Annotated in this window: 53 protein-coding genes and 1 pseudogene (1 of these 54 only partly in view); 20 read left to right on the forward strand and 34 right to left on the reverse strand. The window is 65.6% G+C overall.

The features are described 5' to 3' along the window. Positions 1–3 precede the first annotated feature (3 nt). Positions 4–684 (reverse strand): hypothetical protein, encoded by a 681-nt coding sequence (locus tag NA3_RS36640; RefSeq protein WP_157126525.1) that lies wholly within the window; start codon positions 682–684, stop codon positions 4–6. Here NA3_RS36640 and NA3_RS39195 point away from each other — a divergent pair. Continuing rightward, entirely contained in the window at positions 614–925 is a 312-nt protein-coding gene (locus NA3_RS39195) for a LysR substrate-binding domain-containing protein (protein WP_062962213.1), read from the forward strand. The genes NA3_RS36640 and NA3_RS39195 overlap by 71 nt on opposite strands. A gap of 116 nt (positions 926–1,041) precedes the next feature. Here the strand turns inward: NA3_RS39195 and NA3_RS03950 are convergent, their stop codons facing one another. The 3 genes from NA3_RS03950 to NA3_RS03960 all read right to left on the reverse strand — a co-directional run bounded on the left by NA3_RS03950 (position 1,042) and on the right by NA3_RS03960 (position 3,568). Continuing rightward, entirely contained in the window at positions 1,042–1,413 is a 372-nt protein-coding gene (locus NA3_RS03950) for a low affinity iron permease family protein (protein ID WP_062962383.1), read from the reverse strand. Positions 1,414–1,769: 356 nt separating this feature from the next. Continuing rightward, positions 1,770–2,723, reverse strand: a complete 954-nt coding sequence (locus NA3_RS03955; protein ID WP_062962214.1) for a sensor histidine kinase — start codon at positions 2,721–2,723, stop codon at positions 1,770–1,772. Then, a complete protein-coding gene (locus NA3_RS03960) occupies positions 2,720–3,568 on the reverse strand; it encodes an MEDS domain-containing protein (protein ID WP_062962384.1) in 849 nt (282 codons plus the stop codon). The genes NA3_RS03955 and NA3_RS03960 overlap by 4 nt, the downstream gene beginning before the upstream one ends. A 317-nt stretch (positions 3,569–3,885) precedes the next feature. Between NA3_RS03960 and NA3_RS39200 the strand changes: the two are divergent. The 3 genes and pseudogenes from NA3_RS39200 to NA3_RS03970 form a co-directional block, all read left to right on the forward strand. Next, positions 3,886–4,134: pseudogene (locus NA3_RS39200) on the forward strand (ATP-binding protein); the annotation flags it as partial. Between the two features lie 188 nt (positions 4,135–4,322). Continuing rightward, a complete protein-coding gene (locus tag NA3_RS03965) occupies positions 4,323–8,576 on the forward strand; it encodes a HAMP domain-containing protein (RefSeq protein ID WP_062962215.1) in 4,254 nt (1,417 codons plus the stop codon). Further along, positions 8,576–10,969, forward strand: coding sequence for a SpoIIE family protein phosphatase (locus NA3_RS03970; RefSeq protein WP_062962216.1), 2,394 nt, complete (start codon positions 8,576–8,578; stop codon positions 10,967–10,969). The genes NA3_RS03965 and NA3_RS03970 overlap by 1 nt, the downstream gene beginning before the upstream one ends. Before the next feature lie 202 nt (positions 10,970–11,171). Here NA3_RS03970 and NA3_RS03975 read toward each other — a convergent pair whose 3' ends face one another. The 10 genes from NA3_RS03975 to NA3_RS04020 form a co-directional block, all read right to left on the reverse strand. Then, a complete protein-coding gene (locus tag NA3_RS03975) occupies positions 11,172–11,537 on the reverse strand; it encodes a hypothetical protein (RefSeq protein ID WP_227995054.1) in 366 nt (121 codons plus the stop codon). 186 nt (positions 11,538–11,723) lie between these two features. Continuing rightward, positions 11,724–13,604, reverse strand: coding sequence for an FAD-dependent monooxygenase (locus NA3_RS03980; RefSeq protein WP_062962217.1), 1,881 nt, complete (start codon positions 13,602–13,604; stop codon positions 11,724–11,726). A gap of 7 nt (positions 13,605–13,611) precedes the next feature. Beyond that, positions 13,612–14,334: a class II aldolase/adducin family protein gene (locus NA3_RS03985; protein WP_062962218.1), complete on the reverse strand. Its 723-nt coding sequence runs from the start codon at positions 14,332–14,334 to the stop codon at positions 13,612–13,614. A gap of 40 nt (positions 14,335–14,374) precedes the next feature. Beyond that, positions 14,375–14,671 (reverse strand): Dabb family protein, encoded by a 297-nt coding sequence (locus tag NA3_RS03990; protein ID WP_062962219.1) that lies wholly within the window; start codon positions 14,669–14,671, stop codon positions 14,375–14,377. A gap of 2 nt (positions 14,672–14,673) precedes the next feature. Further along, positions 14,674–16,197: an aldehyde dehydrogenase family protein gene (locus NA3_RS03995; RefSeq protein WP_084491096.1), complete on the reverse strand. Its 1,524-nt coding sequence runs from the start codon at positions 16,195–16,197 to the stop codon at positions 14,674–14,676. 42 nt (positions 16,198–16,239) lie between these two features. Then, complete coding sequence (locus tag NA3_RS04000; protein ID WP_062962220.1) at positions 16,240–17,265, reverse strand: dihydrodipicolinate synthase family protein; 1,026 nt, start codon at positions 17,263–17,265, stop codon at positions 16,240–16,242. A 14-nt stretch (positions 17,266–17,279) separates the two neighbouring features. Next, the gene (locus NA3_RS04005) at positions 17,280–18,161 is read right to left on the reverse strand and encodes a VOC family protein (protein WP_062962221.1); all 882 of its coding nucleotides are present in this window, start codon (positions 18,159–18,161) and stop codon (positions 17,280–17,282) included. A 59-nt stretch (positions 18,162–18,220) separates the two neighbouring features. Beyond that, the gene (locus NA3_RS04010) at positions 18,221–19,072 is read right to left on the reverse strand and encodes an alpha/beta fold hydrolase (RefSeq protein WP_062962222.1); all 852 of its coding nucleotides are present in this window, start codon (positions 19,070–19,072) and stop codon (positions 18,221–18,223) included. Next, entirely contained in the window at positions 19,072–20,013 is a 942-nt protein-coding gene (locus NA3_RS04015) for a VOC family protein (protein ID WP_062962223.1), read from the reverse strand. The genes NA3_RS04010 and NA3_RS04015 overlap by 1 nt, the downstream gene beginning before the upstream one ends. A gap of 12 nt (positions 20,014–20,025) precedes the next feature. Beyond that, complete coding sequence (locus tag NA3_RS04020; RefSeq protein ID WP_062962224.1) at positions 20,026–21,579, reverse strand: bifunctional 3-(3-hydroxy-phenyl)propionate/3-hydroxycinnamic acid hydroxylase; 1,554 nt, start codon at positions 21,577–21,579, stop codon at positions 20,026–20,028. A gap of 79 nt (positions 21,580–21,658) precedes the next feature. Between NA3_RS04020 and NA3_RS04025 the strand changes: the two genes are divergently transcribed. Continuing rightward, entirely contained in the window at positions 21,659–22,453 is a 795-nt protein-coding gene (locus tag NA3_RS04025) for a TetR/AcrR family transcriptional regulator (RefSeq protein WP_218021765.1), read from the forward strand. A gap of 76 nt (positions 22,454–22,529) precedes the next feature. Here NA3_RS04025 and NA3_RS04030 read toward each other — a convergent pair whose 3' ends face one another. Then, positions 22,530–22,910, reverse strand: a complete 381-nt coding sequence (locus NA3_RS04030; RefSeq protein WP_062962225.1) for an amidohydrolase family protein — start codon at positions 22,908–22,910, stop codon at positions 22,530–22,532. Between NA3_RS04030 and NA3_RS35695 the strand changes: the two genes are divergently transcribed. Then, positions 22,891–23,088: a hypothetical protein gene (locus NA3_RS35695; protein ID WP_308189496.1), complete on the forward strand. Its 198-nt coding sequence runs from the start codon at positions 22,891–22,893 to the stop codon at positions 23,086–23,088. The genes NA3_RS04030 and NA3_RS35695 overlap by 20 nt on opposite strands. Here NA3_RS35695 and NA3_RS35700 read toward each other — a convergent pair. From NA3_RS35700 to NA3_RS39205, 14 genes are all read right to left on the reverse strand, one after another. Beyond that, positions 23,042–24,367, reverse strand: coding sequence for an AMP-binding protein (locus tag NA3_RS35700; protein ID WP_167354953.1), 1,326 nt, complete (start codon positions 24,365–24,367; stop codon positions 23,042–23,044). The two genes, NA3_RS35695 and NA3_RS35700, sit on opposite strands and share 47 nt — an antisense overlap. Before the next feature lie 111 nt (positions 24,368–24,478). Further along, positions 24,479–24,958: a hypothetical protein gene (locus NA3_RS04040; protein WP_227995052.1), complete on the reverse strand. Its 480-nt coding sequence runs from the start codon at positions 24,956–24,958 to the stop codon at positions 24,479–24,481. Positions 24,959–25,164: 206 nt separating this feature from the next. Beyond that, on the reverse strand, positions 25,165–26,121 hold the full coding sequence (locus NA3_RS04045) for an MlaD family protein (RefSeq protein WP_062962227.1): 957 nt from the start codon (positions 26,119–26,121) through the stop codon (positions 25,165–25,167). Beyond that, complete coding sequence (locus NA3_RS04050; protein WP_084491109.1) at positions 26,118–27,128, reverse strand: MlaD family protein; 1,011 nt, start codon at positions 27,126–27,128, stop codon at positions 26,118–26,120. Before NA3_RS04050 ends, NA3_RS04045 begins: the two co-directional genes overlap by 4 nt. Next, positions 27,125–28,216: an MlaD family protein gene (locus NA3_RS04055; RefSeq protein WP_062962228.1), complete on the reverse strand. Its 1,092-nt coding sequence runs from the start codon at positions 28,214–28,216 to the stop codon at positions 27,125–27,127. Before NA3_RS04055 ends, NA3_RS04050 begins: the two co-directional genes overlap by 4 nt. 31 nt (positions 28,217–28,247) lie before the next feature. Continuing rightward, positions 28,248–29,171: an MlaD family protein gene (locus NA3_RS04060; RefSeq protein ID WP_174561049.1), complete on the reverse strand. Its 924-nt coding sequence runs from the start codon at positions 29,169–29,171 to the stop codon at positions 28,248–28,250. Positions 29,172–29,212: 41 nt separating this feature from the next. Further along, positions 29,213–30,226 carry an MlaD family protein gene (locus NA3_RS04065; RefSeq protein WP_062962229.1) on the reverse strand — a complete coding sequence of 338 codons (1,014 nt, stop codon included), beginning with the start codon at positions 30,224–30,226 and terminating at the stop codon, positions 29,213–29,215. Next, the gene (locus NA3_RS04070) at positions 30,223–31,248 is read right to left on the reverse strand and encodes an MlaD family protein (RefSeq protein WP_062962230.1); all 1,026 of its coding nucleotides are present in this window, start codon (positions 31,246–31,248) and stop codon (positions 30,223–30,225) included. Before NA3_RS04070 ends, NA3_RS04065 begins: the two co-directional genes overlap by 4 nt. A 7-nt stretch (positions 31,249–31,255) precedes the next feature. After that, on the reverse strand, positions 31,256–32,104 hold the full coding sequence (locus NA3_RS04075; protein WP_265337560.1) for an MlaE family ABC transporter permease: 849 nt from the start codon (positions 32,102–32,104) through the stop codon (positions 31,256–31,258). A gap of 23 nt (positions 32,105–32,127) precedes the next feature. After that, positions 32,128–32,991 carry an MlaE family ABC transporter permease gene (locus tag NA3_RS04080; RefSeq protein WP_084491112.1) on the reverse strand — a complete coding sequence of 288 codons (864 nt, stop codon included), beginning with the start codon at positions 32,989–32,991 and terminating at the stop codon, positions 32,128–32,130. A 66-nt stretch (positions 32,992–33,057) separates the two neighbouring features. Beyond that, a complete protein-coding gene (locus tag NA3_RS04085; RefSeq protein WP_062962231.1) occupies positions 33,058–33,894 on the reverse strand; it encodes a hypothetical protein in 837 nt (278 codons plus the stop codon). A 5-nt stretch (positions 33,895–33,899) separates the two neighbouring features. Then, positions 33,900–35,285 carry a cytochrome P450 gene (locus NA3_RS04090; RefSeq protein ID WP_084491115.1) on the reverse strand — a complete coding sequence of 462 codons (1,386 nt, stop codon included), beginning with the start codon at positions 35,283–35,285 and terminating at the stop codon, positions 33,900–33,902. Positions 35,286–35,391: 106 nt separating this feature from the next. Continuing rightward, positions 35,392–36,726, reverse strand: a complete 1,335-nt coding sequence (locus tag NA3_RS04095) for an FAD-dependent oxidoreductase (RefSeq protein ID WP_062962233.1) — start codon at positions 36,724–36,726, stop codon at positions 35,392–35,394. Continuing rightward, complete coding sequence (locus NA3_RS39205; RefSeq protein ID WP_062962234.1) at positions 36,723–36,980, reverse strand: 4Fe-4S dicluster domain-containing protein; 258 nt, start codon at positions 36,978–36,980, stop codon at positions 36,723–36,725. The genes NA3_RS04095 and NA3_RS39205 overlap by 4 nt, the downstream gene beginning before the upstream one ends. An 89-nt stretch (positions 36,981–37,069) precedes the next feature. Here NA3_RS39205 and NA3_RS04105 point away from each other — a divergent pair, with 89 nt between their 5' ends. Then, positions 37,070–37,693, forward strand: coding sequence for a TetR/AcrR family transcriptional regulator (locus NA3_RS04105; RefSeq protein ID WP_167354954.1), 624 nt, complete (start codon positions 37,070–37,072; stop codon positions 37,691–37,693). Positions 37,694–37,703: 10 nt separating this feature from the next. Here NA3_RS04105 and NA3_RS04110 read toward each other — a convergent pair whose 3' ends face one another. After that, positions 37,704–38,726, reverse strand: a complete 1,023-nt coding sequence (locus NA3_RS04110; RefSeq protein ID WP_062962236.1) for an AraC family transcriptional regulator — start codon at positions 38,724–38,726, stop codon at positions 37,704–37,706. A 170-nt stretch (positions 38,727–38,896) separates the two neighbouring features. Here NA3_RS04110 and NA3_RS38390 point away from each other — a divergent pair, with 170 nt between their 5' ends. From NA3_RS38390 to NA3_RS04135, 5 genes are all read left to right on the forward strand, one after another. Then, positions 38,897–40,363 (forward strand): aldehyde dehydrogenase family protein, encoded by a 1,467-nt coding sequence (locus NA3_RS38390; protein WP_062962237.1) that lies wholly within the window; start codon positions 38,897–38,899, stop codon positions 40,361–40,363. Further along, entirely contained in the window at positions 40,357–42,009 is a 1,653-nt protein-coding gene (locus NA3_RS04120; protein ID WP_372464218.1) for an acyl-CoA synthetase, read from the forward strand. Before NA3_RS38390 ends, NA3_RS04120 begins: the two co-directional genes overlap by 7 nt. Further along, entirely contained in the window at positions 42,006–43,499 is a 1,494-nt protein-coding gene (locus NA3_RS04125; RefSeq protein ID WP_062962238.1) for a flavin-containing monooxygenase, read from the forward strand. Before NA3_RS04120 ends, NA3_RS04125 begins: the two co-directional genes overlap by 4 nt. 89 nt (positions 43,500–43,588) lie before the next feature. Further along, on the forward strand, positions 43,589–45,016 hold the full coding sequence (locus NA3_RS04130) for a wax ester/triacylglycerol synthase family O-acyltransferase (protein ID WP_062962239.1): 1,428 nt from the start codon (positions 43,589–43,591) through the stop codon (positions 45,014–45,016). A gap of 30 nt (positions 45,017–45,046) precedes the next feature. Continuing rightward, positions 45,047–45,922, forward strand: a complete 876-nt coding sequence (locus NA3_RS04135) for an SDR family oxidoreductase (protein ID WP_062962240.1) — start codon at positions 45,047–45,049, stop codon at positions 45,920–45,922. A 201-nt stretch (positions 45,923–46,123) separates the two neighbouring features. Here the strand turns inward: NA3_RS04135 and NA3_RS04140 are convergent, their stop codons facing one another. The 4 genes from NA3_RS04140 to NA3_RS04155 all read right to left on the reverse strand — a co-directional run bounded on the left by NA3_RS04140 (position 46,124) and on the right by NA3_RS04155 (position 50,619). Continuing rightward, complete coding sequence (locus NA3_RS04140) at positions 46,124–47,503, reverse strand: cytochrome P450 (RefSeq protein ID WP_062962241.1); 1,380 nt, start codon at positions 47,501–47,503, stop codon at positions 46,124–46,126. A gap of 27 nt (positions 47,504–47,530) precedes the next feature. After that, on the reverse strand, positions 47,531–48,412 hold the full coding sequence (locus tag NA3_RS04145; protein WP_062962242.1) for a hypothetical protein: 882 nt from the start codon (positions 48,410–48,412) through the stop codon (positions 47,531–47,533). A 156-nt stretch (positions 48,413–48,568) separates the two neighbouring features. After that, positions 48,569–49,210, reverse strand: a complete 642-nt coding sequence (locus tag NA3_RS04150) for a TetR/AcrR family transcriptional regulator (protein WP_062962243.1) — start codon at positions 49,208–49,210, stop codon at positions 48,569–48,571. Next, positions 49,207–50,619, reverse strand: a complete 1,413-nt coding sequence (locus NA3_RS04155; protein ID WP_062962244.1) for an FAD-dependent oxidoreductase — start codon at positions 50,617–50,619, stop codon at positions 49,207–49,209. The genes NA3_RS04150 and NA3_RS04155 overlap by 4 nt, the downstream gene beginning before the upstream one ends. A gap of 106 nt (positions 50,620–50,725) precedes the next feature. On the opposite strand from NA3_RS04155, the gene NA3_RS04160 reads away from it, so the two are divergent. The 8 genes in view from NA3_RS04160 to NA3_RS04195 are tightly spaced (at most 38 nt apart) and all read left to right on the forward strand, a layout consistent with a single transcriptional unit that may run on beyond the window. Continuing rightward, positions 50,726–50,917, forward strand: coding sequence for a ferredoxin (locus NA3_RS04160; protein WP_062962245.1), 192 nt, complete (start codon positions 50,726–50,728; stop codon positions 50,915–50,917). Then, positions 50,910–51,731: an MlaE family ABC transporter permease gene (locus NA3_RS04165; protein ID WP_062962246.1), complete on the forward strand. Its 822-nt coding sequence runs from the start codon at positions 50,910–50,912 to the stop codon at positions 51,729–51,731. Before NA3_RS04160 ends, NA3_RS04165 begins: the two co-directional genes overlap by 8 nt. Positions 51,732–51,733: 2 nt before the next feature. Next, positions 51,734–52,597 (forward strand): MlaE family ABC transporter permease, encoded by an 864-nt coding sequence (locus NA3_RS04170; protein WP_062962247.1) that lies wholly within the window; start codon positions 51,734–51,736, stop codon positions 52,595–52,597. A gap of 3 nt (positions 52,598–52,600) precedes the next feature. Further along, positions 52,601–53,662: a hypothetical protein gene (locus NA3_RS04175; protein ID WP_062962248.1), complete on the forward strand. Its 1,062-nt coding sequence runs from the start codon at positions 52,601–52,603 to the stop codon at positions 53,660–53,662. After that, positions 53,659–54,675, forward strand: coding sequence for an MlaD family protein (locus tag NA3_RS04180; RefSeq protein ID WP_062962249.1), 1,017 nt, complete (start codon positions 53,659–53,661; stop codon positions 54,673–54,675). Before NA3_RS04175 ends, NA3_RS04180 begins: the two co-directional genes overlap by 4 nt. Next, a complete protein-coding gene (locus NA3_RS04185; protein WP_084491122.1) occupies positions 54,660–55,688 on the forward strand; it encodes an MlaD family protein in 1,029 nt (342 codons plus the stop codon). The genes NA3_RS04180 and NA3_RS04185 overlap by 16 nt, the downstream gene beginning before the upstream one ends. A gap of 1 nt (position 55,689) precedes the next feature. Continuing rightward, complete coding sequence (locus NA3_RS04190) at positions 55,690–56,682, forward strand: MlaD family protein (protein WP_062962251.1); 993 nt, start codon at positions 55,690–55,692, stop codon at positions 56,680–56,682. A 38-nt stretch (positions 56,683–56,720) separates the two neighbouring features. After that, positions 56,721–57,429 carry the 5' portion of an MlaD family protein gene (locus tag NA3_RS04195; RefSeq protein ID WP_227995047.1) on the forward strand. It continues 254 nt past the right edge of the window, so 709 of the gene's 963 nt are visible here — the first part of the coding sequence; its start codon is at positions 56,721–56,723; its stop codon lies off the right edge, out of view.

Genomic DNA, 57,429 nt, shown 5'->3' on the forward strand with positions numbered 1-57,429 from the left:
CCCTCAGAAGGTGGCCATGCCCACAAAGTGCTCCTCGGGAGTGGCGGTTCGCGTGGAGCAATCCGGTCGGGTCGGCTCGACCCGCAATAGTGCGAAGCCGCGTGAAATCCGCTGGTGTGTAACACGAGGCGAGACGGTCACGGTTCTCGGTGTCGGCGAACATGAAATTGGCCATGCGGCCGAGGGGTTCGACCGCGAGCGCGTCGAGCCACGATCGTGCTCGGCCGCAAGGGTATTGGGGTCGAAGCCCGGTGCCGGGGTACTGATGGCGCGAATCAGATAGTCGGCGTCTCGATGACCGACCGCGTTGACCGGAGCGGCAGGCGAACGTAAGGCGCCCGCCAGATGATGGACGAAGACGAAGGCCGGAGTTCGGCGCTGTGGGGACGCCAGATGCGCGAGCTCGGTCTCGAGCGCATCCGGATTCGCCCCGCGTGCGGCCACCGAATCCCCTTGGTAGGGATGCGGGTGTGTCGGCTCGGCAAAAACCCCGGTCAATCGCACGCCGGGGACGGTCGACACCGCTGCCGACACCAATGGCTGTGCCCGCAGCGGCCGCAGCAGCGCCTCACAGTCATCCGGATCACCCAGAAAGCTGAGGTAAATCGTTGCTGTGCGCCATATCGAACTCGCCTGCACCGCAGCACATCTCGCACGCAAGATTTCCTGCGAAACGCAGAGCATCCAATACCTCCTCGAAGGCATCCAGCACGGGCTGGGCGTGGGAGTCCTTCCCCGCGCGGCCATTACCGCCACCGGCTACGGCTTGGTCGCCGTTCCTCTGACCCCCGCTCTCACCCGCGCGATCAGCGCCGCGACCGCCCGGCACCACCCTCCGACACCGGTCACATCGGCATTCCTGCACCAACTGCGGGAACGACGGACTCTCCCCGAGGGCACCAACGGCCGGCATCCGTGCGGATAGCCGAGCAACCGCATTCGGCAGGCTGTAACGGGTCCGCAGCGCGATCGACGCTGTCGAGCAAGCTGTTGTGGCCTCAGTGCCGGTTACGCGAAGTGCCGTCGCGGCGGTATCGGCGGTCAGTCGGAGACCGAGACGTGGTGTTCGAGGCCGACGGCGGCGGTGAGTTCGTCACGGTGGCGGCACAGGCGTGGATGCTCGTCGCCGAGCTCACCCATCAGATCGGCCAGTGCGCCGGCGACGGCGTTGAGTTTGTGCTGCACCGCGGCGTTGGCGCGGGATTGCGTGTTCTGCAGCAGCGCCACCAAAAGGAACGTGATGATGGTGGTCACGGTGTTGATCACCAGCTGCCAGGAGTCCAGACTGGGCAACACCACGAAACTGGGCACCCACACCAGCACCAGCAGCACACAGAACGCGAAAAACGTTGCCCTCGAAGCGACCCCGCACGCCGCGGTGGCGAAACGGTCGAACGCCGACAACCCACCCATCACCTGCGAAGGTCGTTTCGCTGCCGGCGCCTGCACCCGGGGTCCGCACCCGTTGTCGATTGTCACGATGGATCCTTCCGCTCGGGCGCGCACCCTCGATATGAAAGAAGCGGCACCCGCCGAGGATCGCCTCGGAGGCTGCCGGAGATCGGGTCGGCGCAAACATCTCACCGGCGTTGTACCCGCTGACATCTCGCCGACACGAAAACCAAAGCCGAACCGACACACCGCCGGCTGCTGACGTCCAGCACGATGCCGACTCACGACGAACTTCCGACGGCTCTCGCCGCTCCGTCCTCCTGATCGACGGCAATCCCGACGACGCGCGGCAAAGCCGCCGACCGGGTATCGGCGATTCAGTGCGAATGGACGTGGAGCAGAACCCGCCAGGTGGTGCCGTCGGGTGTGGCGTGGATGCGGACCAAGTCGGCGAGCTCGTTGACGAGGAACAGACCCCGGCCTCCGAAGCGGTCCCGGTCCGGCGGATGACGCCCGATCAATGGATCGGTCACATGCCCGAAATCACGCACGTCGAAGGTGATGTCGTCGCCCTCGCGCCACAGCCGCCACCGGCACGGCCCCGCGGTATGGACGAGGCTGTTGGTGACCAGCTCCGTGACGATCAATTCGAAGTCGGCGATTCGTTCTTCGGCCAGGCCGAGCCGGCGGGCTTCGGCTGTGGCGGATCGCCGGGCGTCCGTCACCTCTGCGGATCTGTCGACGGGGTGTTCGGTCGCGTCGAGCGGCGCGACCAACTCCTGGTTGTATCGGCTGACTACGCTGTCCGGGTCGTATCGATCGCTGCGGTACCGCCGGTGGGTTTCCCAGACCAGTGGGTGGGTCAGATACGCGTCGGCGAGTGCGTCGGGAGCGAGTCGCGTCGCGTCGTAGGGGCAGACGATCGTCACGTCGCGACGGGCGAAGGCCGCGTTGATCAATGCCTCGTGCTGCGCGCAGGCGGGGTATTCGGTGGCGGTGCGCCCTTGCCATATCGGCTCGCCGATGATGCGCACATGCCGGTCGGGGTGGGCATCGGCGAATCGCCGCAACACTCCCGGGATGATCCGGCCCGGATTCCGGCCGGCCTGCGCCATATCGATCCACGTCACGTGTTCGCCGGCAGATCCGACGGCATCACGCAGCATGTGAAGCCGTGGACCGGGAACAGCGACCGCTATCGGATGCTGCTGTTCCAGGCCCTCGGTGATGAACGGCGTGAGCGTAGCCAGGTAATCCTCGTCGGATCGATAGAAAACGGCGGGGTGGACGAACTCGCCTGCGCGCGGGCCCGTGCGGGTTGTCGACGTCATAGGAGCTGCTCCGCTCGCACGTTGGAAATATCGAGTAGCCGAATCACGCGATCGATACCGGGCCACTGGGTGCGGATGACAAGATCCGCATCGCGCACCGCCGCCCAATCCGCCAGCCGAGTCAGCCCGACATGGTCGATGAACTCCACGCCGGTGGCGTCGAGGATCAGCTCGCCGTCCTCGGGCTTCACCTCGAATCGCTCCAATGTCGGCGCGAGGACCTCACGGGTGGCCAGGTCGAGGTCACCGGCAAGAGCGACGGTGTGACTGTCCGAGAGCGGAGCGTACAGCCGGAACCCCGCCGCGCGAGCATCGGTACACGGGTGCAGGCAGGCCAGCTGGGCCAGCGCCCCGGCCTCGACCGCCGACCGATCGTAACCACACAGCGCCGAGAACGGGTGGCCGGCCATATAGCGGTCGATCAGATGTTCGTAGCGTGCGAAGGCCGCCAGCCGCGTCGCATCGCTCACCAGCGACGTGCAATCGACCGCCACTCGCAGTCCTCGAAACCCGTCCGCCACGGCTCGCGCGGTCGCCTCGGCATAGGCCTGGACCTGGCCGGACGGGTCCAGGACCGCGTCGGGGCCGTAAAGGTCGGTAAGCGACACAACCTCGGCACGTCCGTCCCGCAACGCCTCGCTCCAGCCCGCAAGCTCACGCAAGTCCTCGGCGATGTCCCCGACCGTGCCCGGCCTGATATAGCGGACGCGACAACCCGCGTCCAACCCATCGGCGAGGAACTCGGCGGCACGAGTCTTGAACTCCGCCATGCCCGTATAAGCCCAGCACACATGGTCGTGGGTTCCCAGGCCGCGCGCATGCTGCAACCGAGCAGACCGTCTCATCACGCCCAGCATACTGTGTGCGGCACTCAGCCCCTCACATCGGGAACCGGCGCCGGCCCACGCCGGGGCGCCGCTCCTCCTCGGTCGAGGACCGCCACACCGACTTTCCCGTTTGGCGACCCGAATCACGGCAATTCGGTGCACTACCGAGTAACGGCGGCCGTGACGAATGGAGTGATGCATCCGATGACGCATCGAGGCCGCATCGAGGAACTCGATTGTCCGTGTGACGCGTTCGTTTCGCGTTCGCGCTCTGCCGATTTCGAGATCGGCTTCCCGGCCCGCGCCGACCGACTGCATGCGATGCGTGCGCGAACTCTATCGAACACGGACACCGAGGAGACGGTGGACTCGTTCGGGTCCTGGGTGAGCGGTGGCAGGGGTGCCTGCACATCGTCGTGGCCGACACGGGAAGTTGGAAGTTCGATCCGGATTCCGAGACGTCCAGTCGAGGCCGCGGCATGCAGATCATTCGTCGGGTCGCTACCCAGCTGACGATAGAGGTGCACCGGGACGGGACGATCCTGCACCTCGCCGTCCCCATTGCGACGAGCGAGCCATCATGACCGCCGGCAGCGAAGGCGTCGCTGTGGCCGGGTCTTCTCGTCGGGCGCGGTACTACCGCGCCAGGTGATAGGTTGATCGTCCGAGGATTCACTGGTGCGTTCGTGTTCAGAAGCCAGCACAGCCACCGCCGGTCAGCGGCCGACGTTCGGATTGATGTCCGAGTCGGGTTGACACAGCGAGGATTGGCATGACCGACACGGCGGAGTCCGCCCGGCCCGCACCTGCCCCCAGTGTTCCCGTTCCCGATCAGGTCGAGCTACGACAGCTGCTGGCCGGGTTGACGGCGGTACGCGACGGCGACTTCGGCACGCGGTTGCCGACCGACGCCGACGGGTTGCTCGGCGAAATCGCGACGGTGTTCAACGGCATGGTGGATCAGTTGTCGCTGTTCACTTCCGAGGTCACGCGGGTGGCGCGCGAAGTGGGCACCGACGGCCGCCTGGGCGGTCAAGCCGAGGTGCCCGAGGTCTCCGGCACCTGGAAGGACCTCACCGACTCGGTCAACGCGATGGCGGGCAACCTGACCAGCCAGGTGCGCGATATCGCGCAGGTCGCCACGGCCGTGGCGCGTGGTGACCTGGGCCAGAAGATCACCGTGAGTGCGCGCGGTGAGATCCTGGAGTTGAAGAACACCATCAACACCATGGTCGACCAGCTGTCGTCCTTCGCCGACGAAGTCACCCGCGTCTCCCGCGAAGTCGGCACCGAAGGCCGGCTCGGCGGCCAAGCCGACGTCAAAGGCGTCTCCGGCACATGGCGCGATCTGACCGACTCGGTGAACTTCATGGCCGGCAATCTGACCGCGCAGGTGCGTTCGATCGCCCATGTCGCCACAGCCGTCGCGCAGGGCGATCTGTCCCAGAAGATCCGTGTCGACGCGCGCGGTGAAATTCTGGAGTTGAAGAACACCATCAACACCATGGTCGACCAGCTGTCGTCCTTCGCCGACGAAGTCACCCGCGTCTCCCGCGAAGTGGGCACCGAAGGCCGGCTCGGCGGCCAAGCCGACGTCAAAGGCGTCTCCGGCACGTGGAAGGACCTCACCGAATCGGTCAACGTGATGGCCGACAACCTGACCGCACAGGTCCGCTCCATCGCCCAGGTCACCACCTCTGTCGCTCGCGGTGATCTCACCCAGAAGATCCGGGTGGACGCGCGCGGTGAGATCCTCGAGCTGAAGGAGACCATCAATACGATGGTCGACCAACTCTCGGCGTTCGCCGACGAGGTCACCCGCGTGTCCCGCGAGGTCGGCACGGAGGGAAACCTGGGCGGACAGGCGACCGTGCGGGGCGTGTCGGGCACATGGAAAGACCTGACCGACAACGTCAACGTCATGGCTTCCAACTTGACCGGGCAGGTCCGATCGATCGCCCAGGTCGCCACCGCCGTCGCCCGCGGAGACCTGAGCCAGAAGATCACCGTGGAAGCCAAGGGTGAGGTCGCCGCGCTCGCCGGGGTGATCAACACGATGGTCGACACGCTGTCCGCGTTCGCCGACGAGGTGACTCGCGTCGCTCGCGAGGTGGGCACCGAGGGCATGCTCGGCGGCCAGGCCCACGTGCCCAACGTCGCCGGTACCTGGAAAGACCTCACCGACAACGTCAACTCGATGGCGAACAACCTCACCAATCAGGTTCGCAATATCGCCCAGGTCACGACCGCGGTCGCCCAAGGCGATCTGACCCGCAAAATCGATGTCGACGCCCGCGGCGAGATCCTCGAACTCAAGACCACGATCAACACCATGGTCGACCAACTTTCCGCCTTCGCCGCCGAGGTCACCCGAGTGGCGCGGGAAGTGGGATCGGAGGGCCGCCTGGGCGGGCAAGCCGAGGTGGAAGGAGTCTCCGGCACCTGGAAACGTCTCACCGAGAACGTCAACGAGCTGGCCGGCAACCTGACCCGGCAGGTCCGAGCCATCGCAGCCGTCACCAGCGCCGTCGCCGAAGGCGATTTGACCCGTTCGATCTCCGTCGAGGCATCCGGGGAAGTTGCGGAGCTCAAGGACAACATCAACTCGATGGTGGAATCGCTGCGCGAGACCACGAAGGCCAACCGAGAACAGGATTGGCTGAAAACGAATCTGGCGCGCATCTCGAGCCTCATGCAGGGCCAGCGCGACCTGCACGTCGTGGCCGAGCTGATCATGAACGAACTGGCGCCGCTGGTCTCCGCCCAGTTCGGCGCCTTCTACCTCGCCGACGACACGAACGAACAACCCGAATTGCGGCAGATCAGCTCCTACGGAAACCCCGGTGTGCCAGGGGAACCCGCGCGGTTCGCCTTCGGACAGTCGCTGGTGGGACAAGCCGCGCGCAGCCGCCGCACGATCGCCGTCAACGACGTGCCCGGCGACTACCTCACCATTTCGTCCGGTCTGGGGCAGACCGCACCGGTCGATCTGCTGGTGTTGCCGATCGTTGTCGAAGACCAGGTCCTCGGCGTGATCGAGCTGGCCTCGCTGCACCCGTTCACCCCGATTCACCGGGACTTCCTCGACCAGCTGATGGAGACTGTCGGCGTCAATGTCAATTCCATCATCGCCAACGCCCGCACCAATGAGCTCTTGGTGGAGTCGCAGCGGCTGACCACCGAGCTGCAGACCCGGTCGGCAGAATTGCAGGTCCAGCAGGACGAGTTGCAGCGGTCCAACGCCGAACTCGAAGACAAGGCCGCGTTGCTGGCCGCACAGAACCGCGATATCGAGGCGAAGAACCTCGAGATCGAGCAAGCGCGCCAGGAGCTGGAAACCCGCGCCCAACAGCTCACGATCGCCTCGAAGTACAAATCGGAGTTCCTGGCCAATATGAGCCACGAACTGCGAACCCCACTGAACAGTTTGCTGATCCTCGCGCAGCTGCTGGCCCAGAACCCGAGTCGAAACCTCACGCCCAAGCAGGTCGAGTACGCGGGAATCATCCACTCCGCGGGCTCGGATCTGCTCCAGCTGATCAACGACATCCTGGACCTGTCCAAGGTGGAAGCGGGCAAGATGGACCTTGCGCCCGAGCGGGTGCCGGTGCGCAAATTGCTGGAATACGTCGAGGCGACCTTCCGGCCGATGACCACTCAGAAAAGTCTCGCCTTCCGCGTGACCACCGCCCCGGGCCTGCCCGTCGAACTGTTCACCGACGACTCGCGTCTTCGGCAGGTGTTGCGCAATCTGCTGTCCAATGCGGTCAAGTTCACCGAGGCGGGATCCGTGCAACTGCGGATAGAGCCGGCCGAGACGAGCGAGCTACCCGGCGCCGTGCGCCGCCACGGCGAGGCCATCGCATTCCGTGTGATCGACACCGGAATCGGGATCGCCGACCATCAACTCGAGTCGATCTTCGGCGCATTCCACCAAGCCGACGGCACCACCAGCCGCAAGTACGGCGGCACCGGCCTGGGCCTGTCGATCAGCCGCGAGATCGCCTACCTGCTCGGCGGCGCGATCACCGCCGACAGCACGCTCGGCCACGGCAGTACGTTCACCCTGTACCTGCCGGTCGCCCGCCCGGACTTCCTGGAGGCTCCGGACCAGGGCGGCGAAGACACTCAGCAGACCGAGAACCGGCCGGAATCGACATCCGCACCCGCCACACCGCAGCAACAGCGACGCCTGCTCGTGGTGGAAGAACGGCCCCAGGGCCTGCTGGCGCTGGTCGCGCAGAACGCGGTCGCCGATCTCGCGGACAGCAACGACCCGCGCGGCCCCGTCCAGATCGTCACCGCGGCGGGGGTCGAAGAGGCAGCAGCGGCGATGGCCGCCGAGGTCTTCCACTGCGTGGTACTCGAACTGGATATGCCGGACAACGCCGCCCTGCGGTTACTGGAAACGATGAACGAGGACTCCGGATCGAGCAGTGTCCCCGTACTCGCCCACCTGCGCCGGATCGACGCTCGCACCGAACAGCTGCTGCACAGCAGTGCCACGCGGCCGTCGCTCGAGCTGCTGTCCAGCCTCGACGAACTGCGCGAACGAATCGCCCTGCACGTCGCCGCCGAGGCGCCAGGCGACGTGCTCCCGCTGGTCCGACGCGACGAAACAGCCAGCGCTCCACAGCAATTCGACGGCAAGTTGGCCGGGCGGACCGTGCTGATCGTCGACGACGATGCCCGCAATCTGTTCGCCCTCAGCAGCATCCTCGAATTGCACGGCATCCACGTCCTGCACGCCGAGGACGGACGCGAAGGGATCGATACGCTCATCGCCCACTCCGAGACCGATCTGATCCTGATGGATGTGATGATGCCCGGAATGGACGGCTATACGGCCATGACGAAAATCCGTGAGATGCCGCAGTACCAACACCTGCCGATCATCGCCGTCACCGCCAAGGCCATGCTCGGTGACCGGGAGAAAAGCCTCGCGTCCGGAGCCAACGACTACGTCACCAAACCCGTGGACTCGGAGCTGTTGCTCACCTGCATCCAGCGCCTCCTGGATGCCTGATGACCGACATCGACAACCCGGGCGTCCCCGCCGGGAGAGCACCGGATCGCCCGGCACCGGAACCCGCAGTCCATCGTCTCGCCGCCACCGTGGAGCGGCTGCGAAAACAGATCCAGCAGGCCCAGGCCGCCGCCGACGGACGCGCATTGATCGAGATGGCCAAGGGCATCCTGATCGAGCGACTGAGCTGCGGACCCGCGCACGCAGCACACCAACTCGACGCACTCGCCGAGCAAGCAGGCATCACGCCCGTCGAGCTGGCCGCCGACCTCGTCGACCAGGCGGCTCACGACCGGGTCAGCGCGACCGTGGCGCAGTTCTTACTGCGCACGTCCACCCTCGGTGAGCCTTCGCCGGCAGTGCGGCTGCGTACCGCCGAGAGCGCGGTCCTCGCGGCCGGCGACACCCAGCGCGTCGCGGAGTCCGTCTTGGAGCACGCCCTGACGCCCCTGGGTGCCACAGCCGTGGCGATCTGGTCCGCCGACACCGATGGCTCACTGTCACTCGTCGGGTTCGCGGGAGTCGACCCCCAGGAGGCAGAGCGGTGGCGCTACGTTCCGCCCGGCGTGGCGACCCCGGCCCGGCAAGCACTGCTCGAACGCCGCACGGTGTGGGTGGAAGATCTTCAGCGGTCCGGACTTCCGTCGATCGGCGATCGCAACGGTGGCCGGGCAGCGATCCCGGCCGGGGCGGGAGGAAAACTACTCGGCGTCCTGGAAGTGTCCTGGCCACAACCGCTCGAGCCGCAACCACCCCAGGTGCAGCGACAGCTGGAGGCCTTGGCAGAACTGTGCGCTCATCCTCTGGAATCGGACCTGGCCGACCTGGTACGACGGCCGGACCAGCCGGAGACCACCGACCTGATCCGGTTGGCGGACGGCTTGTTCGACCCCGCCCTGGTGCTGTTACCCCACCTCGATGACAACGGCTCACTGGCCGACTTTCGGATCACCAACGTCAACAGCCGCTTCATCGACCCCGCCGGCCGCCCCCGTGGCCTCGTCATCGGCGCCCTGTTGCACGAGGCGTACCCGATGTCGTCGGTAGAGGGCCGGTTGTTCGAGCGCACGGAACACGTCTTCGCCACCGGCGAGACCTACCGTGCCGATCATGTCACGCTCACCGAAATGGTGGACCAGATCCCGCTGACCGTATCCGCCGCGCTCAGTATCAGCCGCCACGGCGACGCCCTCCTCATGATCTGGCGGGTAGAGGACGAAACAGCGCGACTGGCCGCCCTACTCCAGCACGCCCAGCGGTTGGGCCGCGTCGGCGGGTTCGAAGAAAACCAAACATCCGGCGAAATCACCTGGAGCAGCCAGCTTTTCGCACTCTACGGACTGGGATCCACCGCCGCACCCATCCCGCTCGCACGGCTTCCACACCACACGCACCACGACGACACCGACGCTGTCGAAACCTTCCTTCGCACCCTTCTGCACTACCACCGCCCCGGCTCCACCACGTTTCGCCTGGTCCGCCCCGACGGCGGAGTCCGCCACGTTCGAATCGTCGCCGAACCGGTACTCGACGCGGCGGGACAGCTCCTCGCGATTCGCGGTGCCTACCAAGACATCTCGCCACAGCACTGGACCGAGGTCGCGCTCGCGGCCACGCACGACCGCCTCGCCGACACCGAACAGCACGCCGCCGAGCAGAGCCAGCTCGCGCGGCAACTCCAGCAAGCGATCATGCCCGCCGAACAGCCCGCGATCGAAGCCTTCGGACTCAGCGTCGCCGTGCGATACCAACCCGCCGAGCAAGACCATATCGTCGGCGGCGACTGGTACGACGCACTCGTTCTGCCCACCAAGGAAATCCTGGTATCCGTCGGCGACATCGCCGGCCACGGCATCAAAGCCGCGACCGGCATGGTCGTGCTCCGCAACGCGCTACGCGGGCTCGCCGCCACCGGCGCGGGCCCGGGCCAAATGCTCACCTGGCTCAACGTCGTCGCCCACCACCTGACCGAGAACATCCTCGCCACCGCGGTCTGCGGCCTCTACGATCCCCACACCCGCGTCCTGCGCTGGGCCCGAGCCGGCCACCCTCCCCCGATTCTCATCCGCGCGTCCCGCGCCACGAGCCTGCCCGAAATCAAAGGCATGATCCTCGGCGCCGTCGCGGAAACGACCTACGACGAAGCCGAACTCCAACTCCAACCCGACGACACCCTCCTGCTCTACACCGACGGACTCATCGAACGCCGCGACCGACTCCTCGACGACTGCGTGCAGCACCTACTCACCACATCGGCGGCATTCGCCGGCAGCTTGGCGGATCGCCTCGACGACCTCCTCGACAACAGCGACGCCGACACCGACGACGACACCTGCGTGGTGGGCATCCAGGTAGGACCGGGCCAAGCCGCGCCCGGAACATCAACGGCCTGAAGCCCGTCGGACTCCTCGCACCTCCAGACAGCGTGCCGAACTACACGCGGTCGACGGATAAAGCTGGCGCGTCAGAGCCCGCGCCTGCCCGGACGATGCCGAATGGGTTCGCTCACATCGACGCCCGACGACCCGCCCACAGCGGCACGGCGACGGTAAGTCCGTGGTTCACCCCAACATTCGCGCAGCCGGCGAGATGCAGTCACTCCCGATAGATCTTCACGTAAGCGTTCGTCGCCGTCCCCACGCTCATCGGGCCCAGGCACGAGGCCGTGCCCTGACCGGACGGGCCGAACGAACCATTCCACGACCCCTCGTAGGGGCCCACGGCCATGAGCGGAAACGCGCCCGGGATACCGTGCAGACCGAAACACTCGACGATCAGCGCGTACTCCCGGCCAACGGGTCCGTCGTCGTGGCACGTCGCCGTAGCACCGAACAGATCCCGCGATACCGCACAGTCCTGCGGCGCAGCGCCGGCCACACCGGAGCCGAGCACTGTCGCGAAACCCGACACCACGGCCGCGGCAACAACGGCCCGTGCCCCGACAACTGTCGTCCTGTTCATTCGCTTCCCGTCTCCCGATGGCCTCACTGTCGCTAGATAATCGATCGCCTCCACCGCGGCGTTAACGGCGACAACGCGATACGCCACAATCTGGGGCCGGGTACACACTCGACCGAGCCGGGCGCGACATGCAGATCTGATTGCCAGAACTCGCTCGCGAAAATCACGTTCCGACTTCGTCGGGTCTCAAAGGCGCAGCCCCGCAAAGAAGGCGGCCAGTTCATCGGTCGCGGCTAGAGGTAGCACATGCGCAACGTATTGGTCGGGTCGCACGACGACGACGACACCACCGCGGTCGACCGCGCGGGCCTCGAAGATGTCGTCGCCAGGGATCGCGGCGTAGACATGCTCGTAGTCGACCAGGCCGAACGGCCCGACTCTCGGCTTGAAAATGTCCGGCACGCGACCGAGTTCGATGGCATGGTGGTCCTGCTGATAGACGACCTTCAGGTCGAACCAGTCGTTCGGTCGGACGTCATCGGGAAGCTCCGCGAACGGCGAGTGCTCGGACGTGGTAAGCCACCGTGCGGCGTTCTCGAGAGCGGAATCATGGCCGGAGGCAGCCTCATCCGCGAAAAGGTAGATCCTCCAGCGCCCGTCGGCTCTGGCGTGGTGACCGAGGTGGACCGGGTTGGTGTCGGCCACGCGTGAGACCTTGGCCGACGCGAAGCGCTGTCCGATCGGGAACCCCTTCGCGAGATCCTGGTACGTCTTCTGGCCGACGATCATCGATGGTGGGTACTCGGTCCGGAATCCGGTGCGGAACTCCTCCGTGCTCCGGAAGAACGCCGGCACCTCCGCGACGTCGGCGAGCTCGTCGGTGCGTGTGGCGATCATTGCCGCCCACACCTTGTCGAAGTCGATCAGGTTCTTCGCGATGGTCTTGCGCTCGGCGTCGTAGGTGGAGAGCAGCGACTCGGGGGCACGCCCGTCCAGGACGTGGCCGAGCTTCCAACCCAGGTTGAAGCCGTCCTGGAGCGAGACGTTCATGCCTTGGCCGCCCTTGGCGCTGTGCGTATGGCAGGCGTCGCCGAGGATGAACACCCGTGGCGGGCGCCGGTCGCCGTTGTGGTCGCGCGGTGTGTCGTCGAACTGCTCGGCGAGCCGGTGGCCGACTTCGTAGACGCTGAACCAGACGACTTGCTTCACGTCGATCGAGTACGGATGCAGGATCTTGTCGGCCTTCGCGATGACGGTCTCGACGGGCGTGGCCCGGACACCGCTCGCGTCGTCGGGAACTTCGCCCAGGTCGACGTACAGGCGAAACAGGTATCCCCCCTCTCGGGGGATCACCATCATGTTGCCGTCGGTGCTCGACTGGATGGTCGACAGTAGTCGGATGTCGGGGAAGTCGGTCTCGGCCAGGACATCGAGCACCCCCCAGGCATGGTTGGCGCTGTGGCCCTCGAATCGGCAACCGATCGACCGGCGTACGCGGCTGTGGGCGCCATCGGCCCCGACGAGGTACTTCGTACCGACCTCGAACGTCTCTCCTGCACGCTCTCCGGCGGAATGGGCAAGGGTGACAAGCACCGGATGCTTTGAGCCCGAAACGATTTCGTGGCTCATGTACTCCAGCCCGAAATCTGGCTTCATGCGACTGGGCGAGTTGGCCATGAACTCGGCGAAATAGTCCAGCACGCGTGCCTGGTTGACGAGGATGTGCGGAAATTCGCTGAGCCCCTTCGGGTCATCGAGTGACCGGCCGGCTCGGGCGATCTTCGTGGGATCGGCGGGGTTCGGCTGCCAGAAGGCGAATTCCGTCACATGGTGCGCCTCGGCCGCCAGGCGTTCGGCGAATCCGAACGCCTGAAAGGTCTCCACACTCCGGGCTTGGAGGCCGTCCGCGTGGCCGACTTCGAGACGGCCGGCGCGGCGCTCGATGACCCGCGTCGTGATGTCGGGGAATTGGGAGAGTTGAGCCGCGGTGATCATGCCGGCGGGTCCGGTGCCGACGATGAGCACGTCGACGGTGTCGGGTAGGCCGCTCGGCCGGGTCAGCCCGACGCCAGCGGCAGGCTGTACCCGGGGGTCGCCGGAGATGTATCCGTGGTGATGGAACTGCATGGCGAGGTCACACCTGCCCGGTAGACGGCGTGATGGATTGCGCGCGCCAGACGTTCCACGCTCGGGTTGCCTGACCGCCGACGGTCTCGTTCGAGGCCGCTGCCTCACCGGCGGTCAAGTAGCGCGGTTCTCCCAGCGTGAGGGCCGAAGCCTGAGCGTGTGCGTTGACCTCGGTGTATACCGCCCGGTAGACCGCCTCGGGCACCGAAGCGCCGACCGTGACGGAGCCGTGGCCGCGCATCAGTGCCACCGAGGAGTCGCCGAGGGTCTCGGCGAGCGCGGCACCCAGCTCCGAGGAGGTGATGAGGAGGTCGGTGGCGTCACCGGCGACATCGGCGATCTCGAAGACGGGTGTCTGCTGCGGGTCCAGGAAGCCGGCCATGTGGATGACCGGCCGCAATGGCACCGCGACGGTGCTGAATGGAACGACGGCGGGCGAGTGGCTGTGTACCACCGCCATCACATCAGGTCGACGGCGATAGATCTCGGCGTGGATGAACCGCTCCAGATAGGGGCTCCGAGGGTCGTCTGTGTCACCGTTCAGATCGTGCTCGAGCAGGTCGGACTCCGTCACCGATCCGGGCGCGAGGTTGCGCGAGAGCCAGAACGTGTCGGCGCCCGGTGTGGTCCTCATGCTGACGTGGCCGAACGAGTCGAGCACGCCCTGACGGACGAGGATGTGGTTGGCGGCGACCAGATCGCCCACCGGCGTGCCTTCGAGGGTGGTCATGCTGTCAATTCCTTCGCGTGAGTCTGGCTGAGCGCGGCGGTCACGAGCTGAGGAAGACGACGCCGGCACGCTGAGCCATGATCGGCTGGACCTGATCGCGCACCCACTGCTGGTGGGCCGGGTGGTCCCGGAACTCCAGGTAGCCGGCCTCGTCGTCGAACTCGATGAGTGAGGCGAACTCGAAGTTGTCGGGCCGGATTCGCAGATCTGTGCCCATCTTCATCGACCGGATGGTGGCGATCTGGTCTCGCAGGCTGAGCAGGCCGTGAGCCATCCGCTGTATCTGTTCGTCGGTGGTGCCCTCGTGAAAGCGGAGCTCGATTACGTGGTGCAGCATCGTCAATGCCCCCTGCGCGGGATGCTGACGGTCTTGGATCGAGTGAAGCCGATGATCTCCTCGAGGCTCTCCTCCTTGCCGAGGCCCGAAGCCTTGATGCCGCCGAAGGGGAGGCCCGGAAAGTGGCGCGACGAGTGGTTGATCCAGACATATCCGGCCTGGAGATCGTCGGCGAACCTGTGTGCCCGGTCGACGTCCTGCGTCCACACACTGGCGGTCAGTCCATACCGGACACCGTTGGCGATGCGGACCGCCTCGTCATCGTCGTCGAAGGTGAGCACCGACAGGACCGGCCCGAAGATCTCCTCCTGCGCGATCGGCATGTCGGGGGTGACCTTGTCGAACACCGTCGGGGCGATGAAGAGGCCCTCCGGCAGGTGGTCGGGTCGTCCGCCGCCGGTGGCGAGGACAGCACCCTCGGCGCGCCCGGCCTCTATGTAGCCGCTGACCCGATCGAAGTGCTCGCGCGAGACCAACGCGCCCATGTCGGTCGATTCGACGACCGGCACGCCGACCTTGATCTGCTCGACAAGTTCGACCACCCGTGCGACCACCTGGTCGGCGATCGAGCGGTGGACGAGTAGCCGGGAGTTCGACCCGCAGGACTCGCCCTGAGTAGCGGTGAAGTTCATGCCGAAGACCGCGCCCTGGGCCGCGGCCTCGATGTCGGCATCTGCGAGGACGACCATGGCGTTCTTGCCACCCAGTTCGAGACTGACGTGCTTGACTCCGGCCCCGGCGCCGACCCGCTGGATGTCGCGGCCGGTCCGCTCGCTGCCGATGAACGCGATGCGCTCGATCTCCGGGTGGGCGGCGATTGCCACTCCCGGCTCCGGGCCGGCGCCGTTGACGATGTTGACCACGCCCGGGGGCAGGACCTCGGCGATAAGTTCACCGAGTCGGATCGCCGACAGCGGTGCCTGCGGCGGCGGCTTGAGGATGACGGCGTTACCGGCCATCAGTGGTGCGCCGAGCTTGCCGGCTCCGAAGAAGATGGGGTGGTTGAAGGGAATGATGCGGCCCACGACGCCGTACGGTTCGGGGCGCGAGTAGTGCAACCCGGTCCCGGCGCCCGGGTACGTCTCGCCCTTGATCATCAGGGCCCAGTCGGCGAACATCTCGAGCATGTCGGCGGCCCAGAGGGCGTCCTTGCGCATCGAGGCCACCGGGCTGCCGCCATCGAGCGCGTCGAGAAGACCGAGCTCGTCGGCGTTCGCGCGAATGTGCCCAGCGAGTTCGCGCACCGCGGCCGCGCGCCCTTGGGGCGAGTACCGGCGCCAGCTTTCGAAGCCGCGCTGCCCCGATCGGACGGCGGCCTCGACATCGGCCGCACCTCCGTCGGCGACCTCCGCCAATGGCCGCTCGGTCGCCGGATCGATCGTTGCAAAGCTGGCGCCGCTCGCGGCCGGGCGAAGCTCGTTGTCGATGAGCAGACCCCAGTCACGCGACCGGATCGCGGCCAGCGTCTTCTGGTGGGGTGCGTACTCCGACTCGTAGGGCGACGTGCTCGTTATGGAGGATGACATGGGTTCTTTGCCTCGTCAGGTTCGTCGTCGTGATTCGGATCGTCAGGACGCGGTGACCGCGTCCGTCAAGCGGGCACGCAGCGCGCGCCAGCGCTCCCCGCACTCGCGCGATGCGTCAGCGTATGGCGCGGGCAGGTGGTTGTAAGGCGGCCGGATCGGGCCTGGCCGGCAGTAGCCCGCGGCGGCAATCCGGGTCTTCTCGATTTGCAGGTTGTAGGACGCGAAGAGCTCCTGGTCGGCGAACAGGTGGGCCGCAGGCTCGTTGGCCCAAGCGATGTCGGCCACCGCCTTCTCGACGGCTGCTGCATCACCTGTCTGCAGCGCCTCCATCAGCACGATCGACGGCTCCGGTCCCATCGCTGCGGCGGTGGCCCAGCAGCCCGTGGTGGTCGCAGGGGCTCGCTGCGCGAAGTCGTGCACGACCATGTCGCTGGGGAGGAAGTTCACCATTCCCTCGGTTACTTCGAGCATGCGCTCCAGATCGGGTGCCTTCGACACCTTTGCCGAAGTGACCGTGGGGGCTTGGTCGGCGATGCCCTCCCAGAACTCCACCGGGAACGCGTAGCGGAAGGCTCGGGCGTTTGCATAGACCATGACCGCAAGATCCGGGAACGCCTCGCTGATCTGGGCGTAGTAGTCCACCGCCATCGCGGTGGTCAGCGGCTGCCACATAGGCAGGCCGAGCAGAGCACCGCTGGCTCCCGACTCAGCGACCTTTCGCAGTCGACGAGCGGTGCCGTGGCCACCCGAGCCCGTCGCGCCCACGAATGTCGGCACCCGGCCGCCGGCAGCCTCCACGACCGTGTCGACGACGACATCGAAGTCGTCCTCGCTCAGACTCGGGCACTCACCCGTCGTCCCGAGCGCGATGATGCCGGAGACGCCGTCACGCACGAGCTGATCGACCAGTCGCGCTGTCTCCTCGACATCCACCGTGTTCCGGGCATCGATCCGGTCGGCACCCGGCAGCGCGGGTGTCGGGATGATCCCGTACACCCCGCCGATCTCGGATGCGGTGATCACTCGGCCGCCCTTCGCGTCAGTCATCGTCACTGCCTCGTGTTCCATCGAATGTTGTTCTTTCACTTCGTAAAGTTCGGAGGAGGCGGACCGGCGTATCCCCAGGTGTCGCCCTTCCATTCCTCGCCCCAGAAGATGGGCTCCACAGGGCCGTCCACCTCCTCCTCGACCTGCTCGAGCTCGGCGTAGTACTCGACGAACACGCCCGCCGGGTCGGCGTAGTAGGTGAAGATGTTGTTTCCCGGCCCGTGTCGGCCAGGACCCCACACGCAGGGCGTCCCTTCCCGGGTCAGCGCGCCGAGGGCCGTCATGACGTTGTCCATGTCGACGACATCGAATGCGATGTGCTGGATCCCGGTCCGTTCTGAGTCGCAGACGGCAAGGCTGTGATGATCGCGGTTGCACCTCAGGAACGACATGCCGCGTGCGGTCCGGTCGCTGACCCGCAGGCCGAGCCGGCCGTAGAAGCGCTCGAGGACCACGCGCTGCGGCGTGTTCAGCACGACGTGACCGAGCTTGCGGGGCGCGACGATCCGCGCACGGTGGCTCTCCTCTGTGACAGCCGCGCCGTACAGCAACTGGACCAGGTTGCCGTCGGGGTCGCGAACGGCAGCGCTCGCCTCGTGCCCGGGCCCGACCGCGTCCCCCGGCTCACGTTCCACCTGGCCGCCTGCGGCGACGGCCTCCTCGAACGCTGCATCGAGGTCGACACGGGTCCCGACGTCGAAGGACACGTGCACCAGCTCCCCCCGAGTGGCGCCGGCGGGCGCCTGCTCGAGGGAGAGCCCGTGATGGGTCGAGATCACGGTACGGAAATAGCGACGCTGCGCGTCGCCGTCGCCGCGGACGGGCGCCAGCCCCCAGCGGTCGCGGTAGAAGTCCTCGGCCTGATCGAGGTCGGGAACCGCGAGCGCGATGTTGTTGAGCGTCTGCACCTTGATCACAAGGACCTCCGGTTTCTGGTGTGCACAAGCAGTACGACGAGGAGTGGCCTCGGCCCCCTTCAGTGGTGGCGGACGAAGTCCGCCACGAGGCGGTTGAACTCGTCGGCGTGCTCGAGCTGCGCCCAGTGGCCGCAGCGGTTGATGACGTGCGCCCGCGAGTCGGGAATATTGGCCGCCAGTACGAGCGCGGTCTCGAACGTGACGACCCGGTCGTCGCGGCCGTGGATCAGTAGCGCGGGGGCCGTGATCTCCGAGAGACGGTTGGGATCGACCCAAATCGTGATGGGTGCCTTCGGTGCGGCCGCGAGCACATTGGCGACGTGTTCGGGACGCTTGGCCACTGCCTCGGACCGCTGCCGACACAGTTCAGGGGTAGCAAACCGCTCCTTGTCGAAGACCATGATCTCGACGAGCCGCTTCATCTGCTCGGGGCTGTAGTCCGACCAGGTCTGAGCCATGATCTTGAGCCCTTCGGAAGGTCCGCCGCCGGCACCGAACAAGATCGGCTTCATCTGGATGGGCGCACCCATGGTGATCAGGTGTGTGACCCGGTCCGGGTGCTCGATGGCCATCCGCAGCGACGTGTGGCCGCCCATCGAATTGCCCACGAACGCCGCCTTCTCGATGCCGAGGGCGTCGAGCAGCTCGCAGACCGCCTGCACTTGGTCGTAGGTCGAGAAGTCGACCTCGCTCGAGGCTCCCCAACCGGGAAGGTCCGGGGCGATGACGCGGAGGCCCGCAGCGGCGATGGCTTCGATGTTGGGGTTGTAGTTGCTCCAACCGGTGGCGCCGGGGCCGCCACCGTGAATCAGGATCACCGGATGGCCGTCGGCGGGGCCGGCCTCGTTGTAGTGGATGGTCCAGGACTTGGTATCGACGTCCTTGGCGACGTCCGCCTCGATGAGGGTCATCAGTGGGCACCTTCCGGGGGTGTGTTGGTGAACGGGGCCTGGCCCAGCAGGGCGTGGACCATCTCGGGCGGGCGGTGTCCCCAGGCACTCAACTGGCCGAGGGTCTGCACCTCCCAGGTCTCGTCGTCGATGAGCAGACCGCCCCAGCCGAACTCGACGGAGAAGCCCGACGGCGTGCGGACGTAGAAGCTGAACATGCGGTCGTTCGGGTGCATGCCGAGCGTCATCTCGAAGGGCTGTCCGGCATCCATGCAGCGGTCGTAGGCCAGGCCCACGTCGCGGATGTCGCTGACCTCGATCATGAAGTGGTGGGTGCGCTTCGGGTTCGGCATGTTGCCGAAGGCGACGGTGTGGTGACGCGGATTGCAGTGCAGGAACACGACGTCGGCGAAGATTCCGGGCGCGAGTTCCTCGACGATGAAATCGCTGATCTTGAAGCCGAGCAGGTCCAGATAGAAGGCCAGGTAGTCCTCGCGGCTCACGTCCTTGGACATCAATACCTGGTGACCGGCTCCGCCCTGCCCGGTGACGAACGTGCCGAGCATCTTGTCGGAGTGGAACAGAGTGTCGGCGTCGGCGAAGCCGGTGACCAGCTCGATCCTGTTCCCGATCGGGTCTTCGGTGATGAAGATGCGGTCGACCTTGCGGGTGGCGGCGAGGGCCGCGTCGCCCTCGGTGACCTCCACCCCGGCGCCGCGGAGCTTCTCGACGATCGCGTCGAGCGATGCATCGTTGCCGAGCTCATAGCCGGTGGCGGCGAGGTCGTCGGCCGGACCCTGGGTGCAGAACCAGCGGTAGGCCTTGTCGTCGGTGCGGAAGCTGATCGAGTCGGTGTTCTTGTCGGCTACCTGCATGCCGAGCAGGTTGGCGGCGAAGTGCTCCCATTCCGCGAGTTTGCTGACCTCGTAGACGACGTAGGCGAGCTCCTCGACTCCAGTCATCGTTCTCTCCTCTCAGAGCGCGGGGACCGCGAGGCCGGATTTGTCGGCTGCGGCGATGAATTTGTCGGGACGAACCGCGACCGCCCGGACGCCGTACCGCTCGAACCATGGGAGAAGCGCGTCCTCGAGGTCGACAAGGTCGTCGGGGCCCTCGGTGTGGGACGTCTTGGATCGCACCGTGCGGTACGTCGCGCCGAGGGCATCCCACTCGGCCTTCTCCTCGGCGCTCAGCAGGGTTGCCGGGTCGATCTCGGCGCCGATCAGGACGAAGCCGTGCCCGATCAACTCGTCGACGCGGGCGCGGGCACCGACGTGGTTGCCGATGTGGGGCTGCGGGAGCATCCGACCGACGATGCTCGCGTCGCCGATTTCACCGCGCAGCCAGCCCGCTTCCAACACCGGAGGTGCGAAGATCGGCTGTTCGGGCGGCGTCACGGTGTTCTCCGGGACGGCGTCCATTGCCTCGATTTCCTCCGGCGACGCTTCCTGCATGATCACCCGGCCGAGCTGGATGGCAATGTTGGTGAAGAACTCGACGTTGGGGCGTCGCTCGGCCTCGTAGGTGTCCAGCCACTCTTCGCCCAGCTCGCCGCGGAGGACCCGCGCGAGCTTCCAGCCGAGGTTGTGGGCGTCGCGGATGCCGGACTGCATGCCGGCCCCGGCCCATGGCGGCATCAGGTGGGCCGCGTCGCCGGCGAGGAAGAGGCGTCCTCGGCGCCACGTCTGCGCGGCGCGGACGTGGTGGTGGTAGAAGGCATACTGTTCGATCTCGACGTCGTCCTCGGACTTGCCCAGCGCGTGCAGCAGCGGCCACACCTCGGCGGTGGAGGGGAAGTCGGCCTCGGTCTCACCGGGCCTGAGCGCGATCTCCCAACGGTGGTGGCCGCCGGAGAGCGAGATGTCGACGACAGGGTGCTCGGAGTCCGACCAGAATGTCGGGCAATCACTGTCGGGCCAGTACCGTTTGGCCTTGCAGTCGATGACGATCCACTGGGTCGGCGCGGTATCGCCGAGCATCGGGATGCCGAGCAGTTTGCGCGTCGGGCTGGAGCCGCCGTCGGCCGCGATCGCGTAGCGAGCGCGGGTGCTCGTCTCTTCACCCGTCTCGCGGTCGCGGGCAGTGATCGTGACCCCGTTCTCGTCCTGGTCGACGCCGATCACCTCGGCACCGAACCGCACGTCGAGGGCGTCGTATTCTTCGGCGCAGCGACGCAGCTCGGCCTCCATCGCCGGTTGGTAGATGTTGAAGAAGCGCGGCTTGGTGTTGCGTGTACCCAACTCGGACGGCGGATGCTGGACACGCATGATCTCTCGGCCGTCATAGGTCACCCACCGCAGCTTGTTCTCCGGCTCGATGACCTTCTCGACGCGCTCGTCGATCCCGAGCTCTTGAAAGATCCGCATCGTCCAGTCGTTGATCGTCACCGCACGAGCGCGGGCGTAGATGTCCGTATCGCGCTCGAACGCAACTACACTCGCGCCCTTGTCAGCCAGCGTGAGGGCTCCCGCAAGACCGGTCGGGCCATAGCCGATGATCGCGACATCGGCATCGAAGTGGTCAGGCATGCGTCACTCCTCCATTGTTCGACCAATCGGTCGATAAGTTCGTGAGAAGCGTCACAGCTTCCGGTCGCTCCGTCAACCCTTGCCGCGCGAATTCCGCAGCGCGGAATTCGGTTCCGTTTCGCGGGGTATCGTGCTGGTGCGCCAGGAGCGCGAGATCCGGGGATCGGCACGGCCGCTCTACAATTCGCACGTGGAGAGGCAGCGAGTCAGCAACCGGCGAGGGCGGCAGTCCCGCAAAGAGATCCTGGAGGCCGCGGCTCGGGTCATGGGGCAGCGCGGTTACGCGGCCACGTCGCTGTCAGCCCTCAGCACCGAGATCGGGCTGGCAAAGAGTGTGATCCTCCACCACTTCCACACCAAGAGTGGACTGCTCTCGGCGGTGATGGAAACGGGCATGAAGGACTTCTTCCAAGCGTTGAGCGACCCGCATACGAATCCGCCCGTCAGTGGCACGCCCCGCGAGCGGCTGAGCTGGTTCCTCAATCGCGCAGCCGGGGTGCTGACCGAGCGAGAGGAGTTTCTCCGGCTGCACATGCTGCTCATCCTCAGCGAGGGGGAGGACACGGGCGACGCGGAGGTTGCAGACACTATCGCGAGCGTGCGCCGCGAGGGTCGGAGCCACGTGAACCGCATGATCCGGGAGTCGTTCCGCGACCATGGGCCAGAGATCGCACAGGCGATCGCCGACAAATTCGAGCGATTCTGCATGGCTGGGATCGACGGGGCCTTCCTTGGCGGACAAGCCGAGACCGGTCGATCGATGAGTGAGGAGATGAACGAACTCGCCGATGCCATCGCACTGATGGCGGAGGCGTTCATGGCAAAGCTCGATGCAGTTGCGCTCGACACCGGTTCGGTGTCGAACGGCAGGTGACCTGGACGTCACGCGAAACGGGATGACCTGCGCAAACTCGAAAGCCACACCGCCGCAGTCGAGTTCACGGCGATGTTCACGATGCGGTTTCCGGTTCGGGTATGTGCGGGGATCGCAACCGAGGGAACAGCGCCAAGGCATTGTCACGGAGCATGAGCCGGTGTTCGGAGGGTTTCAATACCGTGGTCGAGGCGAGTGCCTCGGCGAGTCCCTGCACCGCCCAATCCGGGGTGAAGGGAAAGTCGCTGCCGTAGAGCAGTCGGTCGGGGCCGACGAGTCGCATCAGAGCGGGCAAGGCGCGCGGCAGCGCGAATCCGGCCGCGTAGACGCGCTGCTCGGCCAACCACACCGCCGGACCCAGGACCCGTAATCGCGCGTAGTGCGGGTACGGGTCGAGGATGGCCGCCCGCGAATACAGGTCGGGCTGATAGGTCGGGGTGGCAACGCGGTTACGCATCGGGCACGGCACCCATGGCTGTGCCGGACAGGGCCTGGCTCGTCTGGAAGCCCAGGCCATGCTGCGCGCACTGATCGACCGCGTCGCCCGTATCGAAGTCGTCGGCTACGCCGAACGGGCGGTGAACAACATCATCCACCGCTTCGAACGCCTTCCCCTGCACCTGATCCCCGCCTGAAGGACACCGCTTCGATGCTCCCGTCGAAGGCCAGCTTTCCCCGATCACCGGTCCGGAACCAGCCATCGTCGGTGAATGCCGAGGCGTTGTCCTCGGCGGCCAGGTATCCGCACGACAGCCCGGGGCCCGAGAGCTGAATCTCCCCATGAACGCCCGTGCGAACCTCCATCCCGTTCTTGGCAATCCGTACTCGGATCCCGGGTATCGGTGGGCCGACAGTTGTCGCTCCGCGATGCGATGAGCCACCGCCGCTTGCACCGACGCATATCGTCGGCGCCTCGGGCAGACCGTAGACATAGGTGACCGTCACACCCAACGTTCGTTTCGCCTCACGCTCGAGCTCACTCGACCTCGGATCCCCGACAACGACGAAGCGGCACAGCGCCGGAATCAGTTCGCTGCCTCGCGGGAGGGCGCGCTGCAACTCGAGCAAGCCACGACACAGCCTTTCCGTACCACTCACCGTCGCGGCGTCGACATACCGCAGAACTCCCACCGCGTGCGAAGCCTCGTAGCTGCGCAGCACCACCACCGACATTCCGGCCGCGAACATCGCCGCCACATGGACCACGCCTGACACCTCGGTCAACGGCAACACGATTGCGCCCACGCTGCCGGGTCTGTCGCAGAGCCGGCTGCCGACCAGTCCGCGAGCAGCCACACTCAACGAGAGTTCCGTGTGCTTCACAACTGCCGTGCGCCCTCGCCCCGAGCGAACGAACAACCAACGCGGGGTCCAATCATTGGACCGGTAGGCGGGCAGGCCCTTGGCAGCGACACACGCATCAGTCCTCACCCTGAGGACTCTGGCCGCTCCGCACGAACCCGACCTCTGCACCGGATGCGTTGTGCTGCCGCACGGTTCATCGATCAAGAGATATTCTGCCGCCGCTGCCGACGCAGCGGCTCTCATCCGTCGGTCGGACAGGTTCTCCCCCAACGGAATCTGCACCGCGCCGAGCCGCGCCAGCGCCAGCATGATCAGCAGGGCATCGACACCAGTTCCAGCCCGCCACGCGACGCGCGTGTCCTCCCGCACTCCCTCCTCGTGTAAGGCGGCGGCAAGACTTTCCGCGCGAACCACAGCATCCGCCGCGCTTACCCGCTCGCCATTCTCTCCGACAATCAAGACCCGCTCGGCCAGAACGGATTCCGCGCGATTCGCAACGACGCTCCACAGAAAGCCCGGCTCGAACAGACCGCGGCCGTACGCAAGCGAGTGCTTTCGTAGCTCACTCGGACGATCCGCCCCAGCCAGACGACTCAGTGCTGGAGACACAAACATGACACCTCTAAAAGGCCGTGAGTGTGCAATATGCACAGTGAACAGGTGGCCCGTCGTTACACGTTCGGTCGGCCGCACACGGCGGTCGGTTGCTGCGGCTACTACCTATTTGGCGCCAACCACCGCTCCGATACCGCCCACGTCGGTGATCTGCCAGTTGGTCCGGTCGACGGTCACGCTGTAAGTGGCGGTGGACTGCAGGCCGTCGGGGGCTTGGGCGCTCTTGGTGACGACGCTGACGAAGGTGTCCACCACGTCGTGGCCGTTGTCCCGGCTTCGCACTTTGGCGGTCAGCGGTGTCGCGGTCGAAATCCATTGCAGCGGAACGATGATCTGTTCCATCGTCGTCGCGGCCTGGGAAAGTTTGTTCGTCAGATCGGGAGTCGTTCCCTTGGTGAGTTGTTTGTGCCAGCCGGCCAGATCCTGGTAGTTGAGGTTGGCCGCACCGACGGCGTAGTCGAGTGCTGTCTGTTCGGCTCGCCGGTCATCGGCGGCCCGGGCGTTGATGTCGTCCATGGCAGCGTGCGTGCTGTGGTTGTTCCAGGCCAGTACGCATACAGCGACCGCCAGAGCCACGATGACCACGGCAGACAGGGCAGAGCGCAGGCCGATCGTGATACTCGGGCCGGTGGCGCGAGTTCGCCGCCGACCAGCCGGAATGTTCGGCCGATCGACCGGGCGGTCGTCATTGTCGACGGATGTATCGGTGGGCGGATCGGCGATGGCTTTCACGGTTACTCGTCTCTCTATCTGATCTCGGGAATCCGTCTGTCACGGGAATCGGGTCGTGGTCACGGCGCGGGCACAGTGACGTGCAGGGTGACTGCACCGTTTGCGGGGACGGCCGCCAGAGCGCCGTCGAGCAGTTGGCTGGTGTCGATGCCACGAGCCGCTGCGGAAATCCTGGTGACGTTCGGGAGCAGAGTCTCGGAGAGCGTCTTGATGTCGGGCGCGGCTTGGTCCAGGAATTTCTGGATCCGCGCCAGATAGACACCGAAGTCGCGGATCGACTCGGGTGCTCCGGTCTGGCGGAGCAGTCGGAATGCCGCGACCAGCAGCGCCTGATACGCGGGGCCGACGCGAGCGATGTCCGGGCCGGCCGCGGCGATATCCGGACCCACGAAATCCGCGTTCTGCAACAGCGATTGGAAGTTCGCCAGAATCTGCGTGCCCTGCCCGGGCCTGCTGCTCACCGCGCTCGCCAGCAACGCACTGGCACGAGACAGGTTGGGTAGGACGGCTTGGGTCTCGGGAAGCGCACGATCCGCTTCGGAAACGATGTCCGCGAGCTGACGGGGATCGACCTGGTTGAGCAGATGCACAACCGATGCCGACAGCTCCGCGACCGACGGCGGTTGCGTCACCTTCTCGGTGTCGAGGTGCTGACCGGAGTGCACGGTCGCTCCGCCGGCGGACCGGGGGAACAGGCCGATGTAGGTTTCGCCCAGGGCCGACAGATTGTCGAGTCGAACATCGGTGTCGACCGGAACGGTGGTGTCGCCGTCGATGTAGAAGGTGATGTCCGCCCCCGCGGCCGAAGGCCGCAGGGCGGTGACCTTGCCGACAGGGATTCCCCGAAGCAGCACACTGGACCCGGCGACCAGCCCGTTGGCATCGCCCACTGTCATTGTCAGCACGGTTCGCTGCCCGGGCGGCCCCGGACGGATGCCGAGGACGGCGAGATACGACAACGCCAAGCCGGCGACCGCGACCAACGCGGTGAGGGAAACCAGATTACGAACTCTCATTTCACAGCTCCCAGCATCCGCAGTACCGCTTCGACGTTGCCGAGCAGTTCGCGACCATCCGGCCCTGTTATCGACGTGACATCGATCGCCGGATTCCGCGCGAACGGCAGAATCCGCTGAGCCAGAAGGTTTTCCCACTGCGGGCCTTCGGACAGCAGGCTCACTCCGCTGCTGCGCGCGGATCCGGTGGCGTCGCCGAGCGACTGCAGCATCGGGACCAGCCAGAATCCACCCTCGTAGATACTTCCGATCGACGGCAGGACCGTGGCGATGTACGTGGTGGTGAACGTGGTGCGGTCCCAGCCGAGCATGCCGGCGGGTGAGACATAGTGCCCGAGGATCGGCGTGTCCCGCCGGAGCAGATCGGCTGTGCCCGCGACCCCGCCCAGCCACTGGTCGACCTGGTCGATATTGCGAGACAGGTCGCCGAGATCGGCAGCCGTCTGCGCTGCCAACTGCTTGACCTTGCCGTCTCCGCTGGGAGTCGCGGCATTGAGGCCGTTGATGGTGTTCTGGATGCGCTGCACACTTCCTCCGGAGAAGAAGTTGGCCAAGACGGCCAGCGTGTCCTCCAGCTGCGGCGGCGCCGTTGTCTGTGCGAGCGGCACGGTGGCGCCCGCGGGCAGCGGCGGTGCCGGTGAGTCCGCGCGCTGCAATGCGAGATAGATGTCGCCGAGAACCGTATCCTGTTGCAGCACTGCGTGAACGGTCGACGGGACGCCGACACCGTTGCGAACGCGGACCCGGACCTCGACATCGGACGCGGCCACCGACACTCCCGTGACCACGCCGACACGAGTGCCGTCCATGACGACCTTCGCGCGGTCGGGCAGGTTGAGCACGCTCGCGAATCGGAAGGTCAGGTTGTAGCCGTCGCTGTAGGAATCACCGGGCACCGGTAACGCGGTCAGGCTGACCGACGCGCACGATGTCGCGAAAAGGCCGACCGCACCGGCCACCACGACCGTGCTGATCATGCGGCGCAGTGCCGCCGTGGGGCTGTTCATCGGGCGCCTCCGGCCAGGACCAATTGGAGCAAGCTCACATTCGTCGTCGTCGACTGGCCTTCGGCCGGCGCGCAACTGCCCGGCAGGGCCGCGTTCAACGCGGCACACAGGTGATTCGGATCCGGAGTTCGCACGCTGGTCACCGGTGGGCGGTAGGTGACGGCGATACCGTCGCGGCCGCGGGTGGCGTCGGCGGCGAGCCCGATCAGTGCGGGCAGCGGCTCGAGGAACGCGGCGATGTCTCCCGCGCGGGTTGCCGCAAGGTGGATGGCGCTGGGCAGAACGTCGAGTACTTGCTGAGTTTGCGTACCGAGGTGCCGCTCCAGATCGTCGACCAGCGAGACGATCTCCGGCAGCGCATCGATGAGATCCGCTGTGCCCCACAGTGCATCGGAGACATTGTGGGTCGTGACGGGCAACGCGGTGATGATCTGTTTGAGTGGCCCCGTATTCGCGTCGACGGTCGAGGAGAGCTGCGCGACATCGGTGATGATCGTGCCGATGTCGGCAACCACCCGATCGGGATTCTGTGCCAGTGCCGACGATCGCGACAGCAGGGCACCGAGATCGGCGCCCCGATCATGGGTCAACCGATCCAATCCGGCCACCGCGTCGGCCACATTCGCCGAATCCGAGGGCGTCATGCCTTTGACGAAGGTAGTGGCGGATCCCACGACCGCGGAGATGCTCTTCGGAGTCGCGGTGCGTGCCAGCGGAATGCAGTGCCCCGGTGTGAGTTCGGGGCCGGATGTGTAGTTGCCCACCACCTCGAGGCTGCGGTCGGCGAGGATCGACGCCGAGCGGATCGTCGCCTTCACATCCTCGGGCAGCGCACGGCCGTGAAGCGAGAATTCGACCCGCACCGACGTCGCGTTGGAAGTGATCTTGTCCACGGTGCCGATCGGGAATCCCATCTGCGTCACCGGATTTCCGACATACAGTCCGATCGAATCGGGCAGCAGCGCGCAGTAACCCTTCGTGGTCCCTGCGGCCGAGGTGTTCGCCCGCACCGCGGTGATGCCGAGAGTCGCAGCCGTGGCCACGACGATCACCGCGGTAGCGGCGACGAGGTACCGGCGTCGCGTCATCGCTGCCTCTCCTGTTCGAACACGGTGCGGCTCAACATGTCTTGCCCGGCACGGGAATACAGAGATCGGTAGCCAACAGCGGGGGCCGCGCGGCCGGATCGGCGCTCTGCAACAGCGCCTGCATCTGCGTACGGACGCGGTCGAGGTCGTCGATCATCGGCCCGACTCGATCGGAGACCGTGCCAGCCGCATCCTGTAGCTGCGTGATCGTCGACAGAACTTCGTCGCGATGGCCGAGATAGAACTCGCCGAACGGTTTGATGCGCTGACCGATCTCGCCCAATCCCTGGAGTGCTCCACCGAATCCGACCCCGTAGGTGACCAGCGTCTGTTCCAGGATCGCCGCCTTGCGGATCAATTCGGTGAGCTGCCCGCGATATCGGCTGAGCGCCTGCATGTATTCACTCGACAGGCCGGTAATCGCCGACACCTGCCCGCGTTGCTGTTCGATGGTGGACACCAGGCTGTTGCCCGCGTCGACGACGGCGCGCAGGGCATCGAGATTGCTGCCGGCCAGTCCGGCCTGGAGCTGATCGATACCCGAGCGGATGGGTGCGGTGTCGACGTGCTCGGTGATCTTCGTGGCGTCGGTCAGAGTCTGAACGAGGCTGTAGGGCATGCGGACTCGCGCCACCGGGATCGGCGATCGTCCGAGCGGCCGTTTGCCCAGCGAGACGATATTCACGTAGTAGCCTCCGACCACGGTGAGCATTCGCACCTCCACCTGTGATTGGTCGCCGACGAACGCGCTGTGGTCGACCGAGGTTCGGACCCGCACCCGGTCCGGCTCGATATCGATCGCTTCGACCTTTCCCACGCTGATTCCGGCGATGCGGACGAGGTCGCCGACCCGGATGGAGGCGGCGTCGGTGGTGTAGAAGGTGACCGCGCTGCGTCCCGGCGGGGACAGGTACAACACCGAGGTGGCGACGGCGACGATCGCCACGACCACCATCGCGACGACGCCCCAGAAGGTCGGGGTGGCGCGGCCGAGGTTCAGGCGGGGTTGCACAGCATCACCTTTCGTCCGTTCAACAGCACCTGCACCGGCAGCGGTAACGCCGCTTGCCCATGCGAACAGGTCAGGGCCGCACCGTCTCCCGGTGGTGGCGGTGTGGACAGCCCGTCGAGCACACCCGGCAGATTGCGCAGGGCTTGTGCGGCCGCGGTGGCGCTGCCGAAGGCCTGCTGGAGCAGTTGGTCGAGGTTCAGGCCGCGGGAGATGCCGAGGTTGTCGAGGATGCGCAGCACCGAACTGGCGAAGGTGGGTCCGTAGACATCGGATTTGCGGAATTCGTCGAGCACTTTCAAGGCCGAGTCCAGTGGCCGGTTGAGCCAGTCGAGTATCTGCACGATCTGCGGAGACTGGCCGCCGAGAGTGTCGGCCACGGTCTTCAGGTTCTGCATCACGGTGGCGATCACCTGCTGACGATCGCTGACGAAACGGGTGAGCTGCGCGATGCTGTCGAGCATCGGGCCCAATCCGCCGCCGTCACCCTGCAGCAAGTTTGCCGCGTTGGCGGTGAACGTGTTGACCTCGTCGGGAGTCAATGTGGCGAACACCGGCTGCAAACCGTTGAACAGTGTGGTCACGTCGAACGACGGCTGGGTCATCGTGGTGGGAACGTGAGTCAGGGTGCCGGCGCCCGAATTCTCCGTCGCCGCAGCGACATCCAGATAACGCAGACCGGTCAGCGCCTGAAATTTGATGGCCAGCCGTGTGCCGGCATCCACGCCGTAGCGATCGGTCATGGTGAAGGCGACCGTGCCGACACTGCGATCGTCGAGCCGACGCAGATCGATCGCCGTCACCTTGCCCACCTGCACTCCGCGCACCCGCACATCGGCGCCGACGTGCAGTCCGGCGACATCGGTGAAATCCGCGGTGAAGCCGCGGGTATGACCGGCCACCGGCCGGGTGACCGCGTTGCTGATCGCGATCAGCAGGACGGTTCCCAGGACCGCCGCGATCCCCAGGCGCCACAGCGCCGCGCGAGCCGGCGCCTTCATCGCGTTTCCTGCGGCGTCGCGCCGAGCAGAGACAGAGGTGCTGCCAGCGCCGGCAGCCGGTCCAGCACGATATGGACTTGCACGGGGCGGCCTTCCACTCCGAACAGATTGCCGAGCCGGTTGCGCAATTCTTCTGCGCGACTGCCGATTCCGGCCGAATCGACGAGGACTGCCGTCGTACCGGACAGCACGGTCAGAATTCGAGTCGCCGGGAGCAGTTCGGCCTCGTGACCGCTCAGCAGGTGACCGACCGCGCCGAACAGACTGTTGGCGATGAGGTCGAGCGACGGAATCACGCCCTGCCGATATTCCTGCTCCGATGTCGTGGACACCTCGGTGCCCACCAGCCCCTGCGTGGCCTTGACCGCACCGTCGAGGAAAGGAGGGAATGCCTCACTGATGGACGCGGCGTTGGCCATGAGCACGCTGGTGCGCACCCGCTGAACCTCGGCAACGGCCGCCGCGGCGCTCAGCCCCGTCTCGATCAGTGGCGTGAGGCCGTCGGTATACCGCGTCGCCTTGTCCACGACCCGGACCAGATCGGTGGTGAGGACTCCCCCGGAGACGGTTCCGAGCCTGGACAGCAACGCCTGCATCGTGAAGTTGCCTTCGGGCACGCGATCCAGAACCTGCCCGTCGCGCAGCGGCATCCCGCCCTCGCCGGGGACCAGATTGATCGCCGTGACTCCGAAGTAGTTGGCGGGCCGGAAATCGATTCCGACGGCATCGGTCAATCCGGAGATCCGGCCGGGTTCGAGGTCGGCGCGCAACCTGACGCCGCCGCCGGGAACACTCGTCACGGCGGTGACCTCGCCTACCGAAAGGCCGTGCAAATTCAGGGATGTGCCGACGATGACCCCCTCGCCGACATAGGGGGTTTCGATGGTCAATTCCATCCGGCCCGCATGCCCGTCCGGGCGGAAGACGACGGCGGCGGTGGCGGCGGCGACAACGGTGGCCAGAAACCCTGCCCCGATCGCGGCGAATATGCGTGCTCGAGATTGTTCGGTACCGCGGAGCAAGGAAGCGTCACCCCTTGAAGACGAAGGTCGGCTGCAGGCCCCACATCAGGACTGTCAGCAGGAAATCGAGCGCGATGATCGCCACCAGGCTGGCGCGGACCGCGCGGCCCGACGCCAGCCCGACTCCGGCGGGACCGCCGGTGGTGAAGTAGCCGTAGTAGCAGTGGATGATCGTGACGGCCGCGCAGAAAACCACCGCTTTGATCAGCGAATACGCGATATCGGTGGGCGAGAGGAACTGAATGAAGTAGTGGTTGTACGTGCCGGCGGGCTCGTTGTGGAACTTGTTGATCACCGTGCTCGACACGAAGAAGCTGAGTACCAGCGTCATCAGGAATCCGGGTCCCACACAGATCAGACCGCCGATCAGGCGGGTGCCCACGACGAACGGAATGGGGCGAAGTCCCATCACCTCGACGGCGTCGATCTCCTCGGCGATGCGCATCGAACCGATCTCGGCGGTCATCCGGCAGCCGACCTGGGTCGCGTATCCGATGCCGGCCACCAATGGCGCCATCTCGCGCACGTTCGCCAGACCGCCGACGATCCCGGACAATGCCCCGAAGCCGATGAGGTTCAAGGTGCTGTATGCCTCGATGGCGACCGAGGCACCCACCGCGACGCCCAGAATGACCAGCACACTCACGACGCCACCGTCGACGACGAGGGAACCGCGCCCCCACGCCATGCTGTTCATCGACACAAAGATCTGGCGGCGATAGTGCCGCACCGTCAGCGGTAGCAGCCACAGGGTCTGCGCGACGAAAACCACCCACTGCCCGGTGGTTTCGAGTGTTCGCGATACCGACCGCCCGCCGCGACGGCCGAGCCCGAACGCACGTCCTCGTAGCGACAGCGCCACACCCTGCCCCGATGTCACTACGAGACCTCCATCGGGAAGAACATGGTCTGGAATTGGGTGATGGCGAGGTTCGCGATGACGATCGAGACCACGCCCAGCACGACCGAGGAATTCACCGCGTCGGCGACACCGCGCGGACCGCCCTTGGCTTCCATGCCGCGCAGTGACGCGATGACCGCGATCATCATGGCGAAGACAACGGTTTTCCCGATCGCGAACCAGATATCGACGACATGCGCGAAGGCGCCGAACGAATTCCAGAAACTACCGGGTGTGACGCCGTTGACCGTCACGGCCAGCAGGAACGACGCCAGCACGCCGGCGCTGATGATGATCACGCACAGGACGGGCGCGATCACGACCAAGCCCAGAAAGCGGGGTATGACAAGTCTCCTGATCGGATCGACACCCATCACTCGCATGGCATCGATCTCCTCGCGAATGGTGCGGGCGCCCAGGTCGGAGGCGATCGCCGAGGCCGCCGCGCCACCGAGGAGCAGGCCCGCGGTGATCGGTGCGCCCTGCCGGATCACACCGACCCCGCTGGCCGCACCGATCAGCGAGCTTGCGCCGACCTGATTCATGATTCCCGACACCTGAACCGAAACCATCGCCCCGAAAGGAATGGCCATCAGAACCGCGGGGATATAGGTGACCTTCAGCAACATCCATGCCTGCTGCAGGAATTCGGCGATCGGCAGCCGCAGCCGGACGGCATCGCCGAAAGAGAACGCGATCACCTTCGCGCCCAGAATCACCCCGCGTCCCAAGGTCGCGGTGCCGTCCACGAAGCGCGCGGTCGCGGATCGGTGGATCCGCTCGAGCCATCGAGCGGCCGGACCCGCAGCGGATACGGCGGTGGTTTCGGCAGTCAGAGCCATCGCTCCCTCTTCATCATCGAAGCCCCTTCGGTTCCGACAGAGTTCCGGGTCTTGTTCGGTCGCCGGCTATGCGGTGGCCGGGGCGGTCGCCGTGATGGCGGGGCCGGTCGATTCACGGTGTGGTTCAACGACTCCGGCGTTGTAGGTCGCGGCCATTTTCAGCACCGCGATCGGGATGTAGACGTTCATCGCCGCGGCTACAACGGCCAGTGGCAGGAAGACCGCCGTCGGCAAGCCCGCATGCAACGCGAGGTAGGCCGGCCAGGTGCACAGCGCCGCACCACCGTAGTAGCAGCCCGGGATCACCGGGATGAACAGCAGCGCTTTCCAGCCTTTGAGATGCGGGGCGGCGAACAGGATCGACGCGGCCATGAGGCTGTAGATGAAACAGTTCTGAGCCATGCTCGTGAACGGCAAACCGAGGATGCGAGAGGGATTGTCGCCGTAGTACTCGAAGACCTTCCAGTGGATGGCCATCCACTCCAGCACCCAGTCGATCGCACCGGCGACCAGGCAGATGCCGATGATCCGCCGCATGGCCACGCCCGACTCGACCATTCGATAAATGGCCCACGAGAACAGGAAGAACATCGCGCCGATACCGAGGGCACTGATCGGGATGATGCGGCCCGCGATCGTGAACAGCACGGCCGGCGAGTTCGCCGCGTATTGGAACCCGAGCAGGGTGTCGATGAACGGTTCGTTCGGGACCCACAGCGTCGCGCTGACGAACACCACCACCGGCAGTGCCGACCGCATTCGCCAGGTCTCTACGATCGCCACCACGACCGAGGCGGCGACCATGACCATCGTTGCGGCAGTGAAGATCCAGAAAACAGTCGTGTTGCCGTGCAGGGGAGCCGGCAGGTCGAGGAAGCCGGCAGCGGCCGGTGTCGTCGTCATGGCGATCACCGAGCCTGCAGGGTGAGGGGCACGCCACCACGCACCACGGTCGAGAAGGAGAATCGCGGCACCGGCTTCCAGCCCGGCGTGACGGCGAAGTGATACCGCTGGAACGCCGTGGTCAAGGTATACAAACCGACCATGTACGCCATCCGGTAGCCGAGGCAGCGGCGCGGGCCGATTCCGAACGGCAGGAATGCGTAGGTATTGATGTCGTCTTCGAGGAACCTGGCCGGCTCGAACGTATCCGGATCACGCCAGAACCGGGGATCGTGGTGCAGGGTATACCCGGACACGCCGACGGTCGTGCCCTTGGGGATCCGGTAACCGCCGATCTCGTCGTCGTCGAGCGCCTGGCGTGCGTTGATCGGAAACCCTTGCAGCCGTTGCGCTTCGTCGAAGCATGCGCGCAGATAGTCCAGCTTGTTCATATCCGCGTGCGAGACGCGGTTGCCACCGAGGGCATCCACCTCCGCATATGCCTTGGCCTGGGCCGCGGGGGCGAACGGCAACCGTGCCAGCACCCAGGACATCACCGCGGCCGTGGTCTCGTACCCGCCGATGATCAAACCCATCAGTTCGCGGCGCACGTGTTCGTCGGTGGGTGTGGTGCCGTCGTCGAATTTCGCATCGAGGACCATGCTGAGGAGGTCACCGTCGGGGATGGGATTGCGGCGACGATCGGCGACCATCTCGTCGATGTAGCTCATGATCGCGGAGTACGCCTCGGCGGTCCGCCGGCCGCGCGGTCGCGGAACCTGCGGCGGCAGCGTGGAGGTGAACATCGAAATCGCCATGCCCGCAGTGAGATCCGCGAAGTAGCCGGCCAGCGGTTCGACGGTCGAACGCGGCACCGGCCGGGTGAACATCGTGCGGAGCATGACGGACATCGTGAGAATGGTCAGCTCTTCCTGCATGTTCACCGCCGAACCGCCGACGAACCGCTGCCATGACTCAACCACCTCGACGATCTGATCGATCATCAGTTCGCTCAAAGGGGCGAGTCCACGCTCGGTGAACTTCGGGTTCAGCATCCGCCGGACCTTGCGCCAGTCGTCGCCGTTCGCCATACCGTGGAATCGCGGAGCCTCGCGGAAGAGCACGTTCTCGAACAGCGGCGGCTTGATGTAGATGTCTTGCCGGGTGTTCATGATGTGGCGCACGTGATCCGGGTGGCTGACCAGGATCAGATTCATTCCCGGAATCGGCACCCGGGCGACGTCGCCGTAGGTCTGGGCGATCCGCTGCAACGACCGATAGGGATCGGCCACGATCGTCGCGGCCACACCGGCCAGCGGGATACCCCGCGGCCCCGGTGGACGCGCGGAGAGATCGGAGTGGTTGACGAAGCGCGCCGCTCGCGGCGCCGCTGCCGCAGGTACTGACCTCATAGCAATCCATTCTAGATAGGTGATTATCAGATGTAAGGCATTTTCTAGATATTGCCTTATCAGATTTTGTGCAGAGTCTGCCCACGTGCCCGTTTCCGCGACTCGCCTAGCGGAGGTGGTGCGTATCCGTTCCGACGGCAACGAGTTGGGCGAGTTCGACGAGCTTCACTCGCGGTCGGCCGGCCGCTTCGCCGCGCCGGCGTTCACAGTCGTCGATGACCTTCCACCCGTCGAACGTGACGATGTCGATGCCGCGGCGCCCGAGCACTTCCACGACATCACAGCGATCATCGGCAGGGCGCGCCGGAAGAAGTCCGTCGCGCAGATCGGCCAGCACGCTGTCGGCGGTTTCCGTCGCGCACACCCGATTGGTCCCGATGATGCCGGTCGGGCCACGCTTGATCCATCCGGTCACGTACTGCCCCGGCACCGGGACGCCGTTCTCGGTGATCCGGCCTCGAAGGTTCGGCACGATCCCGCGCTCGGAGTCGAAAGGCAATCCGGGCAACGGCGATCCCGTGTATCCGACCGCGTGGACGATCAGCCCCGCCGGCAGCCATTCCGTTGGGGCCGAGTGGTTTTCGCGACCGGTGTTACGCGTGCGGATCGCGGTGACGCGGTGGTCGCCCACGATCGCCTCGGGGGTTGTGTCGAACCGAAGCACTACTCGGCGATGAGAATCGCGGCCCGGCCGTGCACTGAATCGGCGCAGCGCTTCGAGCTTTTCCTGCACCGATTCCGGCAGATCGGCATCACGGGGCGGCAGCTGCGCCCCATCGACGACGATATCGACCCCGGGGAGTTCGCCGAGTTCGAGAACTTCGGGCAGGGTGAACGCCGCGACGTCGGCACCGCGCCGTCCCAGCACGACGACCTCGCGAAGACGGCTGCGACGCAACGCGTTCAGGGCATGGTCGGCGATATCGGTAGCCGCCAAGGTTTCCGACGGCAGCGCGAGCATCCGTGCGACATCCAGCGCCACATTGCCGTTTCCGATGACGACTGCGCGTTCGGTATCCAAGCAGGGCATGAGATCGGCGCGATCGGGATGCCCGTTGTACCAACCCACGATGTCGGCCGCGGCGAAATTGCCGGGGAGCTCCTGCCCGGGCACGCCGGCCAGCTTGCCGCGCCCGGCGCCGTAGGCATAGATCACCGCGTCGTAGCAGCGGCGCAGCTCCTCGGTGGCCAGATCGAAACCCACCCGCACATTTCCGATGAAACGGAACCGCTCGTGCGCGGCGCTGCGTTCGAAGATGCGGGTGACCGACTTGATCTTGGGGTGGTCGGGAGCAACCCCGGCGCGGACCAGCCCGAACGGCGTCGGCAAGCGGTCGAACATGTCCACCGCCAGGCCGTCCACCGCCAGCAGGGCGCCCGCGGCATAGAAGCCGGACGGCCCACTCCCGACGATCGCGACACGTGTCGTCGGCGAGTTCATGCGTAGTACTTGGCGTTGCGCTGGGCGGCGTCGGCGAACTCGGCCGGGAGCCTCCGCTCGGGGTAGATCGCGTCGACCGGACATGCCTCCATACAGGCATCGCAGTCGATGCACTCGTCCGGATCGATGTACAACTGCTCGGCAGTGGCATATCCCGGCTCGTCCGGCGTCGGATGAATGCACTCGACCGGGCACACCCGGGTACACGACGCATCCTTCGTCGAGGCGCAGCGCTCGGTGATGACGTAGGCCATACCACTCCTTCGTTAAATCTGGATAGGCGAATTCTAGATATGGCCTTATCAGATTTCAAGACCTCTCGTGACGTGACACCATGGACACCATGACTGCGCGTGTGTATGGCGGTGTGGCAGAGGAGGATCGTCGATCCGATCGCCGCAAGCGACTCATCGACTCCGCGTACAACCTGCTGGCCGCCGGCGGCCCGGAGGCCGTGACCGTGACCGGCGTATGCCGTGAGGCCGGCTTGAGCCCGCGCTACTTCTACGAGAACTTCGACAACCGCGATGCTTTGGTGCAGGCGATCCTCGACGCCGAGGCCGACGCGGTCATCAGCTTCATTCTCGAGCGAGCGCTGTCCACTCCGGGCGGCGCGAACGAGCGCGGCCACGCGGCCATGGACGCACTGCTGGACGCGCTCGAAACCGACCCACGGCGTGCGGCACTCGGCAAGGCGACCGGGCACGACGACCTGCTCCTGCGTTTCCGGGCGACGGTGACCAAGCGGATGGCCGCCGAACTCGCCACTCAGCTGCTCGACGTTCCCGGATTCGAGGACCGCCGCCCGGACCTACACGTGGCGAGCACGCTCATCATGTTCGGAATCCTGCAGCTCGTCATCGACTGGCTCGGTGGCGAGACGACGATGAGTCGACAGGAACTGGTGGAGGTATCGGTGGAATTCGCGATCGCGACCCTCACCCACCTGCTGGGGCGGGCCGAGTAGCCGGTTCGCCTCAGCGTCTTCCGCCGCGGGCATCCCGGGCGAAGCGTCCAGGGGTGGTGCCCGACCAGCGAATGAACGCGTGCGAGAAGCTGGATGCGTCCGCGTAGCCGAGTCGCCCGGCGACATCCTCGACTGTGGCGCCGATGGTCAGCAGTTCCTCGGCGAGCATGTGGCGGGTTTCGTCGGCCAGCTCTCGAAAGCTGGTCCCTTCCTCGTCCAGGCGACGGCGTAGCGTGCGCACGCTCATCCGCAAGGCGCCGGCGACCTGCTGCTGCGAGACACCCGCACCGTGGGCGAGAAGGGCCGCCCGCACCTGCGCGGCGAATCCGCTGCGCGCACGCCGGCGCTGCAACAACTCCGCGCATTGCCGCTCGGCCAGCGCCGCGGTGTGCGGATTGGCTTGCGGCATAGCGAGGTTCAGCATTTCCGCGCTCACGGTCAACCTGGTGACGGGAGTGCCGAACAGCGGCTCACAGCCGAGGATCTCACGATGCATGTGGCTATAGGACGGTTCCGGATACGACAGCTCGATGCGATCGAGCGGCCGTAGCTGTCCGAACGCATCACGGTCGGCGGTCACGACACACGCCACGTCGCGCTCGATCAGGAAGGTCCGAACGTTGTCCGGGACTGTGGACGTGTCGATCACGATATCGGCGCCGGCGTCGTGTTCGACGAATCGCCAGCCGAAGAAGGAACTGCCGATATCCATATAGTCGATGGCCGTTGCCAGCGCCGCGCGCACAGTGGGCGAACTGATCACCGCGAATGCCCAGATACCGTGGGTCGCAAGGTGATAGCGCTGTCCGGTCAGCAGTCCGAGCCCGGGTACGTCGCCGAGTACGGCGACGATGTTGGCGACCATCTGCAACTCTTGGCGCGGCTGGATCTCCGCTTCGATGTCATCGAGGACAGTCGGGTCGATGCCCGTGCCGCGCAGGATCTCGGCCAACTCCATGCCGTGTTCCGTGGCCACCTCGGCCAGAATGGCCGCACTCGCGATCGAGCGCGGCAACAGCAATGCCTCCGTCACGGCTACATCGTGAACCCGTTGGCCGAAATCCTCAAGTATTGACCCTGGTTCTCATGGAGACCGCGGGCGGCGATTCCTAATGTGAAGTTCCGGAGCCGCAGGTCGACGCCGCGGCACCAGCTCCTCGCAGCGACGCGAGGAGGGCGACACCGAAATCCAACGGAGGCTCGATGACGAGACAGCACACGGAAACCGAGGTCGGCGCGGGCTTGCCCGACCGGCCCGACCGCGTATCCGAGCTGGTCGCGAATATGCGTGCGGCGCAGCCCAGTTGGGAGCACGCGGGCGTCGAGACTCGTGTCCGGTGGTTGCGCCGGTATGCGGAATGGCTGCTGGACAACCAGGAACGCATTGTCGGGGCGCTGGCCGCGGACACCGGAAAGCCGCTCGTCGAGGCTCGCATCGAGTTCACCGTTCCGGTGGACATGATCAAATACTCCGCCCGGCACGCGAAGCGTTGGCTGCGGCCCGAACATCCAGCACCGCCCAATCTGCTGAATGCGCTGAAGCGAGCGACCGTTACACACCGGCCGTACCCCGTCGTCGCGGTGATCACTCCGTGGAACTTCCCGCTGGGACTGTCACTGTGCGATGCGATCCCGGCGCTGCTGGCCGGCGCGGCCGTCATCGTGAAACCGGCGTCGGCGACCCCCCACAGCGTGATCGCGGCCATCGAGGGCTGGGCGGCCATCGGGGCGCCACCGGTATTCACGGTGCTGCACGGGCCGGGGGCAACGGGCGCGGCACTGGTGGATGCGGCCGACTACGTGCAGTTCACCGGCTCGACGGAAGTCGGCACGGAGATCGCGCGACGATGCGCTGAACGGCTGATCCCCTGCGGTCTGGAACTGGGCGGCAAGGACCCGGCGATCGTGCTGTCCGACGCCGACCTCGACCTCGCCGCCCGCGGCATCGCCTGGGGCGCATTGGCCAACGCCGGCCAGATGTGCACCTCGGTCGAGCGGGTGTACGTCGAAGCGGCCGTCTACTCGGAATTCGTGAAAAAGCTGACAGCACACGTCGATTCGCTCGAACGCGGTGTCGATGTCGCCCCGCTGGTGACGACCGAACAGTTCGATGTCGTCAGCGCGCAACTGAAGGATGCCGTCGCCTCCGGCGCACAGATCACCACCGGCGGCGGCACCGACCGGTCCGCCCGCTGGGTGCAGCCGACCGTGCTCACCGGCGTCGACCATACGATGACGTGCGTCCAGGAGGAGACCTTCGGCCCGGTCATCCCGGTCATGCCGGTCGCCGACGAAGATCAAGCCGTCACGCTGGCCAACTCGTCGAGATTCGGATTGTCGGCGAGTGTGTGGACGCGCGACAAGCGCCGCGGCCGGCGGATCGCGGCGCGCTTGGACGCGGGCGCGGTCAACATCAACGACTCCCATGCCAACGTCTTCTTCTTCGCCGCCCCGATGGACGGATGGAAGGAGTCCGGGCTCGGCGGTCGCTTCGGCGGCGCCACGGCACTGCTCAAATACTGTCGCCCCCAGACCATCACCGCTGCCCGCGTCGCCATCCCCTATCAGCGATATCTGCTGTGGTTCCCCTACACGCGCGTCAGCACGGCGCTGCTCGGCCGGATCATGCGCGCGCTCGCCGCGACCGGGCGACGGAGGTGGCGGTGGTGACCGGAAGCATCGAGACGGTGCCGCATCACATTCGGGCCGTCACCGAGAAGGTCGCGGCGGTCGCCGTGCTGCACCGAGCGGGTGTCGTCGATCTCACCCGCCCCGATCGCCTGCGCCGGGTGGCCGCACACAACCGAACCTACGGCCCCCAAGCGGCCCTGATCATGAAAGCCGCAGCGGAACAACCGGATTCGGTAGCACTGATCGACGAGCGCGGCGCGCTGACCTATCGAGAGCTCGACGAGCGGTCCAACGCCTTGGCGTCCGCCTTGACCGCCATGGGACTCGAACCGGGTGCCGTCATCGCCGTCCTGGCCCGCGACCACCGCGGGCTGGTGCTGGCCATCAGCGCCGCCGGACGAGCCGGACTGCGCCTGGCCATGATGAACACCGGCTTCGCCAAACCACAATTCGCGGAGGTAGCGCGCCGCGAGAAGGTCCGCGCTGTCCTGCACGACGGCGAATTCACCGATCTGCTCGACGCCCTCCCGCCGGATCTGCCGCGCGTGCTGACCTGGAGCGACGACGGCCACGGCGTACCCGGCGACGCCGAAACCATCGACCGTCTGATCGCCCGCGGCAACCGTTCCCGGCCCGCCCCGCCACCGCGGCCCGGTGGATTCGTGATCCTCACCAGCGGCACGACCGGCCTGCCCAAGGGTGCACCGCGAACCCGCGTCTCTCCCCTGCTCAGCGCGACCTTCGTCGATCGGATTCCGTTCCCCCGCAACGGCACAGCGGTCATCGCGTCGCCGTTGTTCCACAGCACCGGATTCGGCATGTGGACGGTCAACACCGCGATCGGCAACACGACCGTTCTGCTACGCCGATTCGACGCCGAAGCCACACTGCGCGCCGTCGCCGACCATCGCGCGCAGATGCTCGTTCTGGTCCCGACGATGCTCAACCGCATCCTGGCCCTCGGATCCGGGGTTATCTCACGCTACGACCTGCGGTCGCTGCGCACGATCGTCGTCGCCGGCTCCGCCCTGGCGCCCGATCTGGCCACCCGCGCCATGGACACCTTCGGCGACGTTCTCTACAACCTCTACGGATCGACCGAGGTCGCGATCGCCACGGTCGCTCGACCCGCTGAGCTGCGCCGGGCGCCCGGCACCGTCGGCCGCGCACCGGTCACCACCGATGTCGTCGTTCTCGACGCCGACGGGCGCCGTATCCACACCCCCGGCATTACAGGCCGTGTCTTCGTCCGCAGCGGTGCGCCGTTCGAGGGCTACACCGACGGACGCACCAAAGAGATCGTCGACGGCTACATCACCACCGGCGACCTCGGCCATCTCGACGAACACGGACTACTCCACATCGACGGCCGCCAGGACGACATGGTCGTCTCCGGTGGAGAGAACGTCCATCCGCTCGAAGTCGAGCATCTGCTCGCCGATCTCCCCGAGGTCGCCGACGTCGCCGTTATCGGCGTGGACGACGCGGACTTCGGACAACGACTGCGGGCCGTCATCGTTCGCGCTCCCGGCGCGGCGCTCGACGCGGAGGCGGTCAAGGCCCACGTGAAGGCGAATCTGGCCCGGTACAAGGTGCCACGGGACGTCGTCTTCGTCGACGAACTACCCCGCAACGCCACCGGCAAGGTGCTGCGTCGCGCACTCGAGGAACTGGACTTCGCATGAACAGATCGACACCCCCCTTCACCACCGCGCCATCGGTCGCGATCATCGGCTGCGGCTTCGGTGGCCTCGGCGCCGCGATCGAGCTGGAACGCCATGGCATCACCAGTTATTCGGTATTCGAGAAGGGCGACGGAGTCGGCGGCGTATGGCGGGCCAATCACTATCCCGGCGCTGCGTGTGACGTGCCCTCCCCGACCTATTCGTATTCCTTCGAACTCGAAACCGAGTGGTCACAGCGCTTCGGCACCCAAGCCGAAATCAAGGCCTACCTCGAGCGGTGCGCGGCGAAATACGGTGTGCTGCCCAAGATCAGGACCAATACCGAAGTCGTGGCCGCCACTTTCGACGAGGACAGCGGCCGCTGGCAGCTGACCCTCGCCGGCGGCGACCAGCACTGGTTCGACGCGGTGATCTTCGCGACCGGCCAATTGTCGCGCCCGAAGGTGCCACAGCTCGACGGCCTGCAGACGTTCTCGGGCAGGCAATTCCACTCCGCGGAGTGGGACGATTCCGTCGACCTCACCGGCAAGCGGGTCGCCGTCGTCGGCAGCGGCGCCAGCGCGGTCCAATTGGTACCCGCCATCGCCGATCGGGTCTCCCAACTCCACGTCATCCAGCGCTCACCCAACTGGATCGGCAACAAATGGAATCATCGAACCAACCCGCGAGTGCGACGACTGCTGCGTACGGTCCCCGGATTGGCTCGGGCCCAACACAATATGGAGTGGTTGTGGTACGAGTCGCGGGTCCCGATCATCTACAACCGGTTCGATCCCCTGCGCGCCGGACTACACGCATGGCTGCGATACAAGATCCGCCGGGAAATCTCCGACCCCACACTGCGCCGGAAGGTGACACCGGACTACAAGGCCGGCTGCAACCGACTCCTGCTGTCCAACGACTGGTACCCGGCGCTGGACCGACCACACGTCGCACTCCACACCGAGGGCGTCACCAGCGTCACCCCCACCGGACTGGTCCTGACCAACGGTGACGAGATCGATGCCGACGTCATCGTCTGGTGCACCGGATTCACCGCCACCGAATACCTCGCCCCCATCGAGATCACCGGCCGCGGCGGCCGGCGGCTGCACGACGAATGGAAGGCCGGACCCGAAGCGTACCTGGGCATTTCGGTGAACGGGTTCCCGAACATGTTCATGATCTACGGTCCGAATACCGGCTCACTGACCAACACGATCATCTTCCTCCTGGAAAAGCAGGCCCGCTACGCCCGCAAGGCGATCGAACTCAGCGCCGGTCTCGACGCCTGGCTCGATGTGCGGGCCGAGGTTCAGGACGGCTTCAATCAGCGTCTCCAGCAACGCCTTTCCGAGACCGTCTTCACCAGCGGATGTCCCGGCTGGTACCACACCGAGGAGGGCAAGGTGGTGGCCGTCTGGCCCGGATCGCATATCGCCTACGCCCGCGCGACCGCGAAGGTGGACCTGTTCGCCTACGACATCGGCAGCCGCGATAGCAACGCGTAGTTCACCGAAAACAGCTCAACAACGACGTTCCGGCTGTTGCGTTACCCGTAAGCAGTGAATTGCTCGACCGAATCAGTTGAGGGGACTGAGTGGAACGTCGGAGCTCGAAGAAAAGTACGCGGATTCTGCACCCGTTCGATGCCGGCTGGCTGTGGCTGGAGTCCGAGACCAACCATATGCACGCCTCGGTGCTGGCGGTATTCCGTAAGCCTGCGCACGCCGGGCCCGACTTCGTCTCGCGACTGGTCGCGGAGATGCGCGCCCACCGGGAGCCGTCGACGCCGTACGACCTGCGGCTCTCACGGACCGGAGTCGGCCGGCTGTGGCCGCAGTGGGAAACCGTCGATTCACTGGACACCGAGCACCATGTCCAGTACCTGCGAATGGACCGATCGCCGGACGGGCAGAGTCTGTTCGAGCTCGTCGATCATCTGCAGGGCCTTCCGTTGGACCGGTCCCGGCCGCTGTGGATCGTCTATGTCGTGGAAGGCTTCCGGGACAACCACTTCGCGGTTCTCGGCAAGCTTCATCATGCGATCGCCGATGGCATGGCCGGTGTCCAACTGCTGCTGCGGTGGTTCTCCACGAACCCGGTCGCCCGGGGAGTACCACCCGCGTGGTCGAGCCAGAACCAGGGTGGGACGGCCCACTCCCCCGAAGCAACCATCGGCGAACGCCCGACTCGCCGAAATACCCGGCCGAGTTCTCACCGGTACCCGCCGCACGCAGCGACCGGGTTACTCGGCACGGTGCGAACCGCACTTCGCGCCGCCCGGATCTCCGGCAACCGAACGACAGAGGCATGGACCAGCCCCCGGACCTCACTCAATACGGTGATCACCCCGAACCGCCGAGTCGCCAGACGAACCTTCGACCTCGACGAATTCCGCACACTGGCGCGAGTGACCGGCGGCACGGTGAACGATGTGCTGCTCGCCGTCTGTTCCGGCGCACTGCGCCGCTATCTCGCCGAGTCCGACGCGCTTCCCGCGACATCGCTGGTGACCAATATTCCGGTCTCGATCCGAGGTGACGGCAGATACGGCGGTACCGGCAATGCCATCACCTGGGCCCGCGTCGCGCTCGCCACCGATATCGCCGACGCCCGCCGGCGGCTCGAAGTGATCACGGACGCAACGCGGGCGGTCAAGGATCGGTTGGCGATGCTGCGCGGATCCGCGAAAACCGGATACACCCTGCTCGTCACGATACCGATCCTCATCGAGCATGTGCTCCGGCTCGGCGGCCGTACTCGACCGCTGTTCAACGTGCCGATTTCCAATGTGCCCGGACCCGATCACCGGCTCTATCTGGACGGTGCCGAGTTGGTGAGCCTGCATGCCATGACCGTGCTCTACCACGGCCAGGGACTCAACATCGTCTGTCTCTCCTATGCTCGCCGCCTCGAGGTGTCGTTCACCGCGTGCCCCACCGCGGTCCCGGATCTCGAACGGCTGGCGACGCTGTGTGACGAGTCGGTCGCCGAACTGCGGCAACTACATACGCCCGACGAATAGCTCGAAACCCGTTCCCAGAGAGGGATACTCATGCCCCATTCCTTGGCCGGACGAATCGTGGCAGTGACCGGCGGCTCACGCGGTATCGGATTCGCGATCTCGCGAGCATTCCGCGAATGCGGCGCCCACGTCGCCATCGGAGCGCTCGACGAGGCCCAACTACGCAGCGCGGCAGACGATTTGAACCTGACGTGCTACTCCAGCCTGGACGTGTCGGATCCCGGCTCGTTCCGGACGTTCCTCGACAAGGTGACCGCAGCACTCGGCCCCATCGACGTCCTGGTCAACAACGCCGGCATCATGCCCGTCGGGCCCCTGCTGGCCGAGGACGACGAACTCACCCGCCGCACCCTCGACACCGATGTCCTGGGCATGATCGTCGGCACGAAACGAGCACTCGAGCTCATGATTCCACGCGGGCGCGGCCACGTCGTCAATATCTGCTCGGTGATGGGTCAGACCGCGTTGCCCGGCATGGCCACCTACAACGCCTGCAAAGCCGCCGCCATCACCTTCACCGATGCCGCCCGCCTGGAATATCGGCACACCGGCGTGCGGATCTCGACCATCCTTCCCGGCGGAGTCGGTACGGAACTGATCGCCGGCTTGGATGCCACTGTCGCACTTCCGATTCCGGGGACGAGCCGGCGCATCCCTTTGATCCGAACCGTCGAGCCGGCCGACGTCGCCCACGCCGTGATACGGACCGTCGCGGCCGACGCCTCTCGTCCCCGCGTCTATGTTCCGCGTATCGCGGGTGCGTTCCTGGGCGCGCAGCGGCTGCTGCCACGGGCGATCGGTGAGAGCCTGAACCTCCGACTCGGCGGCGAGAACGCCCGCCACGCCGACACGGACGCGCGACGGAACTACCAGAACCGGATCAGCACTACGACGTCGGACGGGTGATACCCGTGTCGCCGTCGGGCTGTCCGATAGGTATCGAAACGCACTGAGCTGCAGTCTCCGCGGGGTGGCGCCGTCGCCGCGTTCGGGCGGCTGATGGGAAGCGACGACGGCGCCGCGCGCCACCATCGCAGGCAGGAGGTGGCGCGGGCTTTCTGCGGGAGGCCGGCGTCGACTACGACCGGCCGACGCAGCCGATCGACGTCAACGACGCGCGATCGTCACCGGCAAACCATCTTTCATTTCCACGACCATCCGATACTTGGGCCGGAGGCGATGATTGCGGTCGACGGTGAAGCGATATCGGCTGAACGCCGCGGCCACGGTGTGGGTGCCCTCGATATAGGCCATGTGCATGCCCAGACACAGTCGCGCTCCGCGGCCGAAGGGGATGTAGGCGTCGCGCCGGACAGCACGCTCGAGCCAGCGATCCGGTCGGTAGTCGGCCGGCGCATCCCAATACCGCTCGTCACGATGAATCGAAATGTTGGAACTGACGACCGTCGTACCCGGGCGGATGTGGAAACCGCCGATGACGTCGTGATCGACGGCGACCTTGGGATTGATGATCAGCCCGCCCTGTAGCCGTTGGGCCTCGTCGAAGCATGCGCGCGCGTAGGCCAGATTGCTGGATTCGGACGGCGAGAAATGTTCGCTGTCGGCCGAGCCCAGTTCGTACAGCAGCTTCTCCTCCACGTCGCGGTGAGTCGCGATCTGACCGAAAGTCCATGTCAGCGCCGCCGACGTGGTGTCGAACCCGCCGATGACCAGGCCGACCATCTCGGCCAGCAACTTTTCGTCCTCCAGTGGCCGGCCGTCCTCGTAGGTGGATCCGAGCAGGACGTTGAGAATGTCGCCGCGGTCGGTGGGGTTGGCCCGGCGCTCGGCGATGATGTCGGTCAGGAACAGATCCAGCTCACGTTGAGCGCGGATCCCTCGGCGCTCCTTGGCTCGTGGAATCGCCGACGGCATCGACCACATCAACGTGCGAACTGTCGTCGCGGCCATGATGTCGGTCAGCCGGTCGATGATCCATTGCAGCCGGGCTTCGGTGAGTCGCCGAGAGAACAGCGCATTGAACAGCACCGCGACCGTCAGTACCTTCATCCTGCGCTGCAGATCCACCGTCTCCCCGGTATCGGCGTACTGCTCCCACCGGTCGAGCTGCTCGGAGATCGCCTCGTCGAACAGCGACTCGAGATCCAGCAGCGACTTCTTGGTCAGATGGGGCTTCATCAGCTTGCGGCCACGTTCCCAGTCCGTGTCGTCGAAGGCGAAGAACCGGTGCAGGTGCTCGACCGGCTTCATCTCCGCCGCAACCCAATCCGAGCGCTTGTAATTGGCGGCGTTGGCCACCGCGACATGGTTGATATGTTCCAGCGAGCCGAGGAGAACGATGTCGGCGCCCGGAATGGGTAGCGATACGACGTCACCGTACTTCTTGGTGATCTCCCCCGGATACAGATAGGGGTCCCGGAGAAATCCCCGCCACGCCTCGATCGCGGCCAGCCCGCGCGGTCCCGGGGGAAGCGGAGCAGACGCCGGGCTCGGGCCCGATTCGATATGACCTGCAGTCGTAGTCATGCGAAAAACCTTTCAGTACAGAGGAATTCAAGAAGCGGTGGCGGTGACCCGGAACTCACCGTCCGCGTCGCCCTCGGTCGCGGCACGCTCGCGCAGCTCGCGCAACACTGGAATCCGCAGCAGCGCATAGGTCACCGCCAGCGATGTCACACAGACGACCAGGCACGCGAACCAGGTGACCGGCCACGGCGCGGAGGACTGAACCGCCTGGTAGGCCGGCCAGCTCACGCCGACGACATATCCGATCGTGACAGCGGGGATGAACAGGATGAGCCACAGCAGGTTGGCGCCCCGCAGATAGCGGACGCAGAAGTAGATGACGATGCCGTACACCGGCAGCAGGGTCGTGTTCTGAACGATGGAGTAGAGCGGGATACCGAAGATCCGGGTGGGGTTGTCGCCGTAGTAGACGATGAGTCCCCAATGGTGCAGCAGCATCTCGGCGATGATTTCGGGAACGCCGACCCATACCGCCGACAGCAGCACGATGTCGCGCAGCGACCGTCCTCGCTCGATGTATCGGTAGGCGTAATACCCGCCCATCGCCACATAGGGCATGCACCCGACGAGGATGAAGGCGGGCATGGACCGGCCCATGATCGTGTAGTGGAACCACGGGATATCCGCCGCGTACATAATCGTGCCGACCGTGTCGCCCAGCGGCTCGATATTGGCCGCGATCACACCGGACACCACCAGAATCGCCGGCAGCGCCTCCCGGTCGCGTAGCAACTTCCACCCGGCCCAGCCGACCGCGGCGACCGCACCGCCGTAGAGCAGCACGATGACCACCCACGCTGCCGTCTGATTCGCGTGCAATTCCGGCGGGAGCGGAATCTGGCCTTCGCCGGGGAGTTCGACCGCCCCGGCCCATACGCTCGCAGCGAAGTTACTAATGTTACTCTCCATGCTATATTGGTAACACGATCTAGGCCGCGCAACAATACCTGTTCACCAGAATTGCGTGCCATGCCCGAGTCCGCGGCCCGGCGCGGTCAACACGGGCAGCACTCAGTCACTCGATCGTCGGTTACATCGCGTCGAGTTAGGCGGGAACGCCGAAAATTACGACGGCAGAAGGCGTTCGACCACTCGCCGGACGTATGTGGCCCGGTCCATATCGGGTGCGGAACCCATCTCCTCGGGGACCAGCGCCACCGACACGACCAACCGCATCAACACATCGCCGACGAAGTCCGCCTCGTCCGCATTCAGCGGATCATCGAGGTTTTCGTCCTGCAGCAAGCGGGAGATCAAGCCGGCCCCCCACGCCTGGCCGGCGAATTCCTTACCGCGCCACAGGTCGACGATGGCGGCGGGCTCGACTTGCGCCAGCCGTTGAAAGATCGGATTCGTCACGGCGCCGGAAATCAACTGCAGAACAACGGTTTCCGCCCGTTCGACGCGACTGCTCGTGGCATCCGCGGCCGACGCGACCGCATCGATCACCCGCCGTAGTTCGTTCGAATAAGTCGCGAGCAACAACTGCTCCCGGCTGCCGAACCGACGAAAGATGGTCATCCGGGTGAATCCGGCACGCTCGGCCACCTCGTCGATGGTGAGGTTGCGCTCACCGTTGGCACTGATCACCGCAGCCGCAGCCGCGAGAATCGCGATGTCGGTGCGGCTCTGCGGAACCTTGGCGGCACCGCCTTCGGCGAACGTCAGAAACGACTCGAGGGCTGTGCGGGAACCGGCCGGCGTCATGATTCGATAGTGACACGCCCGGCGTCGGCGGGTTCACACGCCCGACCGACGGCAACCATGACATCGCGTTCGACAACCTTGACACGTTCTCGCCCCTCGACCGCTCCCAAATCCCGCTCGTAGGCGTCGAGCCGGTACCAGCCGGGCCAGTCGGTGAACGGGACTCCTTTGTCTGCGAGCAGTTCGAGCACTGCGTCCGGTCGCGGATCCTGCGCGGCAGGAAGGTCGCCGGCATCGGCCATCAGGGCCGCGATCGTCTCGGCAGCATCGCCCTTCGTGTGACCGATGAGCCCCACCGGCCCGCGCTTGATCCATCCGGTCACGTAGAGGCCGGGCGCGTACCGGCGGTTCGGCGCCTCGCCGACCGGATCCGCGATCACCCGTCCGGCCTCGTTGGGAATCACGCCGGACGAATCATCGAACGGCAACCCGGCAACAGGCTGGGAACGATAACCGATGGCCCGGTAGACCGCTTGCACATCCCAATCGGCGAATACCCGCTCGCCGCAGCGGCTTTCAGTCCCGTTTGCGCTGGTGCGTTCGGTACGAAGTCCGACCACCCGCCCGTCGAAACCGAGGATCTCGACAGGGCTTTCGAAGAAGTGGAGGAACAGCTTGTGGGCCCGGCCGGCCGGTTCGCGAGCGGACCAGTCCTCCAGGGTGTTGCAGATGAGGTCGACCTGTTTGGAGGTCTTCCGCAACGCCAGCGACTCCTCGTCGTACACCATGTCCCGGGGATCGACGACGACATCGATACTCGGCGAATGGTCCAGCTCGCGCAGTTCCAGCGGAGTGAACTTCGCGTGCGCGGGTCCACGACGCCCGAAGACGTGTACCTCGACGGCACGATTGGCCTTCAGTCCGTCGTACACATTCGGCGGAATTTCCGTGTCGAGTAATTCGTCGGCGTTCTTCGACAGGATCCGGGCCACGTCGAGCGCCACGTTGCCGACCCCCAGGACAGCGACCTTGCTCGCGGTCAGCGGCCAGGAGCGGCTCACATCGGGGTGCCCGTCGTACCAGGAAACGAAATCCGCTGCGCCGTAACTGCCCTCGAGATCCGCGCCGGGCAACGCGAGGGCGCGATCGGTGCTCGCGCCGGTGGCGAAGATGACCGCATCGAAGCAGCGCCGCAGCTCGTCCAGTGTCAGATCGACTCCGATATCGACATTGCCCAGCAATCTGACCTGGGGCTTGTCGAGAAGTTTGTGCAGTGACGCGACGATCGCCTTGATGCGCGGATGATCCGGCGCGACGCCGTAGCGCAACAGCCCGAACGGCGCGGGTAACCGCTCGAACAGATCGATGCTGACATCCGGATCAGACTTGATCAGAGCGTCGGCCGCATAAATACCGGCCGGACCAGCGCCGACGATCGCCACACGCAGGGATCGATTCGAAGCACTCATCGGTTCCTCTCGAATTTCACGGCGGAATCGCACCACCGCGCGAGCGTTACTGTTTATAGTCTTGCCGTAACATTCGTATCACCGACAGCTGATCCAAGGGAAGCCGATGAACATCTCGATCGACCGCGACCTCTGCGACAACCACGGCCAGTGCATCGCCGTCTCGGAAGGACTCTTCGATACCGACGACAACGGCGTCACCGTCCTCACGCGCACCGCAGGCCCCGCCGATCGGCCATTGGCCACCCTCGCCGCACACGCCTGCCCGGCGCTGGCGATCACCGTTTCCGATGAGTGATACGGCAACGTCGCCGGTCGTCTCGTTCTTCACCTCGAAGGTCGAACGGAGCGTGTCCACCATCGGCCGTGCCGCGCAGTTGAGCGGCGCCGTCGTCCGCTACAGCATCATCGACATCGTCCGCCTCAGCCTGCCGTTCACCGAACTGCTCGCCCAGACGTGGACGCTGCTGAAGGTCACCGCACTGCCCGCCCTGCTGATGGCGATCCCGATCGGCGCGGAAGTTTCGGTGCAAGTCGGCGGCCTGATGGGACAGGTCGGTGCGAATTCGCTGGCCGGCGCCGCCAGCGGACTGGGAGTCATCAGTCAGGGCGCACCCATGGCGACCGGTCTGCTGATGAGCGGCGCCGCGGCATCGGCCGTCGCGTCGGATCTCGGATCGCGAACGATTCGCGAGGAGACCGACGCGATGCGCGTGATGGGCATCGATCCGGTCGAGCGACTGGTGATGCCGCGCTTCCTCGCCATGATCGCGATCGCGCCGATTCTGTGCACCGTCATCATCGCGGCCGGCGTCTTCGCCGGGCTGTTCATCGCGGTATCGGTGAACGGGCTTGTCCCGGGCAGCTTCTGGCAATCGCTGGGAGCCTTCGCGACGGTCACCGACGTCGTCTTCGCCCTCGCCAAAGCCGTCGCGTTCGCGGCGATCGTCGTGGTGGTCGCCAGCCTCCGTGGACTGGAAGCCAAAGGCGGGCCGCGTGGCGTCGCCGACGCGGTGAACGCGTCGGTCGTGCTCAGCGTGATCGGCATCTTCCTGACCAACCTGCTGTTCACCCAATTTCAGTCGATGTTCTTCCCGACTCAGGTGTCCTGACCATGACCGCATCGAAATACACACCGTCCCCCCGGCTTTCAGCTCTCGTCCGTCCGGTCCGGCACGGCACCTCGTCACTGTTCGCCGAAATCGGTCGCGCCGCGTTGTTCGTCGGCAAAACCACCTACCTGCTGCCGAAAACCGTGCGGCTGTACCGGCAACAGACGTTGAAGACCATGAACAGTATGGCTTGGGGCCGCGGTTCCCTCACGGTCGACGGCGGTGTTGTCAGTCTCATGCTGCTGCTCGGGTTCTCGGTCGGCATCGCCATCGCGATCCAGGCCTACGACGCGCTGAACCTGCTCGGCTTCGGCGCGCTGAGCGGGATCATCGGTTCGTTCGCGAACATCCGTGAAATCGCCCCCATCCTGACCGGAATCGGATTCGCCGCTCAGGCCGGGTGCCGGATGACGGCCGAGATCGGCGCGATGCGCATCTCCGAGGAGATCGACGCGACCGAAGTGCTCGGGTTGCAGGCCATCCCGTTCGTGGTCGGAACACGGCTCATCGGCGGAATGCTGTGCGTCATCCCGTCGTATCTGCTGGCACTGGTCGTCAGTTTCGTCACGGGCGCAACGGTGATCAAGGTCTTCCGCGGTGAAGCACCGGGAACCTACGACCACTACTTCAGCCAGTTCCTGGACGTGCGCGAAGTATCCTTCTCACTCCTCAAAGCCCTGGTCTTCTGCATCGCGGTGACCTTCGTCCACTGCTATTTCGGCTACTTCGCGCAAGGTGGTCCGGCAGGTGTCGGATCGGCCTCCGGGCGAGCGATCCGGATGAGCCTGATCCTCATCGTTTCGCTCAATTTTCTTTTGTCGGTGGCTATTTGGGGCCTGAGTCCTGCGATGGAATTCAGGGGCTGAGGAATGTATCAAGACTTCGTCCGAGGCACGGATCGCGACCAGACACGGGCGGTTCACCTCTGCGCTGTCGTCGTCATCGTCGCCATATCGGTCGCGGTTGCGACGATCGTCATCGTCCAGCGCTGGCATCGCGACGACGGGCTGATCGTGATGAACATCGATACCCCGTATGTCGCGCCGGGCGTCACCGAGGGCACTCACGTGATGCTGCACGGAACGACGGTCGGCACGGTCACGGAACTCACCAGGATCGCCGGTGAGCAGGTCCGGTTGCGAATCGCCCTCCAGCACCAACGGATCGGCGGACTGACCGACGCGTTCGATATCGACTATCGACCCGAGAACTATTTCGGAGTCACGGCGGTGAACGTCGTAGGCGGCACCGGAGGCATGCCGCTCTCCTCCGGGCTCGTTGTGCGCCGGAAACCGTTGGGCGACTTCTCCATGTCCACGATGATCGAGAGAGGTTCGCTGGTGGTCGACGGAACGCTGACCCGAGACATGGTCGACACCCTCGACAAAGTCGTCAAGTACACCGACGGCCTCACCCCTATGGTTCAAACGGGGATCGTCGTCGCCGATCGTGTCGCGAAAACCCAACGGGCCCTTCCCAGTGCCTCGTTGAGCGCCTTCAACGACATCGCCGAGGTTCTGCCCAATTTCAGCCGCGAAGCCACCGCCGGGCTCTACGGCATCTTCGATACCAAGTACAACCACAAGTCGGACGGCAGCTTCGGCGTGGACGACGCGTACTTGGACAACGCCGGTGCGGGTCTCGGCCTGGCCAGCGGCAAGCTGTTCGGCGCCGCAGGCGCGCTGCTGGCCTCGCACGGAAATGAGCTCACACCGGTCGTCCAAGCCGTCCAAGCTCTGACCGACACCATTCCGTCGGTGCTGGCCGACGGCAGTCTCACCGGAAAACTCCAGACACTGGTAGTCCAGTACAACCGCGACTTCGCCACGAGCGGCCCGGCCCGCACACTTCAGCTTCGAGTCGTGCTGGACCGCCTACCCGCACTGGCAGCCCCGTTGGGCCTGAGCACCGCACAGGAGCCCGGCCGATGAACTCCATCAGAATCAATACGGGCTATCTCGTCCGAATCGGCGTCGCCGCCGCCGTGGCGTTCGTCCTGCTTTCGCTCGTGATCACCGCGATCCGCCGGCCCGTCGAAGGCCCCACCGCCACCGCCACCGCCGACTTCACCGACGTCTCCGGTCTGCATGTCGATTCCGACGTCCGGATGCGCGGTCTGCAGATCGGCAAGGTTCGCGACATCACCATCGTCCGAGACAGTGGCCACAGTCTCGCCAGGGTGACACTCGCACTCGCGACACCGCATCGACTCACCAGCGACACGAGACTCGCCGTGAAGTACCAGAACCTGACCGGCATCCGATACGTCGATCTGGCCGAAACCGACGGCGCGGGAAGGCCCGTCACCCACCTGGGAACCGACCACACACAGCCTTCCTTCGACATCACTCGCCTGTTCAACGGCCTGCAGCCGGTGCTGCGCACGCTGAGCCCGGAAGAGATCAACACCTTCACACAGAACGCGCTGACCGTGCTGCAGGGCGACGGCAGCGGTCTCGCACCGATGCTCGACAGCATGCAGAAACTCGCCGACCAGGCGCACGATCGCGAGCAGCTGATCTCGACGCTCGTCGACAACATGTCGCGTATCGACTCCTCGCTCGGCGGGAAGTCGGCCAACGTCATTCAGTTCATCCGAAACCTCAGCATCACGGTCACGGCCGCGAATACCGTTCTCGACGAGTTCCGCAAGACCGATCTCTACGGCCCGCAATTCATGCGTCCGGTCGCCCGCCTCATCACCGAAATCGGCCTCCAGCCCGACACCGACGTCGACCAGTTGCTGCACACCGCCTTCTCCTCGACGAGCCAGGCGGCGGAAGCACTCCGTCTGCTTCCCAACGCCTTCGAAGGACTTCGACTACCGGGCCTGACGACATCCGGAGCAGACGCCACCGCGTGCTCACACGGCTCCGCTGATCTGCCCGACAGCGTGAAGGTGCTTTTCGCCGGCAGCGAGGTGACTGTATGCAAACCCAACTAGTCGCCCTCCGTACCGACGCCACCCGCAGGATGCGTTCGGTCTTCCGCCGTGTCGCCGGCAATCAGAAGCTTCTCGGTTCGATCGTCGTCGCCATCACCGTCCTGATCCTGGTCACCACTACGGCCGTGTACCTCCATCCGCTCGGACGACGTGCCCTCGTCTTCGAAACCGTGGACGCCGCGTCCATTCGCGGCGGCGAGGATGTTCGCATCGCCGGCGTGTCGGTCGGAAAAGTGACGAAGGTGTCGCTGGAATCGGACCGGGTCAGAGTGCGCGCGGACATCACTCGCGACGCGTTCGTCGGCGATCGATCCACCATCGAAGTGCGCATGCTCACCGCTGTCGGCGGCTATTACGTCACCGTTATCCCGTTGGGCGATAAATCGCTGGGCGACAATACGATTCCGGCTCAACGCGTGACCATGCCCTATTCGATCGCGGACGTCCTTCAGGACGTCCCCCCGGTGACCGACAACACCGAAGGGGCACCGGTCCACGGGGACCTGAACCAATTGGCACAGGGCCTGGAACACAATCCCGACTCGGTGGGGTCCATGATCGCGGGCCTGAACAGCCTGGCGAAAATCATGGCGGCGCAGCGAGCGCAGATCGGCAGAACCGCCCAACTCGCCGCGGAGTACACCACCGCATTCAACGAGAACAAGGACGTCGTCTTTTCGTTCCTCCGCGATCTCGAACCGGTCCTGGCCACCTACAACGTGTACCGAGCGGGTTTCAACGAGACGTACCAGCTCCTCGGCGACGTGCTCACCCGCCTGATACCGGAAGAACGGTACTTCCTGAACCACAAAGACGAACTCCGCCAGGCGGTGACACAAGCGCGGCAGGCGATCACCGATTTCCTCGACGCCGTCGGCCCGACCATCGATCGGCTCGGGGCCATTCGCGACCAACTGACCGCCTGGCTGGGCCCGGACGGGGTCGCACGCCTGGGCGGTGGACAGATGCTCTCCTCACAGGTCTGCCTACCGGTGCCCGGAAAGAAGTGTTGATATGAAGTGGAAACGAACCACCGCGGTAGTCGGGGCCGCCGGACTGGTGGCTGCCGTCGTGATCGCGGCCGGTAGCCGGTTCGACCGCGGCATCGTCAGGGCCGATGACGGGTACTGCGCGCTGATGCCCGACACTGTGGGCCTCTACCCGGGCAACCCGGTAACCCAGATGGGCTATCCCGTAGGCAAAGTCGACCACGTCGATCCGCAGGGCGGATATGTCCGCGTCACCTTCGAACTCGATCCCGGGCGTCGATACCCTGCGGATGTCAAGGCCGTGACCCGCTCGAAATCCATTCTCGCCGACCGCAGTCTCGAACTGGTAGGAAACTACCGTTCCGGCGCACAGCTCGAAGCGGGGCACTGTATTGCGTTGAAGGACACCGCGACTCCGAAGAGTCTGTCCGAGATCACCGGCTCCGCCGCGGATTTCCTCGGCCAACTGACCCCGGGCGACAATACGAAGGCGTTGACCGACGCGGTCGACGGTCTCGCGAAAGCTCTGGCCGGACAGGGTGGAAACGCGCACCAACTCATGGTGAACGCGCAGGACGCGATGGCGAGCCCCGATCGCCTGGTCTCCGATATCGGATCGATCCTGTTCAACCTGTCCCCACTGACCACTCAGGCGCTCGCCGACTGGAACAGCCTGCATCACACCGCGGAAGTTCTGCCGACCGACATCACCAGCCTCACCTTCGGAGCCTGGCCGGGAGTCGACGGACTCATTCGCGGCATGGGCCCACTGATCGCCGTGCTGTACGAAATTCAAAGCCAATACGGTGATGCGATCTGGCCGACGGCAGATCACGCAGCCGACATCATTCGCCTGGCGGCCTCCCACGCGAACGATATCCGGGACTTCCTGGGGCTGCTGCCCGGAGTCGCGGCATTCATGACGAACACCGCGCACGGCCGCAGCGTGCAGTGGCAACCTCCGACGGTCGACGGAACCAATGTCCTGGACCTCGCATTGGAGAGGGAACACAGGTGAAACCAGGAATTCGCGGAAAAGCAATCTGCACAGCCCTTTTGGCCACAACCGTTGCCGTCGGCACCTCGTGCGCGATCGACCCCGATCGAGTTCCCCTCCCCGGAACGGGAACGAGCAGCGGTTACGGACTGACCTTCGAATTCACCAGCGCCATGAACCTGCCCGACCGCGCCAACGTGATGATGGACGGGCTCCGCGTAGGTCAGGTGCAGAACACGGCCCTCAGCGGTTCGGCCGTCAAGGTCGAAGCTCGGATCTCCGACGCCACGCGCGTGCCGGCCGACGCCACCGCGTCCATCCGTCAGGACACCCTGCTCGGCGATACATACGTCGCGATCGAACACGACACGGACCGCCCCGCAACCGGCTTCCTCCCCGCCGGAGCGATGATTCCGGCTACTCGCACAACGTCGCCGCCCCAACTCGAGGATGTCATGGCAGTACTGGCGAACTTCATCAACGGCGGCAGCATACAGCGGGCCCAGGACGCACTGGTCAAGATCAACAAGGTGATGCCCGCGCCGCCGGATGTCGCGCATATCGCGGACACCGTGTCGGTCGACCTGCAGGACCTGTCCGCGCGCAACAGCGAGATAGATCGATTCCTCGAGCAGCTCAACGCGACGTCGACAGCGGTCGATCAGAGCGGACCACAGTTGGCGCAGATGTTCGACGACTCCGCCACCCACTATTGGCATCGGCTCAACGCCGACGTCATGCAGTACGTGGGAACGCTGCTGCCATCGA

This window comes from Nocardia africana NBRC 100379 (assembly GCF_001612635.1).
GTDB classification, from domain to species: Bacteria; Actinomycetota; Actinomycetes; order Mycobacteriales; family Mycobacteriaceae; genus Nocardia; species Nocardia africana.

What these genes read in the sequence shown, in the direction of transcription:
- NA3_RS04140 (WP_062962241.1), bottom strand. Translation starts at nt 47,503, where the DNA reads ATGACTACGACTGCAGGTCATATCGAATCGGGCCCGAGCCCGGCGTCT.
- NA3_RS04170 (WP_062962247.1), top strand. Translation starts at nt 51,734, where the DNA reads ATGACCGCATCGAAATACACACCGTCCCCCCGGCTTTCAGCTCTCGTC.
- NA3_RS03970 (WP_062962216.1), top strand. Translation starts at nt 8,576, where the DNA reads ATGACCGACATCGACAACCCGGGCGTCCCCGCCGGGAGAGCACCGGAT.
- NA3_RS04000 (WP_062962220.1), bottom strand. Translation starts at nt 17,265, where the DNA reads ATGGAACACGAGGCAGTGACGATGACTGACGCGAAGGGCGGCCGAGTG.
- NA3_RS03965 (WP_062962215.1), top strand. Translation starts at nt 4,323, where the DNA reads ATGACCGACACGGCGGAGTCCGCCCGGCCCGCACCTGCCCCCAGTGTT.
- NA3_RS04175 (WP_062962248.1), top strand. Translation starts at nt 52,601, where the DNA reads ATGTATCAAGACTTCGTCCGAGGCACGGATCGCGACCAGACACGGGCG.
- NA3_RS04020 (WP_062962224.1), bottom strand. Translation starts at nt 21,579, where the DNA reads ATGCCTGACCACTTCGATGCCGATGTCGCGATCATCGGCTATGGCCCG.
- NA3_RS04105 (WP_167354954.1), top strand. Translation starts at nt 37,070, where the DNA reads ATGACTGCGCGTGTGTATGGCGGTGTGGCAGAGGAGGATCGTCGATCC.
- NA3_RS04095 (WP_062962233.1), bottom strand. Translation starts at nt 36,726, where the DNA reads ATGAACTCGCCGACGACACGTGTCGCGATCGTCGGGAGTGGGCCGTCC.
- NA3_RS04085 (WP_062962231.1), bottom strand. Translation starts at nt 33,894, where the DNA reads ATGACGACGACACCGGCCGCTGCCGGCTTCCTCGACCTGCCGGCTCCC.
- NA3_RS04125 (WP_062962238.1), top strand. Translation starts at nt 42,006, where the DNA reads ATGAACAGATCGACACCCCCCTTCACCACCGCGCCATCGGTCGCGATC.
- NA3_RS03960 (WP_062962384.1), bottom strand. Translation starts at nt 3,568, where the DNA reads ATGAGACGGTCTGCTCGGTTGCAGCATGCGCGCGGCCTGGGAACCCAC.
- NA3_RS04160 (WP_062962245.1), top strand. Translation starts at nt 50,726, where the DNA reads ATGAACATCTCGATCGACCGCGACCTCTGCGACAACCACGGCCAGTGC.
- NA3_RS38390 (WP_062962237.1), top strand. Translation starts at nt 38,897, where the DNA reads ATGACGAGACAGCACACGGAAACCGAGGTCGGCGCGGGCTTGCCCGAC.
- NA3_RS04090 (WP_084491115.1), bottom strand. Translation starts at nt 35,285, where the DNA reads ATGAGGTCAGTACCTGCGGCAGCGGCGCCGCGAGCGGCGCGCTTCGTC.
- NA3_RS04155 (WP_062962244.1), bottom strand. Translation starts at nt 50,619, where the DNA reads ATGAGTGCTTCGAATCGATCCCTGCGTGTGGCGATCGTCGGCGCTGGT.
- NA3_RS04030 (WP_062962225.1), bottom strand. Translation starts at nt 22,910, where the DNA reads ATGCGTAACCGCGTTGCCACCCCGACCTATCAGCCCGACCTGTATTCG.
- NA3_RS03955 (WP_062962214.1), bottom strand. Translation starts at nt 2,723, where the DNA reads ATGACGTCGACAACCCGCACGGGCCCGCGCGCAGGCGAGTTCGTCCAC.
- NA3_RS04010 (WP_062962222.1), bottom strand. Translation starts at nt 19,072, where the DNA reads ATGACCCTCATCGAGGCGGACGTCGCCAAGGACGTCGATACCAAGTCC.
- NA3_RS04135 (WP_062962240.1), top strand. Translation starts at nt 45,047, where the DNA reads ATGCCCCATTCCTTGGCCGGACGAATCGTGGCAGTGACCGGCGGCTCA.
- NA3_RS03950 (WP_062962383.1), bottom strand. Translation starts at nt 1,413, where the DNA reads ATGGGTGGGTTGTCGGCGTTCGACCGTTTCGCCACCGCGGCGTGCGGG.
- NA3_RS39205 (WP_062962234.1), bottom strand. Translation starts at nt 36,980, where the DNA reads ATGGCCTACGTCATCACCGAGCGCTGCGCCTCGACGAAGGATGCGTCG.
- NA3_RS04060 (WP_174561049.1), bottom strand. Translation starts at nt 29,171, where the DNA reads ATGGTGGTCGTGGCGATCGTCGCCGTCGCCACCTCGGTGTTGTACCTG.
- NA3_RS04150 (WP_062962243.1), bottom strand. Translation starts at nt 49,210, where the DNA reads ATGACGCCGGCCGGTTCCCGCACAGCCCTCGAGTCGTTTCTGACGTTC.
- NA3_RS04080 (WP_084491112.1), bottom strand. Translation starts at nt 32,991, where the DNA reads ATGGCTCTGACTGCCGAAACCACCGCCGTATCCGCTGCGGGTCCGGCC.
- NA3_RS03985 (WP_062962218.1), bottom strand. Translation starts at nt 14,334, where the DNA reads ATGACCACCCTCGAAGGCACGCCGGTGGGCGATCTGGTCGCCGCCAAC.
- NA3_RS04050 (WP_084491109.1), bottom strand. Translation starts at nt 27,128, where the DNA reads ATGAACAGCCCCACGGCGGCACTGCGCCGCATGATCAGCACGGTCGTG.
- NA3_RS36640 (WP_157126525.1), bottom strand. Translation starts at nt 684, where the DNA reads ATGCTCTGCGTTTCGCAGGAAATCTTGCGTGCGAGATGTGCTGCGGTG.
- NA3_RS04045 (WP_062962227.1), bottom strand. Translation starts at nt 26,121, where the DNA reads ATGAGAGTTCGTAATCTGGTTTCCCTCACCGCGTTGGTCGCGGTCGCC.
- NA3_RS03990 (WP_062962219.1), bottom strand. Translation starts at nt 14,671, where the DNA reads ATGCTGCACCACGTAATCGAGCTCCGCTTTCACGAGGGCACCACCGAC.
- NA3_RS03980 (WP_062962217.1), bottom strand. Translation starts at nt 13,604, where the DNA reads ATGCAGTTCCATCACCACGGATACATCTCCGGCGACCCCCGGGTACAG.
- NA3_RS04055 (WP_062962228.1), bottom strand. Translation starts at nt 28,216, where the DNA reads ATGACGCGACGCCGGTACCTCGTCGCCGCTACCGCGGTGATCGTCGTG.
- NA3_RS04180 (WP_062962249.1), top strand. Translation starts at nt 53,659, where the DNA reads ATGAACTCCATCAGAATCAATACGGGCTATCTCGTCCGAATCGGCGTC.
- NA3_RS04190 (WP_062962251.1), top strand. Translation starts at nt 55,690, where the DNA reads ATGAAGTGGAAACGAACCACCGCGGTAGTCGGGGCCGCCGGACTGGTG.
- NA3_RS04065 (WP_062962229.1), bottom strand. Translation starts at nt 30,226, where the DNA reads ATGAAGGCGCCGGCTCGCGCGGCGCTGTGGCGCCTGGGGATCGCGGCG.
- NA3_RS04185 (WP_084491122.1), top strand. Translation starts at nt 54,660, where the DNA reads ATGCAAACCCAACTAGTCGCCCTCCGTACCGACGCCACCCGCAGGATG.
- NA3_RS03995 (WP_084491096.1), bottom strand. Translation starts at nt 16,197, where the DNA reads ATGTCATCCTCCATAACGAGCACGTCGCCCTACGAGTCGGAGTACGCA.
- NA3_RS03975 (WP_227995054.1), bottom strand. Translation starts at nt 11,537, where the DNA reads ATGAACAGGACGACAGTTGTCGGGGCACGGGCCGTTGTTGCCGCGGCC.
- NA3_RS04015 (WP_062962223.1), bottom strand. Translation starts at nt 20,013, where the DNA reads ATGACTGGAGTCGAGGAGCTCGCCTACGTCGTCTACGAGGTCAGCAAA.
- NA3_RS04145 (WP_062962242.1), bottom strand. Translation starts at nt 48,412, where the DNA reads ATGGAGAGTAACATTAGTAACTTCGCTGCGAGCGTATGGGCCGGGGCG.
- NA3_RS04165 (WP_062962246.1), top strand. Translation starts at nt 50,910, where the DNA reads ATGAGTGATACGGCAACGTCGCCGGTCGTCTCGTTCTTCACCTCGAAG.